Source organism: Streptomyces sp. NPDC029014, assembly GCF_055564695.1.
The window spans coordinates 1-41,402 of the sequence record NZ_JBVHVT010000082.1 but is presented as its reverse complement, the minus strand read 5'-3'; the positions used below and the strand labels follow the sequence as shown (position 1 = coordinate 41,402).

30 protein-coding genes, 1 tRNA gene, 1 rRNA gene and 3 pseudogenes are annotated in these 41,402 nt (G+C 73.0%); 22 read left to right on the top strand and 13 right to left on the bottom strand.

What is annotated here, in order from left to right:
• Nucleotides 1-129 precede the first annotated feature (129 nt).
• The 3 genes from rrf to ACZ4VL_RS32730 all read left to right on the top strand — a co-directional run bounded on the left by rrf (nt 130) and on the right by ACZ4VL_RS32730 (nt 1,095).
• Nucleotides 130-246: ribosomal RNA gene (gene rrf / locus ACZ4VL_RS32740) — 5S ribosomal RNA — on the top strand.
• A gap of 5 nt (nt 247-251) precedes the next feature.
• Nucleotides 252-327 (top strand) — tRNA-Thr (locus ACZ4VL_RS32735).
• A 156-nt stretch (nt 328-483) separates the two neighbouring features.
• A complete protein-coding gene (locus ACZ4VL_RS32730; protein WP_468207322.1) occupies nt 484-1,095 on the top strand; it encodes an HdeD family acid-resistance protein in 612 nt (203 codons plus the stop codon).
• Nucleotides 1,096-1,144: 49 nt separating this feature from the next.
• Here ACZ4VL_RS32730 and ACZ4VL_RS32725 read toward each other — a convergent pair.
• A pseudogene (locus tag ACZ4VL_RS32725) lies at nt 1,145-1,466 on the bottom strand (transposase family protein); the annotation flags it as partial.
• Nucleotides 1,467-1,713: 247 nt separating this feature from the next.
• On the opposite strand from ACZ4VL_RS32725, the pseudogene ACZ4VL_RS32720 reads away from it, so the two are divergent.
• Both ACZ4VL_RS32720 and ACZ4VL_RS32715 read left to right on the top strand, forming a co-directional pair.
• A pseudogene (locus tag ACZ4VL_RS32720) lies at nt 1,714-1,821 on the top strand (hypothetical protein); the annotation flags it as partial.
• 74 nt (nt 1,822-1,895) lie between these two features.
• A pseudogene (locus ACZ4VL_RS32715) lies at nt 1,896-2,057 on the top strand (IS5/IS1182 family transposase); the annotation flags it as partial.
• 184 nt (nt 2,058-2,241) lie between these two features.
• On the opposite strand, the gene ACZ4VL_RS32710 reads toward ACZ4VL_RS32715, so the two are convergent.
• A complete protein-coding gene (locus ACZ4VL_RS32710; protein ID WP_468207320.1) occupies nt 2,242-4,827 on the bottom strand; it encodes a SpoIIE family protein phosphatase in 2,586 nt (861 codons plus the stop codon).
• 167 nt (nt 4,828-4,994) lie between these two features.
• Between ACZ4VL_RS32710 and ACZ4VL_RS32705 the strand changes: the two genes are divergently transcribed.
• The 8 genes from ACZ4VL_RS32705 to ACZ4VL_RS32670 all read left to right on the top strand — a co-directional run bounded on the left by ACZ4VL_RS32705 (nt 4,995) and on the right by ACZ4VL_RS32670 (nt 18,994).
• Entirely contained in the window at nt 4,995-10,574 is a 5,580-nt protein-coding gene (locus tag ACZ4VL_RS32705) for a HAMP domain-containing protein (protein WP_468207317.1), read from the top strand.
• Nucleotides 10,575-10,848: 274 nt separating this feature from the next.
• Nucleotides 10,849-11,529, top strand: coding sequence for a response regulator (locus ACZ4VL_RS32700; protein ID WP_468207315.1), 681 nt, complete (start codon nt 10,849-10,851; stop codon nt 11,527-11,529).
• A 145-nt stretch (nt 11,530-11,674) separates the two neighbouring features.
• Complete coding sequence (locus ACZ4VL_RS32695) at nt 11,675-14,524, top strand: FtsK/SpoIIIE family DNA translocase (RefSeq protein WP_468207312.1); 2,850 nt, start codon at nt 11,675-11,677, stop codon at nt 14,522-14,524.
• Nucleotides 14,525-14,747: 223 nt separating this feature from the next.
• Nucleotides 14,748-15,653: a helix-turn-helix domain-containing protein gene (locus ACZ4VL_RS32690; protein ID WP_468207310.1), complete on the top strand. Its 906-nt coding sequence runs from the start codon at nt 14,748-14,750 to the stop codon at nt 15,651-15,653.
• Between the two features lie 114 nt (nt 15,654-15,767).
• Entirely contained in the window at nt 15,768-17,264 is a 1,497-nt protein-coding gene (gene rimO, locus ACZ4VL_RS32685; protein ID WP_468207307.1) for a 30S ribosomal protein S12 methylthiotransferase RimO, read from the top strand.
• Nucleotides 17,261-17,917 (top strand): CDP-diacylglycerol--glycerol-3-phosphate 3-phosphatidyltransferase, encoded by a 657-nt coding sequence (pgsA, locus tag ACZ4VL_RS32680; RefSeq protein WP_468207304.1) that lies wholly within the window; start codon nt 17,261-17,263, stop codon nt 17,915-17,917. Before rimO ends, pgsA begins: the two co-directional genes overlap by 4 nt.
• 62 nt (nt 17,918-17,979) lie before the next feature.
• A complete protein-coding gene (locus ACZ4VL_RS32675) occupies nt 17,980-18,504 on the top strand; it encodes a CinA family protein (RefSeq protein ID WP_468207334.1) in 525 nt (174 codons plus the stop codon).
• 109 nt (nt 18,505-18,613) lie between these two features.
• The gene (locus ACZ4VL_RS32670) at nt 18,614-18,994 is read left to right on the top strand and encodes a helix-turn-helix domain-containing protein (protein ID WP_361101144.1); all 381 of its coding nucleotides are present in this window, start codon (nt 18,614-18,616) and stop codon (nt 18,992-18,994) included.
• Between the two features lie 358 nt (nt 18,995-19,352).
• Here the strand turns inward: ACZ4VL_RS32670 and ACZ4VL_RS32665 are convergent, their stop codons facing one another.
• The 4 genes from ACZ4VL_RS32665 to ACZ4VL_RS32650 all read right to left on the bottom strand — a co-directional run bounded on the left by ACZ4VL_RS32665 (nt 19,353) and on the right by ACZ4VL_RS32650 (nt 26,678).
• On the bottom strand, nt 19,353-20,135 hold the full coding sequence (locus tag ACZ4VL_RS32665; protein WP_468207301.1) for an SDR family NAD(P)-dependent oxidoreductase: 783 nt from the start codon (nt 20,133-20,135) through the stop codon (nt 19,353-19,355).
• Between the two features lie 32 nt (nt 20,136-20,167).
• Nucleotides 20,168-20,983, bottom strand: coding sequence for a DNA-formamidopyrimidine glycosylase family protein (locus ACZ4VL_RS32660; RefSeq protein ID WP_468207300.1), 816 nt, complete (start codon nt 20,981-20,983; stop codon nt 20,168-20,170).
• A gap of 206 nt (nt 20,984-21,189) precedes the next feature.
• Nucleotides 21,190-21,882 (bottom strand): hypothetical protein, encoded by a 693-nt coding sequence (locus tag ACZ4VL_RS32655; RefSeq protein WP_468207297.1) that lies wholly within the window; start codon nt 21,880-21,882, stop codon nt 21,190-21,192.
• Between the two features lie 206 nt (nt 21,883-22,088).
• Nucleotides 22,089-26,678, bottom strand: a complete 4,590-nt coding sequence (locus ACZ4VL_RS32650) for an ATP-dependent helicase (protein WP_468207294.1) — start codon at nt 26,676-26,678, stop codon at nt 22,089-22,091.
• Nucleotides 26,679-26,801: 123 nt separating this feature from the next.
• Between ACZ4VL_RS32650 and ACZ4VL_RS32645 the strand changes: the two genes are divergently transcribed.
• From ACZ4VL_RS32645 to ACZ4VL_RS32625, 5 genes are all read left to right on the top strand, one after another.
• Complete coding sequence (locus ACZ4VL_RS32645) at nt 26,802-27,638, top strand: AraC family transcriptional regulator (RefSeq protein ID WP_468207292.1); 837 nt, start codon at nt 26,802-26,804, stop codon at nt 27,636-27,638.
• A gap of 122 nt (nt 27,639-27,760) precedes the next feature.
• A complete protein-coding gene (locus ACZ4VL_RS32640; protein WP_468207331.1) occupies nt 27,761-28,462 on the top strand; it encodes an AzlC family ABC transporter permease in 702 nt (233 codons plus the stop codon).
• Nucleotides 28,459-28,767: an AzlD domain-containing protein gene (locus tag ACZ4VL_RS32635; protein WP_361101165.1), complete on the top strand. Its 309-nt coding sequence runs from the start codon at nt 28,459-28,461 to the stop codon at nt 28,765-28,767. The genes ACZ4VL_RS32640 and ACZ4VL_RS32635 overlap by 4 nt, the downstream gene beginning before the upstream one ends.
• A gap of 68 nt (nt 28,768-28,835) precedes the next feature.
• Nucleotides 28,836-29,030: a DUF3046 domain-containing protein gene (locus tag ACZ4VL_RS32630; protein WP_179176983.1), complete on the top strand. Its 195-nt coding sequence runs from the start codon at nt 28,836-28,838 to the stop codon at nt 29,028-29,030.
• 210 nt (nt 29,031-29,240) lie between these two features.
• Nucleotides 29,241-30,335, top strand: a complete 1,095-nt coding sequence (locus tag ACZ4VL_RS32625; RefSeq protein WP_468207328.1) for an AI-2E family transporter — start codon at nt 29,241-29,243, stop codon at nt 30,333-30,335.
• Here the strand turns inward: ACZ4VL_RS32625 and ACZ4VL_RS32620 are convergent.
• A complete protein-coding gene (locus ACZ4VL_RS32620; protein WP_468207287.1) occupies nt 30,283-31,050 on the bottom strand; it encodes a Clp protease N-terminal domain-containing protein in 768 nt (255 codons plus the stop codon). The genes ACZ4VL_RS32625 and ACZ4VL_RS32620 overlap by 53 nt on opposite strands.
• Nucleotides 31,051-31,160: 110 nt before the next feature.
• Between ACZ4VL_RS32620 and ACZ4VL_RS32615 the strand changes: the two genes are divergently transcribed.
• From ACZ4VL_RS32615 to ACZ4VL_RS32600, 4 genes are all read left to right on the top strand, one after another.
• Nucleotides 31,161-31,595 (top strand): HPP family protein, encoded by a 435-nt coding sequence (locus tag ACZ4VL_RS32615; protein ID WP_468207285.1) that lies wholly within the window; start codon nt 31,161-31,163, stop codon nt 31,593-31,595.
• 353 nt (nt 31,596-31,948) lie between these two features.
• Nucleotides 31,949-33,070, top strand: a complete 1,122-nt coding sequence (gene recA, locus ACZ4VL_RS32610) for a recombinase RecA (protein ID WP_468207282.1) — start codon at nt 31,949-31,951, stop codon at nt 33,068-33,070.
• A 3-nt stretch (nt 33,071-33,073) separates the two neighbouring features.
• Nucleotides 33,074-33,640: a recombination regulator RecX gene (recX, locus tag ACZ4VL_RS32605; RefSeq protein WP_468207279.1), complete on the top strand. Its 567-nt coding sequence runs from the start codon at nt 33,074-33,076 to the stop codon at nt 33,638-33,640.
• 96 nt (nt 33,641-33,736) lie between these two features.
• Nucleotides 33,737-36,328, top strand: coding sequence for an FtsX-like permease family protein (locus tag ACZ4VL_RS32600; RefSeq protein ID WP_468207277.1), 2,592 nt, complete (start codon nt 33,737-33,739; stop codon nt 36,326-36,328).
• Between the two features lie 467 nt (nt 36,329-36,795).
• Here the strand turns inward: ACZ4VL_RS32600 and ACZ4VL_RS32595 are convergent, their stop codons facing one another.
• From ACZ4VL_RS32595 to ACZ4VL_RS32570, 6 genes are all read right to left on the bottom strand, one after another.
• On the bottom strand, nt 36,796-37,206 hold the full coding sequence (locus tag ACZ4VL_RS32595; RefSeq protein WP_468207325.1) for a rhodanese-like domain-containing protein: 411 nt from the start codon (nt 37,204-37,206) through the stop codon (nt 36,796-36,798).
• Nucleotides 37,197-37,730, bottom strand: a complete 534-nt coding sequence (locus ACZ4VL_RS32590) for a cupin domain-containing protein (protein WP_468207274.1) — start codon at nt 37,728-37,730, stop codon at nt 37,197-37,199. The genes ACZ4VL_RS32595 and ACZ4VL_RS32590 overlap by 10 nt, the downstream gene beginning before the upstream one ends.
• A 66-nt stretch (nt 37,731-37,796) precedes the next feature.
• Nucleotides 37,797-37,883, bottom strand: a complete 87-nt coding sequence (locus ACZ4VL_RS32585; RefSeq protein WP_361101195.1) for a putative leader peptide — start codon at nt 37,881-37,883, stop codon at nt 37,797-37,799.
• A gap of 48 nt (nt 37,884-37,931) precedes the next feature.
• A complete protein-coding gene (locus ACZ4VL_RS32580; protein WP_468207271.1) occupies nt 37,932-39,518 on the bottom strand; it encodes an FAD-dependent monooxygenase in 1,587 nt (528 codons plus the stop codon).
• Nucleotides 39,519-39,711: 193 nt separating this feature from the next.
• Nucleotides 39,712-40,605: an amino acid ABC transporter permease gene (locus ACZ4VL_RS32575; RefSeq protein ID WP_452942904.1), complete on the bottom strand. Its 894-nt coding sequence runs from the start codon at nt 40,603-40,605 to the stop codon at nt 39,712-39,714.
• Complete coding sequence (locus tag ACZ4VL_RS32570) at nt 40,602-41,276, bottom strand: amino acid ABC transporter permease (protein WP_468207267.1); 675 nt, start codon at nt 41,274-41,276, stop codon at nt 40,602-40,604. Before ACZ4VL_RS32570 ends, ACZ4VL_RS32575 begins: the two co-directional genes overlap by 4 nt.
• Nucleotides 41,277-41,402: the final 126 nt, after the last annotated feature.

Below are 41,402 nucleotides of genomic sequence, written 5' to 3'. Positions count from 1 at the left end.
GAAGCCCGGTAACGGGTGGAGCTGACTGGTACTAATAGGCCGAGGGCTTGTCCTCAGTTGCTCGCGTCCACTGTGTTAGTTCTGAAGCAACGAACTCGCCATGCCGGCTTGAGTTCAACTTCATAGTGTTTCGGTGGTCATAGCGTTAGGGAAACGCCCGGTTACATTCCGAACCCGGAAGCTAAGCCTTTCAGCGCCGATGGTACTGCAGGGGGGACCCTGTGGGAGAGTAGGACGCCGCCGAACAACCCGCCCTTTTAGCTCAGTCGGTAGAGCGTCTCCATGGTAAGGAGAAGGTCAACGGTTCGATTCCGTTAAAGGGCTCCATCAAAAAGGCCCCCGCCATTCGGCGGGGGCCTTTTTTGTTTGCCCGTACGGGCGACAGGTCGCATCTGAAGCGGCGCGGCCGGAGGGGCGGGGTACGCCGCGGCCGCCTAAGGTGGTGGGAAGGCGGAAGACGGTTCTGCCGGCCTGGGAGGCGTGATGACCGTACCCTCCGACGCGGCACCGCGGCAGTCACAGCGCGACCCCGAGGACGTTCTCCGGGAACTCGGCGGCTCGTGGCACTGGGCGCTCGGCCTCGCGCTCGCGACACTGATTCCGGGCATCCTGGTCCTCGTCTGGCCCGACGAAACACTGCACATCCTGGCCGTCATCATCGGCCTGCAGCTGCTCGTGGCCGGCGTCCTCGGTTTCGTCAGGGCCTTCTCGCACAGCAGCGAGGGAGGCAGCAGACTGGCGAGCGTCCTGATCGCCCTCCTGTCGTTCCTGGCAGGCGTCCTGGTCCTACGGCATCCGATGCAGACGATCGGCGCACTCTCCCTGATCGTCGGCGTGTTCTGGCTACTGACCGGAGTGCTCACGGCCTACACGGCCATCGCCGACCGCTCGCTCGCGCACCGGGGCCTGCTCTTCGGACTGGGCGCACTCGGCGCCGTCGCCGGAATCGTCGTGCTCTGCTTCCCGGTGGAAACCGCGGTCGCCCTCACGAGGCTGCTCGGGCTGTGGCTCGTCCTGCTCGGCGTGCTCGAAGTCGTGATGGCCTTCGCACTGCGCTCCTCCACCCGCCGCACCCTGTCCACGGGCCCGCCGTGAGGAGAACCACTCCGGCTTATAGGTTCTGTCTCCTTGGTCGGCGTCGGGTCCAGGCGATGGCGAGTCTTTCGCTTCGTGTGGCCAGGCCGCGCCACTGGTCGAGGCGGGTGATGCACCGCTCGACGGTGTTGCGCTGTTTGTAGGCCACGTGGTCGAAGCAGGGCGGGCGGCCTCCGTGGCAGCCCCGCCGCAGGTGGCCGACCTGGTCGGACGGCTGAGGGATGACCGCCCGAGGGCGTGATCGGCACGCTCGCCGGAGCGGATCGCCCCTCTTTGCGTGCGCCTGCGGCGTGCTGGTGGGCCCGCACGACCGTGGAGTCCACCGGCACCGTCCAGTCGATGTCGTCGCCGGCATCCGCCGTTGCTGGAACGAGCCGAGCTCATCGGGCAGGTGACGAAAAGGCTGCGGCCGCCGTCGGACTCGGTCACGACGTCTCGTGAAGAAGACGGCCCGCGTGATCGGTACCGTGGCGGCGACCGCCGGACTGGCGGTGACGGCCGACGTCAGTACGGCGTCTCCCGCGTCCGCGGAGACGCCCGACTGGCTGATGAGCATGAACAGCGGCAAGTGCCCGGTCGTGCAGGGCACAGCAACGGCAACGGTGCCTTCCAGTACGAGTGCGGGTTCTTCGCGGACCAGAAGTGGGTGATGGTCCGGAGCGCGCGGTCCGCGGCCGGCAGTGGGCCGACCACCGGCGCACCCTCGAGGCCATCGTGTGGAAGTACCGCACCAACTCGTCCTGGCGGGACCTGCCCGATGAGCTCGGCTCGTTCCAGACCGCCCCCGGACCGCTGCCCCTCGGGCGGTCATCCCGCAGCCATCCGACCAGGTCGGCCACCGCCTGCGGCGGGGCCGCCACGGAGGCCGCCCGCCAGGCTTCGACCACGAGGCCTACAAACAGCGCAACACCGTCGAGCGGTGCATCAACCGCCTCGACCAGTGGCGCGGCCCGGCCACACGAACACCAGGCCGCACTCCACCTCGTCGGCATCCTCACCTGGACCCGACGCCGACCAAAGAGACAGAACCTAGGAGTGTCCTGAAGATCTTGAAATCGCGCCCGACTTGCGCCGCTTTAGGACGATCGACATTTGCTGGCAATCCAGGGTGAGCCGGGCGGTCAGAGCAAGATCTTCAGCGGACTCCTAGTCGCCCGTGCGCTGCTCCGGGACGCGGAAGGCCAGGATGGCCATGTCGTCCGAGGCCGGCTCGGCCGCGAAGCGCTCCACCGCGCGCAGGATCCGGGCCGCGACCGCGCCGGCGGTCAGGCCGGTACAGCCCGTGAGGACCTCGGTCAGGCCGTCGTCGCCGAGCATGCGGCTGCCCTCGCGGCGCTCCGTCACCCCGTCGGTGACGCACAGCAGGACGTCGCCCGGGTCGAGGGTGAGCGACTGCTCGTACAGGTCCAGCTCGTCCAGCACGCCCAGCAGCGGCTGCGGGTCCGCGGCGGGGACGACCTCGCCGTCCGGGCGCAGTCGCAGCGGCAGTGGGTGGCCGGCGCAGACGACCTTCATCAGGGCGCTGCCGTCCTCCTGGGGGTGGAGCTCGCCGTACAGGAGGGTGAGGAAGCGGCTGCGGGCACCCTCGTCGAGGATGGCCGCGTTGAGGCGCTCCAGCACCGCGGGGCCGCCCAGCCCCTCGCGGGCCAGGAGGCGCAGCGCGTGCCGGGCCAGGCCGGTGACGGCGGCGGCCTCCGGTCCCGTGCCGCACACGTCGCCGATCGCGAAGCCGTACGCGCCGTCGCGGATCGGGAAGACGTCGTAGAAGTCGCCGCCCACCTCGTTGCCCTCGCCCGCGGCCCGGTAGATGACCTCGACCTCCATACCGGGGATCGCGGGGGAGCCGGGCGGCAGCAGGCTGCGCTGCAGGGAGCGGCTGATCGCGGTGCGCTCCGAGTACAGGCGCGCGTTGTCCAGGGCGAGCGCGGCCCGGCGGGAGAGGTCCTCGGCGAGTTCGAGGATCTCCTGGCGGAAGTGTTCCTCGGAGGGCCTGCCCAGAGTGAGCATGCCGATCACCCGGTTGCGGGCCAGCAGGGGGAGGACGACCGTCTCGCCGCCGACGGCGGCCGAGGCCTCGTGCCAGGTGCGGGCGCCGGCCTCGCGGACCGGCTCGGGCGGGCTCACCCGGGAGAGCAGGGCCCGGAGGCCGTCGATGCGCTCCTCGTCCTCGTGCAGGACGTACGACAGGTACGGGTCCGAGGACTGGTCGGCGATCGTGTACACGGCGCACCAGGTGGCCAGCGTCGGTACCGTCATCTGTGCCATGAGCGCCAGGGTCTGGTCCCGGTCGAGGGTGCCGGCCAGCAGGTCGGAGGCCTCCACGAGGAAGGAGAGGGAGCCGCGGCGCAGGCGCTCCAGCTCGCCGAGGCGGGCCGACTCGACGGCCAGGGCGATCCGGTCGGCGGCGAACTGCAGGCGTAGCGCCTCCGCGTTGGAGTAGCGGCCCGGGTTCTCGGCGGCCACGCCGAGGGAGCCGGTGAGCCGGCCCTCGACCTTGAGGGGGACGGTGACCACCGAGCGCATGCCGGTGGCGTCCAGCAGGGGAACGGCGCCGGGGACGGCGGTCAGGTCGTCGTGGACGGCGGGCATGCGGGCCGAGCCGTAGCGGTTGGTGCCGGCCTCGACGGGGACGCGGGCGAACCGCTGGCGGGTGGAGGGCAGCCCGGTGGTGGCGCGGACCTCCAGCTCCGTCTCGTCGTCCGTGGCCAGCAGCAGGAAGGCGGCGTCGGCGTCGAGCATGTCGCGGGCGCGCTCGACGGTGCGCTGGAGGAGGCTGTCGAGGTCGTCCGGGGCGGGGGAGCCGATGAACACTTCGAAGGGGTCCGCGGGCCGGGCCTCGGCCAGCGGGAAGCCGTCGGAGACGGGCGTGCGGACGGGCGTCTGGAGCAGGGCGCGCTCGTCGTCGTGGACGAGGAGGCAGACGGTGGACGGCTCGCCGTGCGCATCGCGGACCCGCAGGTGGGAGGCGTACACGGGGATGACCCGGCCGTCGGCGCCGCGGATTCCGTAGCTGCCCTCCCAGCGGGACAGGCGCAGGGCCTCGGCGATGCCGGTGCCCGTGCCGGGGGTCTGCGGCCAGGCGGCCAGCTCGGCGAGCGGCCGGCCGAGGGCCTTCCCGGCGGGGTGCCCGAAGACGTGCTCGGCGTCCTCGTTCCAGGCGGAGATGCAGTCCGCGGCGTCGATCTGGACCACGGCCACGCGGACGCGGCTGTCGGCGAGCGGCAGCAGGCGGTCGGGGACGACGGGCCCGGCGGAGCGGGTGCCGACCGGGCGGTCCGGCAGGTCGAGGCGGAACCACACGTGCTTGTGCGTGGCCGTGTACTCGACGCCCCAGCGGGTGGCGAGGGCGGCGCAGAGCATGAGGCCGCGGCCGTTCTCGCGGTCGGGGTCGGCGTACGGGCGGTCGCCGGGGTAGCGCAGCGGGAGTTCTCGCTCGGGATAGCGGTCGGCGACCTCGACCCGTACGCCGTCCTCGGTGCGCAGGCAGAGGACTTCGGCCCGGGTGCCGGCGTGGACCACGGCGTTCGTGACGAGTTCGCTGGTGAGCACGACGGCGTCGTCGACGATGTCGGCGAAGCCCCAGCCCTGCAGGGTGTCGCGGACGAACACCCGGGCGGTGGCGACCGAGCGCCCTTGGGGGTCGAAGCTGGCAGCCGCCCGAGCCGTGATCACAAGTCTCCTTCGACGCGGTGGGACATCGGATGCCAGGTTACTTACCTTCGCGCCCGTCATGGTGCCGTCGTCGGGGATTCCACCCGCGGAGTGCGGGCGGTGTGCGATGGTGCCGAAGTGTTATGGCCAGGTTCGGCCGGAGTGAAACACTGGGCAGGATCGGGTAGCCGGGCGGGTGACGCGCCGGGTGCCGATGGAACAGGGTCGACCCTTTCGGGAGGGACACGGTGGAGTCTGGCGCAGCGGTGCGGCGTACGGGTACGCGCGCGAAGGGCGGGCGTCCGCGCCGGGGCGGAACGACGGAAGTCGATACCGCCGCCCTGAACCGGCTGCTCACGGCCCTGGTGTCGATGCGGGACGGGAACTTCCGCAAGCGGCTGACGGTGTCGGGCGACGGGGTGATGGCGGAGATCGCCGCCGTCTACAACGAGGTCGCCGACCGCAACCTGCACCTGACGGGAGAGCTGTCCCGGGTGCGGCGGATGGTGGGCCGCGAGGGGAAGTTGAGCGAGCGGCTGGAAACGGGTGCCTGCGAAGGCTCCTGGGCGGCCGCGATCGACGCCTCGAACCAGCTGGTGGACGATCTCGCCCGGCCGGTGTCCGAGGTGGGCCGGGTGCTGTCCGCGGTTGCGGAGGGCGACCTGGACCAGCGGATGGACCTGCGGACGCTGTCGGCGGACGGGACGGGGCATCCGCTGCGCGGGGAGTTCCTGAAGGTCGGGCGCACCGTCAACAACCTGGTCGACCAGCTGTCCGCGTTCACGGACGAAGTGACGCGCGTGGCGCTGGAGGTGGGCACCGAGGGGAAGCTCGGCGGTCAGGCCCAAGTGCGTGGAATGTCGGGTTCGTGGAAGGATCTGACCGACTCCGTCAACACCATGGCGTACCGGCTCACCGCTCAGGTGCGTGATATCGCGTTGGTGACCACGGCGGTGGCGAAGGGCGATCTGTCGCGCAAGGTCACGGTGCACGTGGCCGGCGAGATGCTCCAGCTGAAGAACACCGTCAACACGATGGTGGACCAGCTGTCCTCGTTCTCCTCGGAGGTGACGAGGGTCGCCCGCGAGGTGGGCACGGAGGGCGAGCTCGGCGGCCAGGCGAAGGTGCCCGGGGTCGCGGGCGTGTGGAAGGACCTGACCGACTCCGTCAACACGATGGCGGGCAACCTGACGGCCCAGGTGCGGGGGATCGCGCAGGTCACGACGGCCGTCGCGAACGGCGACCTGTCGCAGAAGGTACGCGTCAGCGCGCGCGGCGAGGTGGCGCAGCTGGCCGAAACGATCAATCAGATGACCGAGACCCTGCGGACGTTCGCGGACGAGGTCACCCGGGTGGCCAGCGAGGTCGGCGCCAAGGGCCTGCTGGGCGGTCAGGCGCAGGTGCCGGGGGCGGCGGGGACGTGGAAGGACCTCACCGACTCGGTGAACACGGTCTTCCGCAACCTGACCACGCAGGTGCGCGACATCGCGCAGGTGACGACGGCGGTGGCCAACGGCGACCTGTCGCAGAAGGTCACGGTCGACGTGGCCGGCGAGATGCTGGAGCTGAAGAACACCGTCAACACGATGGTGGACCAGCTGCAGTCCTTCGGTTCGGAAGTGACCCGGGTGGCCCGCGAGGTGGGCGTCGAGGGCGAGCTGGGCGGTCAGGCGCAGGTGCCGGGGGCGGCGGGGACGTGGAAGGACCTCACCGACTCGGTGAACACCGCGTTCCGGAACCTGACGGGCCAGGTCCGCAACATCGCGCAGGTGACGACGGCGGTGGCCAACGGCGACCTGTCGCAGAAGGTCACCGTGGACGTCTCCGGCGAGATGCTCCAGCTGAAGAACACCGTGAACACGATGGTCGACCAGCTGTCCTCGTTCGCCGACCAGGTGACGCGGATGGCGCGGGACGTGGGCACGGAGGGCCGGCTCGGCGGTCAGGCGCGCGTGGAGGGGGTGTCCGGCACCTGGAAGGAGCTGACCGACTCGGTCAACTTCATGGCCGGCAACCTCACCTCCCAGGTGCGCCAGATCGCCCAGGTGACCACGGCGGTGGCGCGGGGCGACCTGTCGCAGAAGATCGACGTGGATGCGCGCGGCGAGATCCTGGAGCTGAAGAACACCATCAACACGATGGTCGACCAGCTGTCGGCCTTCGCGGAGCAGGTGACCCGGGTGGCCCGGGACGTGGGCACGGAGGGCCGGCTCGGCGGGCAGGCGCAGGTGCCCGGGGTGGCCGGCGTATGGCGTGACCTCACGGACTCGGTGAACGGCATGGCCGGGAACCTGACCTCGCAGGTCCGCAACATCGCGCAGGTCGCGACGGCGGTGGCGCGGGGCGACCTGTCGCAGAAGATCGACGTGGATGCGCGCGGCGAGATCCTGGAGCTGAAGAACACCCTCAACACCATGGTCGACCAGCTCTCGAACTTCGCGGAGCAGGTGACCCGGGTGGCCCGCGAGGTGGGCACCGAGGGCATCCTGGGCGGCCAGGCGGAGGTGAAGGGCGTCTCCGGCACCTGGAAGGACCTCACGCAGTCCGTCAACTTCATGGCGAACAACCTGACCTCGCAGGTGCGCAACATCGCCGAGGTGACGACCGCGGTCGCGATGGGCGACCTCTCCAAGAAGATCACCGTCGACGCCAAGGGCGAGATCCTCGAACTCGTCACGACCGTCAACACGATGGTCGACCAGCTGTCCTCGTTCGCGGAGCAGGTCACGCGGGTGGCGCGCGAGGTGGGCACCGAGGGCATCCTGGGCGGTCAGGCCCGGGTGCGCGGGGTGACGGGCATCTGGAAGGACCTGAGCGACAACGTCAACACGATGGCCGGGAACCTGACGGCGCAGGTGCGCGGGATCGCCCAGGTCTCGGCGGCCGTCGCGAACGGCGACCTGACCAAGAAGGTCACGGTGGAGGCGCGCGGCGAGGTCGCGCAGCTCGCGGACACGGTCAACACGATGGTGAAGACGCTGTCCTCGTTCGCGGACGAGGTGACCAGGGTGGCCCGCGAGGTGGGTACGGAGGGCAGGCTGGGCGGCCAGGCCCACGTGCCGGGCGTGTCCGGGACGTGGAAGGACCTCACCGACTCGGTGAACTTCATGGCGTCCAACCTGACCGGTCAGGTGCGCCAGATCGCCATGGTCACGACGGCCATCGCCAAGGGCGACATGACCAAGAAGATCGACATCGATGCGCGCGGCGAGATCCTGGAGCTGAAGACCACGATCAACACGATGGTCGACCAGCTGTCCTCGTTCGCCGACCAGGTCACGCGGGTGGCGCGCGAGGTGGGCACCGAGGGCATCCTGGGCGGCCAGGCCCGGGTGCGGGACGTCGACGGAACCTGGCGCGACCTCACCGAGTCGGTGAACGAGATGGCCGGGAACCTGACCCGGCAGGTCCGCGCGATCGCCGCGGTGGCCACGGCGGTGACCCGCGGGGACCTCAACCTCAAGATCGACGTGGACGCGGCGGGCGAGATCCAGGTCCTCCAGGACAACATCAACACGATGATCGCGAACCTGCGCGACACCACCCTGGCCAACGAGGAACAGGACTGGCTGAAGAGCAACCTCGCCCGGATCTCGGCCCTGATGCAGGGCCGCCGCGACCTGGACGACGTGGCCTCGCTGATCATGAGCGAGCTGACCCCGGTGGTCTCGGCGCAGCACGGGGCGTTCTTCCTGGCGGTGCCGTCCGGCGGGATCACCGAGGTCGGGACAGAAGGGGGCCCCGACGGCTCGTACGAGCTGCGGATGCGCGGGAACTACGGGTACGCGGGCGGCCAGATGCCGACCATGTTCCGGCCCGGTGAGGGGCTGATCGGGACCGTCGCCGAGGAGAAGCGGACGATCCTGGTCGAGAACACCCCGCCCGGCTACCTGAAGATCTCCTCCGGGCTAGGGGAGGCGCCGCCGGCGCAGGTGATCGTGCTGCCGGTGCTGTTCGAGGGGAAGGTGCTCGGCGTCATCGAGCTGGCGTCCTTCCAGCCGTTCGCCCAGATCCAGAAGGACTTCCTCAGCCAGATCGCCGAGATGATCGGTACGAGCGTCAACACCATCAGCGTCAACTCCAAGACGGAGATGCTGCTCAAGCAGTCGCAGGAGATGACCGAGCAGCTGCGCGAGCGCTCCGACGAACTGGAGAACCGGCAGAAGGCCCTCCAGGCGGCCAATGCGGAGCTGGAGGAGAAGGCGGAGCTGCTGGCCCAGCAGAACCGGGACATCGAGGTGAAGAACACCGAGATCGAGGAGGCCCGGCAGGTCCTGGAGGAGCGGGCCGAGCAACTGGCGGTCTCGATGCGTTACAAGAGCGAGTTCCTGGCGAACATGTCGCACGAGCTGCGCACCCCGCTGAACTCGCTGCTGATCCTGGCCAAGCTGCTCGCCGACAACGCGGACGAGAACCTGTCGCCGAAGCAGGTGGAGTTCGCCGAGACCATCCACGGGGCGGGCTCGGACCTGCTCCAGCTGATCAACGACATCCTGGACCTGTCGAAGGTCGAGGCGGGGAAGATGGACGTCTCCCCGACCCGGATCGCGCTGGTGCAGTTGGTGGACTACGTGGAGGCGACGTTCCGGCCGCTGACCGCGGAGAAGGGTCTGGACTTCTCGGTGCGGGTGTCCCCGGAGCTGCCGGCCACCCTGCACACCGACGAGCAGCGGCTGCTCCAGGTGCTGCGCAACCTGCTGTCGAACGCGGTGAAGTTCACCGACACGGGTGCGGTGGAGCTGGTGATCCGCCCGGCCGGGTCCGACGTGCCGGCGGCGATCCGCGAGCAGCTGCTGGAGGCGGGTTCGCTGCGGGACGCGGACGCCGACCTGATCGCGTTCTCGGTGACGGACACCGGGATCGGGATCGCGGCGAGCAAGATGCTGGTGATCTTCGAGGCGTTCAAGCAGGCGGACGGGACCACCAGCCGGAAGTACGGCGGTACGGGCCTCGGGCTGTCCATCAGCCGGGAGATCGCCCGGCTGCTGGGCGGGGAGATCCACGCGGCCAGCGAGCCCGGCCGCGGGTCCACCTTCACGCTGTACCTGCCGCTGCACCCGAGCGAGCTGCCTCCGCAGGGGTACGCCCCGCCGCAGCCGGGTGGCGGCCGGGCCGACGGCCACCACCGGCCGGCCGACGGGGTCCGTGCGGCGCTGCCGCCGGCGTCGGCGGCCGTGGCGCACCCGCCGGTGCTGCACGGCCAGGTGCAGCAGATGCAGCCGCAGCCGCAGCCGCAGTCGCTGCCGCTGCCCGTGGGGTCCGGGCATGCGGGCGGCGGGCCGGCCGGTCCGGCGCAGGGCGGCGGGGCCGCGCTGTTCCGGCGGCGCCGCAAGGCGCCGATCGACCCGGAGCCGCGGACGGCGGTGCCGGGGCAGCCCAACGCGGTCGGGCCGGAGGACGGCTGGGGCAGCCCGGAGGAGGAGCTTCCGGTGGTGCCGCGCACGTACGACTTCCACGGGGAGCGGGTGCTCATCGTGGACGACGACGTGCGCAACGTCTTCGCGCTGACCAGCGTGCTGGAACAGCACGGGCTGGCGGTGCTGTACGCGGAGAACGGCCGGGAGGGCATCGAGGTGCTGGAGCAGCACGACGACGTGGCGGTCGTGCTGATGGACATCATGATGCCGGAGATGGACGGGTACGCGACGACCGCGGCGATCCGGCGGATGCCGCAGTTCGCGGGGCTGCCGATCATCGCGCTGACGGCGAAGGCGATGAAGGGCGACCGGGAGAAGGCGATCGATTCCGGGGCGTCCGATTACGTCACCAAACCGGTCGACCCGGACTACCTGCTCTCGGTGATGGAGCAGTGGATGCGCGCCGAGTGACCGGTGGCCGACCGGTCCGGTACCAATTGCTGACTGACTGTGGCGAAACGGGTGTGGGAGGGCACAGGACGGGGAACCTTCAGCTCCCCCGCACCGTTTCCGCTTCGTGCACAGTGACATCTTGGTGACAGGGTGTGGCGATCTCGGGACTAGGGCTACGATGACCGGCACAAGGACGGGCGGCGCAAGGATGCCGTCCTCTGGGGCGGGGCCCGGCGCACAGGCCGGTGCCAGGAGCCGGGGAGGCCCCATGCCGGGGCGAGGAGGACAGGGCATGGTGCAGAAGGCCAAGATCCTCCTGGTCGACGACCGGCCGGAGAATCTGCTGGCGTTGGAGGCCATCCTCTCCGCGCTCGATCAGACACTCGTCCGGGCGTCGTCGGGGGAGGAAGCGCTCAAGGCGCTGCTGACGGACGATTTCGCGGTCATCCTGCTGGACGTGCAGATGCCCGGGATGGACGGCTTCGAGACGGCCGCGCACATCAAGCGGCGGGAGCGGACCCGGGACATCCCGATCATCTTCCTCACCGCGATCAACCACGGTCCGCACCACACCTTCCGCGGGTATGCGGCGGGCGCGGTGGACTACATCTCCAAGCCCTTCGACCCGTGGGTGCTGCGGGCCAAGGTCTCGGTGTTCGTGGAGCTGTACACGAAGAACTGCAAGCTGCGCGAGCAGGCCGCGCTGCTGCGCCTGCAGCTGGAGGGCGGCGGCGTGGGCGGCGACGCCACCAGGGAGACGGCCGGGCTGCTGGCCGAGCTCTCCGCGCGGCTGGCGGCGGTCGAGGAGCAGGCCGAGGCCCTGACCAAGCAGCTCGGCGAGGAGGCCGCCGATCCGGCGGTCGTGGCGACCGCGGCCCATCTGGAGCGCAAGCTCACCGGGCTGCGGCGGGCGCTGGACGCGCTGGAGCCGGGGGCCGGCGGGGCGGCGCCGATGCTGCCCGCGCAGAACTGACGGACCGACTCCGGGCCCCGGCAGATCCGTCTGGCGGGGCGTCAGGTCTGGTGGTGCGTCAATCAGCCGATGGGGCGGCCGACACGAACGGGTGAAGAGGTGGGCACGCGTGTCCACCGGCGCGCGCACCGGTAACCTCGGCCCCATGGCCTCACGTACGTCCGGCAAGGGTTCCCAGAGCAAAGCGGGCACCGCGAAGGGCCGTACCGGCCGTACGGCGGCTCCGGCGAAGAAGGCGGCTCCCGCGCGGGTGCCCGCCGCCAAGAAGACGGCGGCCAAGCGGCCCCCCGCCCGGAAGGCGCCGGCCAAGCCCGCGCCCTCCCCGACCGGGGGCGTGGTGCGGCTGGTGCGCGCCCTGTGGCTGGGCTGCGCCCACGCCGTCGGTGCGGTGTTCCGCGGGATCGGCCAGGGTGCCAGAAGCCTCGACCCGGCGCACCGCAAGGACGGCGTGGCGCTGCTGCTGCTCGCCCTGGCGCTGATCGTCGCCGCCGGCACCTGGTCCAACCTGAGCGGTCCCGTCGGGGACCTGGTCACCATGCTGGTCACCGGGGCCTTCGGGCGTCTCGACCTGCTCGTGCCGATCATCCTCGGCATCATGGCGGTACGTTTCATCCGCCACCCCGACCAGCCCGACGCCAACGGCCGCATCGGCATCGGCCTTTCCGCGCTCGCCGTCGGCGTGCTCGGCCTCGTGCACCTCGCCTGCGGGGCGCCGGGCCGGGACGAGGGCACCACGGCCATGCAGAACGCGGGCGGGCTGATCGGCTGGGCCGCATCCAAGCCGCTGATCTTCACCATGGGGGCGCCACTGGCGGTCCCGATGCTGGTGCTGCTCACGGTCTTCGGGCTGCTCGTGGTCACGGCGACCCCGGTCAACGCGATCCCGCAGCGGTTGCGGCGGCTCGGCATCCGGCTCGGGATCATCGAACCGAACGCGTACGACGAGGAGCTCGCGGAGGAGGCCGAGGGCGGCCCGGACCGCGCCGCCGGCCGCCGTGGCCGGCACGACCCCGAGCAGTGGCGGGCCCGCAGCGGCCGGGCCTCCGGGGCGGACCCGGTGGACGAGGCCGAGGAGGAGGCGCTCGCCCGCCGGCGCCGGCCGCGCAGGACCCCGGTCCGGCCCGCCGAGGAGCGGGAGATGGACGCCGTCGACGTGGCCGCCGCGGCCGCCGCGTCGTTCGAGGGCGTCGTGCTGGGTGGGATGCCGCCCTCCCCGCTGGTCGCCGACCTCACCCGGGGCATCTCCGGCGCGCACGAGGGCGCGCAGACCACCACCCCCGTGCCGCCCGCCCGCTCCGGAGGTCCGGCCGGCGGCCGGCCGGACGCCGACCCGCCGGCCCCCGGCCGGAACCCCGCGGCCGCCGCCTCCGCTGCGGCGGCCTCCGCCACCGAGCCGGCCGGGGCCCCGCACGACACCACCGCCGCGGCCTCCGGGACCCTGTCGGTGCCCGACCTGACCAAGGCGCCCCCGGAGCCCCAGCCGCTGCCGCCGCGCGCGGAGCAGCTGCAGCTGCGCGGGGACATCACGTACGGCCTGCCCTCACTGGACCTGCTGGAGCGCGGCGGCCCCGGCAAGACGCGCAGCGCCGCCAACGACACCGTCGTCGACGCGCTGCGCAACGTCTTCTCCGAGTTCAAGGTCGACGCGGACGTCACCGGCTTCACCCGCGGCCCGACGGTCACCCGGTACGAGGTCACCCTCGGCGCGGCGGTCAAGGTCGAGCGGATCATCGCGCTGACCAAGAACATCGCGTACGCCGTGGCCAGCCCGGACGTCCGGATCATCAGCCCGATCCCGGGCAAGTCGGCGGTCGGCATCGAGATCCCGAACACCGACCGCGAGATGGTGAACCTGGGCGACGTCCTGCGGCTGGCGGAGTCCGCCGAGGACGACCACCCGATGCTGGTGGCGCTCGGCAAGGACGTCGAGGGCGGCTACGTCATGGCCAACCTGGCGAAGATGCCGCACGTGCTGGTCGCCGGCGCCACCGGGTCCGGCAAGTCCTCCTGCATCAACTGCCTGATCACCTCGATCATGGTCCGGGCCACCCCCGAGGACGTCCGGATGGTCCTCGTGGACCCCAAGCGGGTGGAGCTGACGGCGTACGAGGGCATCCCGCACCTGATCACGCCGATCATCACCAACCCCAAGCGGGCCGCCGAGGCCCTGCAGTGGGTCGTCCGCGAGATGGACCTGCGCTACGACGACCTGGCGGCCTTCGGCTACCGGCACATCGACGACTTCAACCGGGCCATCCGGGACGGCAAGATCAAACTGCCGCCGGGCAGCGAGCGCGAGCTCAGCCCGTACCCGTACCTGCTGGTGATCGTGGACGAGCTCGCCGACCTGATGATGGTCGCCCCGCGCGACGTGGAGGACTCCATCGTCCGGATCACCCAGCTGGCCCGCGCCGCCGGCATCCACCTGGTGCTCGCCACCCAGCGGCCCTCGGTGGACGTGGTCACCGGTCTGATCAAGGCGAACGTGCCCTCGCGGCTCGCGTTCGCCACGTCCTCGCTCGCCGACAGCCGGGTCATCCTCGACCAGCCGGGCGCGGAGAAGCTCATCGGCAAGGGCGACGGCCTGTTCCTGCCCATGGGCGCCAACAAGCCCGTCCGCCTCCAGGGCGCCTTCGTCACGGAGGAGGAGGTCGCCAAGGTCGTCCAGCACTGCAAGGACCAGATGGCGCCCGTCTTCCGGGACGACGTCACGACCGGGCAGAAGCAGACGCGGGAGATCGACGAGGAGATCGGCGACGACCTGGACCTGCTGTGCCAGGCGGCGGAGCTGGTGGTCTCCACCCAGTTCGGGTCGACCTCGATGCTCCAGCGCAAGCTGCGGGTGGGCTTCGCCAAGGCCGGCCGGCTCATGGACCTCATGGAGTCGCGGGGGATCGTCGGCCCGAGCGAGGGTTCGAAGGCGCGTGACGTGCTGGTCAAGGCCGATGAGCTGGACGGAGTCCTCGCCGTCATCCGTGGGGAGGCCCAACCGTGATGATTCTGCGGGCAACCGTTTCCCCTGGGCCCACGTCTAGTTGAGCGAGTCGGCGGTGCCGCTCCCGAAGCCGCGTCACGGGGGCCGGGCCGCCGCTGCACCGCCGGATTCCGCAACACCATTCGGATGGCGTACGGACTCCACCCCTCCGGTTGCTCCTCTCTTTCACCGCGCCCCTAGACTGGACGTCCAGCAGGTGGCTACACGCTCGAAAGGCGCCCTCGTGTCCATCGGCAACTCCAACTCCCCCGAAGATGAGCGGGCTTCGACCGGCGACGGATCCGAGGACCGCATCATCGACCGTACTTCCGAGGAGCCGTCCATCGGGACGGTGCTGAAGAAGGCCCGGATCGCCGCCGGGCTCACCGTCGACGAGGTCAGTTCCACCACCCGCGTGCGCATCCCGATCGTGCACGCGATCGAAGCTGACGATTTCACGCGCTGCGGCGGCGACGTCTACGCCCGCGGCCACATCGGCACGCTCGCGCGCGCCGTCCGCCTCGATCCGGCACCGCTGGTCGAGGCGTTCGACGCGGCCCACGGCGGCCGCCCGGCCCCCACGCCGGCCGCGCCGATGTTCGAAGCCGAGCGCATCCGCCCCGAGCGGCAGCGGCCCAACTGGACCGCGGCCATGGTCGCCGCCATCGTCGCCGTGATCGGCTTCGTCGCGTTCACCGCCTTCGGCGGCGGCAACGGCAAGGGCACCCATCCGGTGGCGGAGGGCTCCGCCGCCCCGAAGGCCGCCCCCAAGCAGTCCGCCGGCAAGCCGGCCGCACAGCCCCAGCAGGACCCGGTCCGCCCGGTCGCGCCCAAGCCGGAGCCCTCGGACAGCGCCATCGCGGCCGCGCCCAAGGACCTCGTCACGGTCGCGATCACGGCCAACGACGGCGAGAGCTGGATCTCGGCCAAGGACCACAGCGGCCGGCTGCTCTTCGACGGGACCCTGGCCGCGGGCGAGTCCAAGACCTTCACCGACAAGGAATCCATCGATCTCGTCCTCGGCGACGCCGGGGTCGTCACGCTGTTCGTGAACGGCAAGGAGATCAAGGACGAATTCCGGTCGGGTCAGGTGGAACGTCTCACATACACCAAGGACGATCCCCGTCCCGGGGCGGCCCAGGCGGGCTGAGCAGCACAGAATGCAAAATTCCGGATCCCCGGGGTGTCGTACGGCACCCCGGGGATCTTGGTTTACCGGGACTTGGGGCGGGGGTCGGCGTTTGGACAAAGTAGTCTTGAGTCCATGCCCGAACGCCGTACCGTCGCCCTTGTCACTCTTGGCTGCGCCCGTAACGAGGTGGACTCGGAGGAGCTCGCAGGCCGCTTGGCGGCGGATGGCTGGGAGCTCGTCGAGGACGCCGCCGATGCGGACGTCGCCGTCGTCAACACCTGTGGCTTCGTCGAAGCCGCGAAGAAGGACTCCGTAGACGCCCTGCTGGAGGCCAACGATCTGAAGGATCACGGCCGCACCCAGGCCGTCGTCGCCGTCGGCTGCATGGCCGAGCGCTACGGCAAGGAGCTCGCCGAGGCGCTCCCCGAGGCCGACGGCGTGCTCGGCTTCGACGACTACGCCGACATCTCCGACCGCCTCCAGACCATCCTCAGTGGAGGCGTCCACGCCTCCCACACCCCCCGCGACCGCCGCAAGCTGCTCCCGATCAGCCCGGCCGACCGACAGCAGGCCGCCGACGTGGCCCTGCCCGGCCACGCCCAGGCGCCGGCCGCCGAACCCGCCGAGGCCCCCGCCGACCTCCCCGAGGGCCTGGCCCCGGCCTCCGGGCCGCGCGCGCCGCTGCGCCGCCGCCTGGACAGGAGCCCGGTCGCCTCGGTCAAGCTGGCCTCCGGCTGCGACCGCCGCTGCTCCTTCTGCGCCATCCCGTCGTTCCGCGGCTCCTTCATCTCCCGCCGCCCCTCCGACGTGCTGGGCGAGACGCGCTGGCTCGCGGAGCAGGGCGTCAAGGAGGTCATGCTGGTCTCCGAGAACAACACCTCGTACGGCAAGGACCTCGGCGACATCCGCCTGCTGGAGACGCTGCTCCCCGAGCTGGCGGCCGTGGACGGCATCGAGCGCATCCGCGTCAGCTACCTCCAGCCCGCCGAGATGCGGCCGGGCCTGATCGACGTCCTGACCTCGACCCCCAAGGTCGCCCCGTACTTCGACCTGTCCTTCCAGCACTCGGCCCCCGACGTGCTGCGCGCCATGCGCCGCTTCGGCGACACCGACCGGTTCCTGGAGCTGCTGGACACCATCCGCACCAAGGCCCCGCAGGCCGGCGTCCGGTCCAACTTCATCGTCGGCTTCCCCGGTGAGACCGAGGCCGACTTCGCGGAGCTGGAGCGCTTCCTCACCCACGCGCGGCTCGACGCCATCGGCGTCTTCGGCTACTCCGACGAGGAGGGCACCGAGGCCGTCACGTACGCGGACAAGCTCGACGAGGACACCATCGCCGAGCGGCTCGCCCACATGCAGATGCTCGCCGAGGAGCTCACCTCGCAGCGCGCGGAGGAGCGGATCGGGGAGACCCTCGAGGTGCTCGTCGAGTCCGTCGAGGAGGTCGACGAGGACGGTGACGGCGCCTACGGCCGCGCCGCGCACCAGGCCCCCGAGACCGACGGCCAGGTCGTCTTCACGGACAGCACCGGCCTGGTGCCCGGCCGCATGGTGACGGCGAAGGTGGTCGGCACGCTGGGTGTCGACCTGGTGGCCGAGCCCCTGGGCCTTGAGGAGGCGGCGGGATGACAGGAGTCCCGGCATCTGCGGCGGGCGGGACCGGCCGCCGGCCCGCTCCCGGCACGAAGCTGGGCGCTGCGGCGGTCGATCAGGCCAGCCTGTGGAACATCGCCAACATCCTGACGATGATCAGGCTCGTCCTGGTGCCGGGATTCGTCCTCCTGCTCCTCGCCGACGGCGGGTACGACCCGGTGTGGCGCGCGCTGGCCTGGGCCGCGTTCGCCGTCGCCATGATCACGGACATCTTCGACGGGCACCTGGCCCGGACCTACAACCTGGTCACGGACTTCGGGAAGATCGCCGACCCCATCGCCGACAAGGCGATCATGGGGTCGGCGTTGGTCTGTCTGTCCTGGCTGGGGGACCTGCCGTGGCTGGTGACCGGGGTGATCCTCGGACGTGAGCTGGGGATCACGCTGATGCGGTTCTGGGTGATCCGCTACGGGGTGATCCCGGCCAGCCGGGGCGGGAAGCTGAAGACCCTGTTCCAGGGCACCGCGGTCGGCATGTACGTGCTGGCCCTGACCGGGCCGCTGGCGACCCTGCGGTTCTGGGTGATGGCGGCCGCCGTGCTGCTGACCGTGGTCACCGGTTTGGATTACGTACGCCAGGCCGTGGTGCTGCGGCGCCGGGGTCTGGCCGAGGAGCGGGCCGCGAGGTGACGGAAGCGGTGGGGGGATCCGCAGGGGACCGGAGCGCGGTGCGCGCCGGAGCGGATGCCGCCGTGCAGGGCGGCGGGGCCGGGGCGGCCGCGGCGGAGGCGCTGAGACTGCTCGCGGAGAGTGACCAGACGGTTGCGGTGGCGGAGTCGCTGACCGGGGGGATGGTGGCCGTGGAGCTGACGGCCGTACCCGGCGCATCCCGGTCGTTCCGCGGATCGGTCACGGCGTACGCCACCGACCTGAAGCACCGCGTGCTGGGCGTGGACGCCGAGCTGCTGGCGGCCGAAGGCGCGGTGAACGCGCAGGTCGCGAGCCAGATGGCGGCGGGGGTACGGCGCGCGCTGGGCGCTTCGTGGGGAATCGCGACCACCGGGGTGGCCGGCCCCGACCCGCAGGACGGGCAGCCGGTGGGCACGGTTTTCGTCGCCGTGGCCGGTCCGGCGGACGAGAAAACCGCGGCACTGAGGTTGAACGGCTCTCGGGAGGAAATCCGTAGGGAGAGTACACGGACAGTGCTCGAACTCCTCTTGAGCGAACTCCGCGAGAATGTGCGGGGGCAGGATACGGAACAGAACGGGGGGATTTGATGTTTGCAGCCCTGAGTGAACACGACATCGCTCCCCGCACGGCCGCGGCGCGAGGCGGTACGGTGGGGCGTGAAGGATGCGGCTACACGGTCAGAGGAGGGAGCCACCGATGATTCTGCTCCGTCGCCTGCTGGGTGACGTGCTGCGTCGGCAGCGCCAGCGCCAGGGCCGTACTCTGCGCGAAGTCTCCTCGTCCGCCCGAGTTTCTCTCGGCTATCTTTCCGAGGTGGAGCGGGGGCAGAAGGAGGCGTCTTCCGAGCTGCTCTCCGCGATCTGCGACGCGTTGGACGTACGGATGTCCGAGCTGATGCGCGAGGTCAGCGACGAACTGTCGCTGGCGGAGCTGGCACAGTCGGCCGCGGCGAGTGAACCGGTGACGGTACCGGTCCGCCCGATGCTCGGTTCGGTGTCCGTGACCTCGGTCGCGGGCGGTCCGGAGCGGGTGACCATCAAGGCACCTGCGGAAGCGGTGAACGTCGTAGCCGCCTGAGCACGAGTGCGCGAGCCGTGACGGCATGAGCGTGGCCGGAGCCCCGGTCGGTGCGTGAGCACCGGCCGGGGCTCCCGGCCGTTCTGGGTGCGGGGGCGGCGGGCTTGCGGGAGGATGGTCGCAGTCCGTAGCGCGGCCACACCCCGGGAGGCAGCCGTGCGGCGATTACTTGTGCCCCTCGTGCTGGCGGCGGCCGTGCTGTGGTGCTGGGCGGTGCTGCGACTGGCCCTGGCGCCCGACGAGTCCGGCCCCCTGGAGGGGGCGGCGGCCGTGGGCGGCTGGGGGCTCGGGCTGCTGCCCGTGCACTGCACGCCGGAGCCGTCCCGGACCTCCCGGGAGGCCCGGGCCTCCCGGCTCACTACCAGGGCATCGACACCCCGCCGTTCGGACGCAGGATCTGACCCGTCATGAACGAGGAGGCGTCCGAGGCCAGGTAGAGCACGGCCCGGGCGATGTCCTCGGGTTCGCCGACCCGGCCGAGCGGGGACATCCGGACCATCACCGCCTCGGTCCGCTCCTGGACCTCCGGGCCGTGACGGGCGGTCATGGAGGTGCGGACCCAGCCCGGGGCGACGGCGTTGACCCGGATGCCGTGCGGGCCGGCCTCGGTGGCGAGGGTCCTGGTGAGTTGGACGACCGCGGCCTTGGCGGCGCTGTAGCAGAGCAGACCGGGTTGGGCGGCGTCGACGGCGCCGGAGGCCATGGTGACGATCGAGCCGGGGCGGCCGGCGGAGATCATGGCGCGGGCGGCCTCCTGGCAGGTGCGCCACACCCCCTTGAAGTTGACGTCCAGGACGCGGTCAAGGTCCTCGTCCGCCGTGTCCAGGACGCTGCTGGTGTGCATGATCCCGGCGATCGCGGCGGCGATGTCGAGCGGGCCCGCGGCGGCCACGGCCGCCCTGAGGGCGCCCCGGTCGGTGACGTCCAGGGGGTGTGCCACGGCCCGTCCGCCGGCCTCCGCGATCAGCTCGACCGTCCGGGCCAGGCCCGCCGCGTCGCGGTCGGCGCAGTGCACGGCCGCGCCCGCGGACGCCAGCAGCAGGGCGGTGGCCCGGCCGATGCCGCCCGCGGCGCCGGTGACGAGGGCGGTGCGTCCGGTGAGGTCGTACGGGGCCGGGGGCGCGCTGGTGGGTGAGGGCATGCCGGGACCGTACGACCGGATCTGACGGGGCGTCAACTATCGGGTTGCGATTGCGGGGCGGGTCCGGACTGGCAGCGCGGGCACCAGTAGGCCGGCCGCCCGTCCTGGAGGTCCTCGCGGACCGGGGTGCCGCAGCGCAGGCACGGGCGGTGGGCGCGGCCGTAGACGAAGAGCTCCTGTCCGGGGCGGCGGATGCCGGTGGTGTTGCGGCCCCCGTGCTCGCCGGTGTTGGCGGCGAGCAGCCGCCGGGCGGCCTCGGCGAGCCGGACGGCGGTGGTCCCGGGGTCGGGGAGGGAGCCGACCGGGGTCCACGGGGTGACCTGGGCGAGGAAGCAGAGCTCGGCCTTGTAGACGTTGCCGATGCCGGCCAGGTTGCGCTGGTCGAGCAGGGCCTCGCCGAGGGGGCGCTCGGGGGTCGCGAGCAGGTTGGCGGCGGCCCGGGCGGCGTCCCAGTCGGGGCCGAGGAGATCGGGGCCCAGGTGGCCGACGGCCCGGTTCTCGTCGGCGGTGCGGAGCAGTTCGACGACCGGGAGGCGGTAGCCGACGGCGGTGTGGTCCGCGGTGCCGAGGACGGCGCGGATCTCGTGGGCGGGGCCGCCGTGCCAGGGCCGGCCGGCGGCGAAGACGCGCCAGGCGCCGTCCATGCGCAGGTGGGTGTGGAGCGTGAGGCCGCCCTCGAACCGGGCGAGGAGGTGCTTGCCGCGCGGCACGACCTCCAGGGTGGTGCGCCCGGTGAGGTCGGTGGTGGCCAGGCGGGGGACGCGCAGGTCCCAGCGGGTGAGCTCGCGGCCGGCCAGGGCGGTGTGCAACCGGGCGGCCGCCCGCCAGACGCTGTCTCCTTCGGGCATGGCCCCATTGTGGCCCCGCGGGGCGGGGTGGCACCGGGCGTGCGAAGTGGCACCGGACGGGCCGGGGAACGGGCCGAGCCCCTGCGACGGGGTGCCGTCGCAGGGGCTCGGTGTGTCGGTGTGGCTGCCGCCGGGGCCGGTGCGGGCCGGTGGTGGGCCGGTGGTGGGCCGCCCACCCCCTCTCGACCTCTCGACCCGTGGGCCGCTTACTTCCAGACGAGGCCCTTGCCCTTGCTCAGGGAGTTGTACGGGTCGCCCCAGTACTCGGCCCCGGAGACCTTGGTGTCGGCCGAGGGCGCCAGCGCGACCGCACAGCCGGTCTGGGTCTGGCCGTTGGTGAAGCCCTTCGGCAGGGACTCGGCCGGGCACTTGTCGAACTTGCCTATGACGGCCAGCTTGCCCGCCTCGGAGCCGTCGCCGAGCAGGCCCTTGATGTGGCCGACGGAGGCGAAGGAGAGGTCGGTGGTGCCGACGTTCTTCACCGAGTAGCGGATGTAGTAGGGAACCTTGCCCTTGACCTGGTCGCCGAGCTTGAAGACGTCCAGGTCGGCCGCGTTGCCCTGCTCGATCGCGGTGACGGTGAGGGCGATCGTGCCGCCCTTGGTGCTGCCGTAGTCGAACGGGACGGTCGCCGTCTCGCCGAGCTTGAACTGCTGGCCGGACTTGGCCTGGCCGGCCGCACCCGCGGCGGGCGCGCTGGAGCCGTAGCCGGACGGGGAGCTCGGGGCCGCGCTGCTGGGCTGCTCGGCCGGGGCGGCCGGGGCGGCCGGCGCGGACGAGGCAGGGGCGGACGGCGCGGCGGGGATCTCCTCGTTGCCGTTCTTGCAGCCCGTCAGGCTCAGCGTGCCCGCAACCGCCAGACCGATGACGCCCGTCGTGGTCCGTCGCATGGTGCTCATTCTTCTCTTCCCCCATGTAGGTGCTTTTTCGGTGCGGCATCGTCAGGAGTGATGCCTGCGTGGATCTTGATAGTCCAGAAACGATCAGCCATGCCAGCCAGAACGGGCTCCGTGACATGCCCAATACATAAGCGCGACGTAAGCGCAATGGTCGGTACGGCTCCGCAGCTTTATGCCAGCCTCACTCGTGGCGCTTCGGCGCACCGTCAGTGGCGCAGTCGCAGGCCCCGCGGAGTGGCGTGGAAGCCCGCCGCCTCAAGAGCTGTGCCCAGCGCGGACGTCAGCGCCGGGGCCGCATTGATCCGCTCCACCGTCAGCGCCGGCAGCGTGCCCGCACGGGAGGCCTCCGTCAGCGCGGCGGTCGCCGCCGCCAGCCGCGGATCCTCCGCAGGGGGCCACGCCAGCAGCGTCTTGCCCCCGCGCTCCAGGTACAGCGTCAGCTCGCCGTCGACCAGCACCACCAGGGAGCCCGCCTTCCGGCCCGGCTTGTGCGAGGCCCCCGCCGGGGGCTCCGGCCACGGCAGCGCCGCCCCGTACGCGTTCGCCGGGTCGGCGGCCGCCAGCACCACCGCCGCCAGCGGCGGGGGGTTCCGCTCCGCCGACCGCAGCCGGTCCACCGCACCGTCCATGGCGAACTGGGCCGCGCCCAGCCCCTCCACCACGTAGCCGCGGCGGGCCTGGCCGCTGTCCTCGAACGCCGACAGGACCCGGTACACGGCGCTGAAACCGCCCGCCACGCCCTCGGCGGCCACTGCGCCCCGGGTGACCACCCCGTGCCGGTCCAGCAGCGTGCGGGCCAGCGCGTGCGCCCGGTGCGTCGGGTCCGCGGCCCGGCCGGGCAGCAGCGACCAGCGCCCCGACACCGTCGGCGGCCCCGGCCGGGACACCTGCGCGCCGAGCGTGCCGTACCGCCCGCGCGGCACCGTGCGCCGGGCGCGGTGCGCGGTGGCCCCCGCGGTACGGCCGGAACCCAACAGGGAACGCAGTGGGGCCAGGGAGTCGTTCGTCAGCCGGCCGGACCAGGCCAGGTCCCAGACCGCCTCGGACAGTTCGAGGTCGGTGGCCTCCGGATGCCCTGCGCGGACCGACTGGGCCAGCTGCCGGAAGAACAGGCCGTACCCGCCCGACAGCGCGTCCAGGACCGCCTGGTGCAGGGGCGTCAGCTCCAGCGGGTGCGGCTCGGGCAGCAGCAGCGGCGCCGCGTCCGCCAGGTACAGCGAGACCCAGCCGTCCTTGCCCGGCAGCGCCCCGGCCCCCGCCCACACCACCTCACCGGTCGTGGTCAGCTCGTCCAGCAGGGTCGGCGCGTACCCCGCCACCCGTGACGGCAGGACCAGCCGCTCCAGCGCCGAGGCCGGCACCGGCGCGCCCTGCAACTGTTCGACCGCCCGGGCCAGGCCGTCGATGCCGCGCAGCCCCCCGCCCAGGTGTTGCCACTGCGGCAGGAACGTGGCCAACGATGCGGGGGGTACCGGCTCCAACTCCTGGCGCAGTGCGGCCAGCGAACGCCGGCGCAGCCTGCGCAGCACGGCCGCGTCGCACCACTCCTGGCCGATGCCCGCCGGGTGGAACTCGCCCTGCACGACCCGGCCGGCCGCCGCCAGCCGCTGCAGCGCGCCGTCGGTGACCGCCGCTCCCAGCCCGAAGCGGGCCGCGGCCGCCGCCGTGGTGAACGGGCCGTGCGTGCGCGCGTACCGGGCCAGGAGGTCGCCGAGCGGGTCCTTGACCGGCTCGGTGAACGCCTCCGGCACCCCGACGGGCAGCGCCGTGCCCAGCGCGTCGCGCAGCCGCCCCGCGTCCTCGACCGCCGCCCAGTGCTCCGCCCCGCCGATCCGCACCCGGATGGCCCGCCGGGCGTCCGCGAGCTCCTGCGGCCAGGCCGGGTCGGCGCCCCGCTCGACCAGCTCGGCCCCGGTCAGCGGGCCCAGCAGCCGCAGCAGGTCGGCGACCGACTCCGCGTCCTTGGCCCGCCGGTCCTCGGTGCGCCACTGCAGCTCCCGCTCCAGTTCCCCCAGTACCTCGGGGTCCAGCAGCTCGCGCAGCTCCGCGTGGCCGAGCAGCTCCGCCAGCAGCCGGGAGTCCAGCGACAGCGCGGCCGCCCTGCGCTCTGCGAGCGGCGAGTCCCCCTCGTACAGGAACTGGGCGACGTACCCGAACAGCAACGACCGGGCGAACGGAGACGGCTCGGGGGTGGTCACCTCCACCAGGCGGACCCGGCGGGACTCGATGTCCCCCATCAGCTCCGTCAGGCCCGGCACGTCGAAGACGTCCTGCAGGCATTCCCGTACGGCCTCCAGCACGATCGGGAACGACCCGAACTCCGAGGCCACCTGGAGCAGCTGGGAGGCGCGCTGGCGCTGCTGCCACAACGGCGTGCGCCGGCCAGGGTTGCGGCGCGGCAGCAGCAGGGCGCGCGCCGCGCACTCCCGGAACCGGGAGGCGAACAGGGCGGAACCGCCCACCTGGTCCGTGACGATCCCGCCGACCTCGCCGTGATCGAAGACCACGTCCGCCGCGCCCAGCGGGGCCTGTCCCTCGTCGAACTCGAAGGAGCGGGCGGCGGCCGGATCGTGGTCCAGCAGGTCCATCGAGAGCAGGTCCGCGTCCGGTAGCCGCAGCACGATGCCGTCGTCGGCATGCATGACCTGCGCGTCCATGCCGTACCGCTCGGTGAGCCGGGCGCCGAGGGCCAGCGCCCACGGGGCGTGCACCTGCGCCCCGAACGGGGAGTGCACCACGACCCGCCAGTCGCCCAGCTCGTCGCGGAACCGCTCGACCACGACCGTCCGGTCGTCCGGCACGTGCCCGCACGCCTCCCGCTGCTCCGCCAGGTACGCCAGCACGTTCTCCGCGGCCCAGCCGTCCAGGCCCGCCGCCAGCAGCCGCAGCCGCGCGTCCTGCACGGACAGCGCGCCCAGCTCCCGCAGGAACGCGCCCACCGCACGGCCCAGTTCGAGGGGGCGGCCCAGCTGGTCGCCCTTCCAGAACGGCAGCCGGCCCGGCACCCCGGGCGCGGGGGACACCAGCACCCGGTCGCGGGTGATGTCCTCGATCCGCCACGAGGTGGTGCCCAGGGTGAACACGTCGCCCACCCGGGACTCGTACACCATCTCCTCGTCGAGCTCGCCGACCCGGCCGCCGCCCTTCTTCGGGTCGGCCCCGGCCAGGAACACGCCGAACAGCCCCCGGTCGGGGATGGTGCCGCCCGAGGTGACCGCCAGGCGCTGCGCCCCCGGCCGGCCCGTCACGGTGCCCGCGACCCGGTCCCACACCACCCGCGGCCGGAGCTCGGCGAACGCGTCCGACGGGTATCGGCCCGCCAGCATGTCCAGGACCCCGGTGAACGCCGACTCCGGCAGCGCCGCGAACGGCGCGGCCCGCCGCACCAGGGCCAGCAGCTCGTCCAGCTGCCAGGTGTCCATCGCGGTCATCGCCACCAGCTGCTGCGCCAGGACGTCCAGCGGGTTCGACGGGATGCGCAGCGACTCGATGGCCCCGGTGCGCATCCGCTCGGTGACCACCGCCGCCTGCACCAGGTCGCCACGGTACTTGGGGAAGACGACCCCCCTGGAGACCGCGCCCACCTGGTGCCCGGCCCGGCCCACCCGCTGCAGCCCCGAGGCCACCGAAGGCGGGGACTCCACCTGCACCACCAGGTCGACGGCGCCCATGTCGATGCCCAGCTCCAGGCTGGACGTGGCGACCACGGCGGGCAGCCGGCCCGCCTTCAGGTCCTCCTCCACCAGCGCCCGCTGCTCCTTGGACACCGAGCCGTGGTGCGCGCGGGCCAGCAGCGGCGGGGCCCCCTGCGCGGCGCCCGACTGGGCCATGATCTGGGCCGGCGGCGGCCCCTCGGGCAGCTGCTCGCCCGTCGCGCGCTCGTACGCGATCTCGTTGAGCCGGTTGCACAACCGCTCCGCGAGACGGCGGGAGTTGGCGAACACGATCGTCGAGCGGTGCGCCCGGACCAGGTCGGCGATCCGCTCCTCCACGTGCGGCCAGATCGACGGCTTGTCGCCGCCCTCCCGGTCCTCCGTGGCGGGGGAGCCGCCCAACTCGCCCATGTCCTCTACCGGTACGACCACCGACAGGTCGAACTCCTTGGCCGAGGGCGGCTGCACGATCTCCACCCGGCCGCGCGGCGCCAGGTAGCGGGCCACCTCCTCCACCGGCCGGACCGTCGCCGACAGCCCGATCCGCCGCGCCGGGCGCGGCAGCAGCTCGTCCAGCCGTTCCAGGGACAGCGCCAGGTGCGCCCCGCGCTTGGTCCCCGCCACCGCGTGCACCTCGTCCAGGATCACCGTCTCGACGCCGGCGAGCGCATCCCGCGTCGCCGACGTCAGCATCAGGAACAGCGACTCGGGCGTGGTGATCAGGATGTCCGGCGGCCGGTTCGCCAGCCCGCGCCGTTCGGCGGCCGGGGTGTCGCCCGAGCGGATCCCGACCCGGACGTCCGGTTCGGGCAGGCCCAGGCGGACCGACTCCTGCCGGATCCCGGTCAGCGGGCTGCGCAGGTTCCGCTCCACGTCGACCGCGAGGGCCTTCAGCGGGGACACGTACAACACCCGGCAGCGCTTCTTCGGCTCGGCCGGCACGGGCTCGGCCGCCAGCCGGTCGAGGGCGGCGAGGAACGCGGCCAGCGTCTTGCCGGAGCCGGTGGGCGCCACGACCAGCACGTCCGAGCCCTCCCCGATGGCCCGCCAGGCTCCCTCCTGGGCGGCGGTGGGCCCGGGGAAGGCCCCCGAGAACCAGGAGCGGGTCGCGGGGGAGAACGCGTCGAGCGCAGAGCCGGCCATGCCCCCATCCTGCACCCCGGCACCGACAACGGGCCCCGACCAGGGCCGATGCCCCGGCGAGGCCCTGGCGAGGGGCGGGGAGGCGGCGCGCGGGCCCGGCCGGGCGGGGCGCAGAATGGGGGAATGGCGGACGGCGGCGGGGACAGGGAGTGGGCACGGCACTGGCAGTACGCGGAGCTGCCCGGCCTGGACCTGCTGCGCGCCCACTACATCCGCCACGCCTTCCCCCGCCACGCCCACGACGGGTACGTGATCGCCGCCGTCACCGGCGGCATCGAGGAGGTCGGCCTGCCCGGGGGCACCGTCCACGCGGGACCCGGCAGCATCGTCCTGATCAACCCCGAGGTGCCGCACACCGCCCGCGCCGGGGCCCCCGAGGGCTGGGCGTACGCCACGCTCTACCCGTCCCGGGAGCTGATCGCCGACGTGGCCGCCGAGATCGCCGGGCTGCGCGGCACCCCCGGCTTCACCGTCGACTCGGTCGCCGACCCGCAGACCTCGCACACCATCACCGAGATCCACCGGGCCGCGGAGGAGGGCAACGCCCTCGCCGCCGACACCCTGCTGCGCACCGCCGTGGCGCGGATCCTGACCCGGCACGCCGGGCCGCTGCCCGCCCGGGCGGCGCGGAGCGCAGGCGCATCGGACGCGGCGCGGGCCCGCGCGGTGCTCCAGGAGCGGATGGCGGGGCCGCCGTCGCTGGAGCAGCTGGCCGCGGAGCTCGGGACCAGCCCGTTCGCCCTGCTGAGGGCCTTCCGGGAGCGGTACGGGATGCCGCCGCACACCTGGCTGACCGACGCGAGGGTCAGGCGGGCGCGCCGGCTGCTGGACGCGGGCACGGCCCCGGCCGAGGCGGCCGCCGCCGTCGGTTTCACCGACCAGCCGCACCTCAACCGGCACTTCACCCGCATCGTGGGGGTGACGCCGGGGGCCTACCGGCGGGAGCGGCGGGCCGGGTAGCGCACGGGCCGGCCGGTCGCGCCCGGCGTGCACGGCGCTCAGGGCCGCCGCCTGCAAGAACGTACAAGACCGGGCCGGGCCGTCCTGCGTACGGTCACGGCGTGGGAGAACGTCAGACAGTCATACGAGAGACACGGGAGACCCCCGAGGAGGTCGCCGGGCGGCCGCGCGCCGCCGTCGTGCGGGACGCCCTCGGGGTGGGGGTGGCCGTCGGCCTGTCCGGCTTCGCGTTCGGGGTGACCGCGGCCGGGTCCGGGCTCAGCGCCCTGCAGGCCGGTGCACTGAGCCTGCTGGTGTTCACCGGCGCCTCGCAGTTCGCGCTGGTCGGGGCACTGGCCGCGGGCGGGAACCCGTTCACGGCCGCCGCCGGGGCCTTCTTCCTCGGCACCCGGAACGCCTTCTACGGGCTGCGCCTGTCGCAGCTGCTCGCGCTGCCCCGGGCCGCGAAGCCGTTCGCCGCCCACTGGGTGATCGACGAGACCACCGCCGTGTCCCTGGCCCAGCCGGACCGCAGGTCGGCGCGGCTCGGGTTCACCGTGACCGGGCTGGCCCTCTTCGTCCTGTGGAACCTCACCACCGTGCTGGGCGCGCTCGGCGCCGAGGCCATCGGGGACACCGCCGCCTGGGGGTTGGACGCCGCCGGGCCCGCCGTCTTCCTCGCGCTGCTCGCGCCGATGCTGAAGAGCACCACCGAGCGGGCCGTCGCCGCGCTCGCGCTCGTCCTCGGGCTGGGCCTGCTGCCCTTCCTGCCCGCCGGACTGCCGGTGCTCGTCGCCGCGCTCGCCGCTCCCGCGGTCCTCTGGTCGAAGGGACGACGCCCGTGAACGTGTGGATCGCCATCGCGCTGACCGCCGTCGGCTGCTACGCCGTCAAACTGGCCGGGCTCCTCGTGCCCGCCGGAGCGTTGGAGCGGCCGCTCGTGCGTCGGCTCGCCGAGCTGCTGCCGGTCGCCCTGCTCGCCGCGCTCACCGCCCAGCAGACCTTCGCCACCGGGCAGGAGGTGGTCCTCGACGCGCGGGCCGCCGGGCTCGTCGCCGCGGGGCTGGCGCTGGTGCTGCGGGCGCCCTTCCTCGTGGTGGTCGGCGCCGCCGTCGCGGTCACCGCGGCGGTGCGGGCCCTGGGCGGATAGCGCCGCCGCAGGAGCCGCCCGCAGGAGCCGCCCGCGGGGGTGCACCGCGCGGGCGGGATACTGGGTGCATGCGTCTGACGATTTTCTGGGAGCGGATGGCCGAGCACTTCGGCGCGGGCTACGCGGACTCCTTCGCACGGGACCACGTCATGTCGGAGCTCGGCGGGCGCACCGTCCACCAGGCACTGGAGGCCGGCTGGGAGGCCAAGGACGTGTGGCGCGCCGTGTGCGCGGCGATGGACGTCCCGGCCTCGCTGCGCTGAGTGCGGGCCCACCCGTTTCCCCGTACGGGCGCCGGGTGGGACAGACTGGGCCGCGTGGCAGCCACCGATGAGACGACCCAGCACACCGAGCCGGCCGACCGGGCCGCGCAGGCCGCGCAGGCCGAACGGGCCGAACGGGCCGGGACGCCCGACGCGGCCGAACCCGCCGACCGGGTGGGGCCCGCGGGCGCGAGGGGACCTGCCGACCGGATGCCGCGCTGGCTGCCCCGCGCCGTCCTCCTCGTCCTGGGCCTGGTCGCCTGCTACCAGCTCGGCAGCTGGGCCTTCCACCAGCTGATCGGGCTGCTCGTCAACATCCTGATCGCGTTCTTCCTGGCCCTCGCGATCGAACCGGCCGTGTCACGGATGGCGGCCCGCGGCATGCGCCGCGGGCTCGCCACCTTCCTGGTGTTCCTCGGGGTGTTCGTCGCCGCGGTCGGCTTCGTCGTCCTGCTCGGCTCGATGCTCGCCGGGCAGATCGTCGACATGGTGGAGGGCTTCCCGCGCTATCTCGACTCCGTGATCAACACGATCAACGCGACCTTCCACACCGAGCTGTCCCGGCTGGAGATCCAGGACAGCCTGCTGCGCTCGGACTGGCTGCAGAAGTACGTGCAGGACAGCGCGAGCGGCGTGCTCGACGTGTCCGCCACGGTGCTCGGCGGACTCTTCCGCCTGCTGACCGTCGGCCTCTTCTCGTTCTACTTCGCCGCGGACGGGCCGCGGCTGCGGCGCGCACTGTGCTCGGTGCTGCCCCCGGCGAAGCAGTCGGAGGTGCTGCGCGCCTGGGAGATCGCCGTCGCCAAGACCGGCGGCTACCTCTACTCGCGCGGGCTGATGGCCCTGGCCTCCGGGATCGCCCACTACGTGGTCTTCGCGGTGCTGGGCGTGCCGTACGCGCCGGCGCTCGCGGTGTGGGTGGGGCTGGTCTCCCAGTTCATCCCCACCATCGGCACCTACCTGGCCGGCGCGCTGCCCACGCTGATCGCCTTCACCGTCAACCCCTGGTACGCGCTGTACGTCCTCGGGTTCGTCGTGGTCTACCAGCAGTTCGAGAACTACGTGCTGCAGCCCAAACTGACCTCGCGGAGCGTGGACATCCACCCGGCGGTGGCCTTCGGGTCGGTCATCGCGGGGACCGCCCTGCTGGGCGCGGTCGGGGCGCTCATCGCGATCCCGGCCGTCGCCACCCTGCAGGCCTTCCTCGGCGCGTACGTCAAGCGGTACGAGCTGACGGAGGAGGCCGACGCCGCTACTCCTGCTTCCCGCCGGCCGGGCCGAGTACGGCTGCCAGGGCGTCGCTGACGGCCGCTTCCACGGCGGGCTTCTCCAGGCCGAGACCGCTCAGCACGCCCTCGCCGTGCTCCAGCTCCAGGAGCGCGAGCAGGATGTGCTCGGTCCCGACGTAGTCGTGACCGAGGCGCAGGGCCTCGCGGAACGTCAGCTCCAGGGCCTTCTTGGCGGAGGCGTCGAAGGGCACCAGGTCGGGCACGGTGCCGTCGGTCGCGGCGGGCAGGGTGGCGGTGGCCGCGGCGCGCACGGCGTCCGGGGCGACGCCCTGGGAGCGCAGGGCGAGGACCGCGAGACCCTGTTCCTCGGCCAGCAGGCCGAGGACGAGGTGCTCGGTGCGGATCTCGGTGTTCCCCGCGGCGCGGGCCTCGCGCTGCGCCGACACGACGACGCTGCGGGCGCGCGGGGTGAAGCGGCCGAAGCCCTGGTTGGACTGGAAGTCGCTGCCCTCGCCCTCCTTGTCGGCCTTGGGCACGAAGCGCTTCTGGGCGGCCTGGCGGGTGACGCCCATGCTGCGGCCGATGTCGGTCCAGGAGGCGCCGGAGCGGCGGGCCTGGTCGACGAAGTGGCCGATGAGGTGGTCCGCGACGTCGCCGAGGTGCTCGGCGACGACCACGGCGCCGCTGAGCTGGTCGAGGGCGTCGGGGTGGGACTTCTTGATGGCCTCGATGAGGTCGTCGAGGCGTACCGGGTTGGTCATGCGAACGGGTTCCTCTGAAGGGTTCGTCATGAGTGCAACCGTAGGTTGACAGTCGAGAGGGTGTCAACCGCAGGTTGTCACTCGCGTGTGCCTGGCCGATATACAGGTGCGTCGTGGCCGGTTCGGTTGACCTGATGCCCATGACTGTCGCCGTGAGCCGGGCGGGCGCGGGCGGCCGCACCGCCCGTCCGGTGGGCGGCCGGGACCGGCCGACCGGATCGCGCCTCCTGCGGTCCCGATCGGTGGCGGCGCTGCGCAGCGGCGGTGTCGCGGCCGCCGCCCTGCTGCCCCTGGTCGGGATCGGCGCCCTGCTGCACGAGCCGGTGCCGATCCCGCCCGTCGCGGCGAGCGCCGCCATCGTCCACGGGGTCCCCGCCCTGCCGCTCGCGCAACCGCGCAGCGTCGTCGGCGGACACCTGCTGTGCGCCGGTGTGGGGTACGCGGTGCCGGCGGCGCCCGGTGGGGCGCCCTGGGCGGCCGCCTCCCGCACCCGCCCCGGCGGGGTCCGCCATCCCGTGTGCTGGTGGCGCGACCCGGTCCGGGGTCCGGGCCGTCGTGACGGGGTCGGGGCGTGAGGCCCGCGCGCCCGAGAACGCTCCTCGCCGCCGCGCACGTCATCCGGCTTCGGGTGCGGCCTCGCCTTCTGCGGGGTCCGGCTCCGCCCGCCGGGTGTGTGACCGGGCACAGCGGGCGGCCTGCTCGGGCCGGCCGCGGAGCTCCGCTCGGCCGGTCGGTATGCCCACCCGCGGGACGAAATGCCCGGTCGCAGCGCTGTCCGCCGCGGCGGCGGGGTCCGGCTTGACAGGGAAATCGAACATCCATTCTGATGGGTTATCCACAGCCGAACCGGCGCGGCAGCGCATTGTCAGTGGCAGGCGTTAGCGTCAATGGCGTGAAGCGATCGACTCAAGCAACCCGGGTGGAACCCATGGCAGGCACCGACCGCGAGAAGGCTCTCGACGCCGCGCTCGCACAGATTGAACGGCAATTCGGCAAGGGTGCGGTCATGCGCCTCGGCGACCGGCCGAACGAGCCCATCGAGGTCATCCCCACCGGGTCGACCGCACTGGACATCGCCCTCGGCGTCGGCGGCCTGCCGCGCGGCCGCGTCGTCGAGATCTACGGTCCGGAGTCCTCCGGTAAGACGACCCTGACCCTGCACGCCGTGGCCAACGCGCAGAAGGCCGGCGGCACCGTCGCCTTCGTGGACGCCGAGCACGCGCTCGACCCGGAGTACGCGCGGGCCCTCGGCGTCGACACCGACAACCTGATCCTGTCCCAGCCGGACACCGGCGAGCAGGCCCTGGAGATCGTGGACATGCTGGTCCGCTCCGGCGCCCTCGACCTCATCGTCATCGACTCCGTCGCCGCCCTCGTGCCGCGCGCGGAGATCGAGGGCGAGATGGGCGACTCGCACGTCGGTCTCCAGGCCCGTCTGATGAGCCAGGCCCTCCGCAAGATCACCAGCGCGCTCAACCAGTCCAAGACCACCGCGATCTTCATCAACCAGCTCCGCGAGAAGATCGGCGTCATGTTCGGCTCCCCGGAGACCACCACCGGTGGTCGGGCGCTGAAGTTCTACGCCTCGGTGCGCATCGACATCCGCCGCATCGAGACCCTGAAGGACGGCACGGAGGCGGTCGGTAACCGCACCCGCTGCAAGGTCGTCAAGAACAAGGTCGCGCCGCCCTTCAAGCAGGCCGAGTTCGACATCCTCTACGGCCAGGGCATCAGCCGCGAGGGCGGCCTGATCGACATGGGTGTGGAGCACGGCTTCATCCGCAAGGCCGGTGCCTGGTACACGTACGAGGGCGACCAGCTCGGCCAGGGCAAGGAGAACGCCCGCAACTTCCTGAAGGACAACCCGGACCTCGCCAACGAGATCGAGCGGAAGATCAAGGAGAAGCTCGGCGTCGGTGTCCGCAAGGGCGCCCAGCCCGCCGGCGAGACCCCCGCGGGGGAGACGGCCGCCGCTGACGGCGACGCCAAGAACGTTCCCGCCCCGGCGGCGAAGGCGAGGGCGGCCAAGACCGCCGCCGCCAAGAGCTGACCGATGCGGGAACACGAAGGGGACGGCGGCTCCGGCACGACGAGGGCCGAGCGGGAGCTGCCGCCCCAGAGTCCCGAGGAACAGGCGCGGGCGATCTGCCTGCGCCTGCTCACCGGGATGCCGCGGACCCGGCGCCAGCTCGCGGACGCCCTGGCCAAACGGGGCATCCCCGAGGAGGTGTCGCAGGAGGTCCTCTCCCGGTTCGAGGAGGTGGGCCTGATCGACGACGCCGCCTTCGCCGGCGCCTGGGTCGAGTCCCGCCACCGCGGCCGGGGCCTCGCCCGCCGGGCCCTCGCCCAGGAGCTGCGGACCAAGGGGGTGCAGGCCTCCCACGTCCAGGAAGCCCTGGAGCAGCTGGACTCCGAACAGGAGGAGCAGACCGCCCGCGACCTCGTCGAGCGGAAGCTGCGCGCCACGCGGGGCCTGGACCGTGACAAGCGCATCCGACGGCTCGCCGGAATGCTCGCACGCAAGGGATATCCGGAGGGCATGGCCCTGCGCGTGGTGCGGCGCGCCCTGGAGGCCGAGGGCGAGGACCTCGACGACGCGCTGGAGTACCCGGGCGGCTGACCCACCCCGCGCGGGCGCGGGGTGGGGACAGCCCCCGGGCCCGCACGCCGGACCGCTCCAATGCCAACGCCCGGCCCCGGCGGCAGAGTTGGGCGCATGATGCTGCGCTACGCCCTTCAGACCGTCAGGGACCGCAAAGCCGGCTTCCTCGGCGCCTTCACCGCACTGCTGTGTGCAGCGGCCCTCATCACGGCCTGCGGCACGCTCCTGGAAACCGGACTCCGCGGAAGGATCGCCACCGAGCGCTACGCGGCCACCCCGGTCCTCGTCTCCGCCGACCAGAACGTGCACCGGACCACGGTCAAGGAGAAGAAGGGCAAGACCAAGACGAAGCACAAGGCCAAGCCCGTGGCCGAGCGGGCCTGGCTGCCGGCCGCCATGCTCGGGGCGGTGCGCTCCGTGCCCGGCGTCGAGCGGGCCGTCCCCGAACTCACCTTCCAGGCCGTCCCCCTCGTCGGGCAGCCGGCCTCCCATGGTGGCGGTGGCGGTGGCGCGGCCCGGCCGCCCGCCCCGTACGGGCACGCCTGGAGCTCCGCCGCGCTCACCCCCTTCACGCTCGCCGAAGGCCGCGCCCCCCAGGGCCGCGGCGAGGTCGTCGTCGACCGCGAACTGGCCGCCCGCGCCGGACTACGGCCCGGCAGCCGGCTCACCGTCCAGGCCACCGGCGTACCCGAGGAGTACACGGTCAGCGGCATCGCCCGACCGGACCGGGGCCGGCTCACCCGGCAGAGCGCCCTGTTCTTCTCCGACGCCGAGGCCCAGCGGCTCGCAGCCCGCGACGGGCAGGTCACCGCGATCGGCGTCCTGCCCGCACCCGGAGTCGACCCCGGCGAACTCGCCCAGCGGATCCGCCGGGCACTGGCCGGCACCGGTAGCGGCACCGGCGGCGCCGGGGCCCAGGTCAGCGTGGGGGACGAGCGCGGCCCCGTCGAATTCCTCGACGCGGCCGGTGCCCGGGTCAAACTGGTCTCCATGGGCGGGGCCATGGGCGGCACCGCCCTGCTCGTGGCCGTCCTCGTCGTCGTCGGCACCTTCGCCCTGTCCGTCCAGCAGCGCCAGCGCGAACTCGCCCTGTTGCGCGCCATCGCGGCCACCCCCCACCAGCTGCGCCGCATGATCGGCCGGGAAGCGCTGCTCGTCGGACTGGCCGCCGGGGTCGTCGGCGCGTTCGCCGGACTGCCCCTCGCCGCCTGGCTGCACGGCCGCTTCGTCGACGGCGGGATCGTCCCCGCCACCCTGGAGCGCACCGCCGGGATCTTCCCGATGTTCGCCGCCGTCGGGGCGAGCCTGCTCGGCGCGTGGGCCGCCGCCCGGATCACCGCCCGGCGCATCGCCCGCATCCGCCCCGCCGAGGCGCTCGCCGAAGCGGCCGTCGAGCGGGCCCGGCCCGCGTGGATCCGGATCGTGATCGGGCTGCTGGTGCTGGCCGCCGGTGTCGTACTGGTCGTCGTTCTGGGCTCGCTGCGCACCGAGCCGGCGTCCACCCCGGTGACCTTCCTCGCCGTGATCGTCCTCGCCGGGGCCGTCGCGCTGCTCGGCCCGCTGCTCGTCCGGGGTGCGGCCGCACTGCTCGCCGGCCCGCTGCGGCTGGCCGGCGCCGGCGGCCACCTCGCCACGGCCAACCTGCGGGGCAACGCGACCCGGATGGCCTCCGCCGTCACCCCGCTCACCCTGCTCATCGGCATGACGTGCACCGTCCTGTTCATCGCGCCGACGCTCGGCCACGCCGTCCGGGAACAGGCCCGCGACGGGGTCCGCGCCGGGTGGGTGCTGGCCGGGCAGGGCCCCGGCATCCCCGCCGAGGCCGCCGATGCGGTCCGCCGGACCCCCGGGGTCACGGCCGCCACCGAGATCGTCCGGACCTCGGTGCGGGTCGGGCTGACCAAGTACGCAGCGCAGGGCGTCACCCCCGCCGGGCTCGCCCGGACCTGGGACCCCGCCGTGACCGCCGGCAGCCTCGACGGCTTCGGCGAGCGCGGCGCCGCGGTCAGCGAACTCGCCGCCGAGCAGCTCGGGCTGAAGCCCGGCAGCGAGCTGGAGGTGGCCCTCGGCGACGGCACCCCGGCCAGGCTGACCGTGGCGGCCGTGTACGCGCGGGGCCTCGGCTTCGGAGACCTGACCCTGCCGCACGGGCTGGTCGCGGCACACGTCGACAACCCGCTGGCAGGTGCGGTGCTGGTGGCCGCCGAGCCGGGTACCGGGAGGGAACGGCTGGCCGCGGCCGTGGCCCGGTTCCCGGGCGTGGCGGTGCTGTCGGCGCGCGACGCCGACCGGGCGCGCGCGGAACGACAGCGGGAGGGGGCCGAGCTCAACCTGCTGGCGATGGGGCTGGTGCTCGCGTTCACCGCGATCGCGGTCGTCAACACCCTCGCCATGTCGACGGCGGAGCGGTTCCGGGAGTTCGCCATGCTGCGGCTGGCCGGGGCGAAGCGGCGGCAGGTGCTGCGGATGCTGCGGGTGGAGGCGCTGGCCGTGCTGCTGATGGGGGCCGTGCTGGGGTCGGGGATCTCGTCGGCCGTGCTGACCGCTTTCAGCGTGGGGATGACGGGGGTGGCGGAGCCGGTGATGCTGCCGGTGGTGTACGTGGGGGTCGTGGGGGTCGCGGGGTTGCTGGCGGTGGCGGCCACCGCCGTGCCGGGGCGGGGGGTCCTGCGGATCCGCCCGGTCGACGTCGCCACGTCGAGGTAACCGGGCCCGGGCCCGAGCCCGGGCCCTCGGCCCGGCCCCGGCTCGGCCTCGCCCGGCTGAGGGGCCCGGGCCGTCGCCCCACCCCCTTCCGCCCGCTGAGGCCGCGCCGCCGAGTCGCTGCCGCTGCCGTGGGTCGGCGGTGGGTGCCGCTGCGCGGAGCCTGCCCCTCCCCACCCTTCCACCGTTCCCTGGGGCTCCGCCCCAGACCCCGCGCCTCAAACGCCGGCGGGGCTGGAATGGGCGGGGCTGGGGGGTGGGTGGGTTCTGGCTCGGAGCGCGCGCTTCGAATGCCGGCGGGGCTGGAATGGGCGGGGCCGGAGGGTGGGAGGGGGCGGTTGGGGGGTGGGTGGGTTCCGGCGCAGAGAGCGCGCCTCAGACACCGCGGGGCGGGAAGGTGGCGGGCTGGAGGGTGGTGGCGGGGTGCCGGGTGGGGCGGTAGCCCCAGCCGGCAGGTCGGGGGCTCGGGGCTATGGCGTGGGGGGCGGTGGTGTGGTGGGGAGGCCCGCGGTTCTCCAGGACTGGAAGCCGCCCGTCAGGTCCGTGGCCTGGTGGAGGCCCAGCGCGTGGAGGGAGGCCACCGCGAGGGAGGAGGCGTAGCCCTCGTTGCAGAACACGATCACCCGTAGGTCGTGCGAGGTGGCCTCGGGGAGGCGGTGGGATCCCTGTGGGTCGAGCCGCCACTCCAGTTCGTTGCGTTCGACCACGAGCGCGCCGGGGACCAGCCCGTCGCGTTCGCGCAGCGCCTGGTAGCGGATGTCCACCAGCAGGGCGCCGGCCAGGTGCGCCGCGTACGCCTCCTCGGGGGTGATGCGGGTGTACGTGGAGCGGACCCGGTCCAGGAGGGTGTCGATGCCGATCGGGGGGCGGGTCACTGCCAGTCCTCCGGGCGTTCCACGTGCTCCAGGGTCAGGACGCTCCCCGTGCGGCCGTAGCGGCGGATCAGCGGCAGCGGCGGGTGGTAGGCGTGGACCGAGATCGCGTGCTCGTCGGGGGAGACGTTGAGGACCTCGTGCACGTGGTGTTCACCGAAGGCCCGGCCGGTGCCCGGCCCCAGGCTTCGGCTGCGGTCCACGTCCGGCGCGAGTTCCAGGCTGCGCCAGCCCTCGGACGGGATGCGGGCGGCCAGGGAGCGCTCGGTGAGGCGGCCGCGCGCGGTGGCGAAGGCACCGCGCGACTCGGCGTGGTCGTGCCAGCCGGTGCCGGTGCCCGGCGGCCAGCCGATGACCCAGGCCTCGCTGCCGGCCGGCCCGTCCAGCCGGATCCAGGTGCGGCCCGCGGGGTCGAGGGGCAGGGAGTCGATGACGGCCGTGTCGGCGGCCGTACGGAGGGCGAAGGCGAGGAGTTCGGCGGCTGTTACGGCAGGGGTGTGGGCGTGCGCGGGCACGGCTGCGGAGGCAGACATGGTGGTGTGGACCGTCCTGGGGTTCGCGACATGGGCGCGCCGACGGGCGCGGTGGAAGGAGGCGAATCAGCAGGAAGGGCGACACACGCAGCCGGCGTAGCGGACCAGGTCCATGTGGACCCTCCGCCACAGGCGTACGTCGCTGCCGGTCATGACGGGGAGTCAAGCACGGGAGCGCACCGTGGTCAATCGATCACGTGCTCAATCGGTCACGGGGGCGGTGGCAGGGGTGGGCGCGGGGGCGGGGGTCGAGGGGGCCGTACGGGTCGGGGCACCCATGCGGACGGCGTCCGCGGCCTCGTACAGCTCCGCCGGCCGCACCCCCGCGAAGGTGGCCGCCAGGTGTCCGTCGGGCCGGACCAGCAGGACGGTGTGCGCCGCGGCCCCCGGGTAGTCGTCCGCGACGAGGAGTTCCGCGCGCACCGGCAGCGCGGCCACGGCCGCCGCCAGCCGCGGCATCAGGCCGGCGCCGAGCCAGTGCCGCCGGTCCCAGACCCCGGTCCCGGGGGCGACCAGCACCACCAGCAGCCGGCCGCGGCCGAGCAGGTCGCGCAGCGGCACGGTCGACCCGTCGGGCGCGGACACCGCGACGTTGGCGACGGCTCCGCCCGGCTCGGTCGCGGTCGGCACCTCCCGTACGGCGACGGGCGGGGCGTACGAGGGCTGCGCGCCCAGCGGTCCCCGGCCGAGATGGCTGTCGGTGAGCAGGGCTTCGGCGCGGGCCGAGCCGGGCAGCAGGGTCCGCAGCCCGCCGCCGCCGCGCAGGGCCGACATGGCCTGGTCGGCGGCGCGCAGCCGGGCCGCGACCGCAGTGCGCCGCTCGTCCGCGTAGCTGTCGAGCAGGGCCTCGGAGGCTCCCTGGTGCCAGGCGATGCCCAGCTTCCAGGCCAGGTTCTCGGCGTCCCGGAGCCCTTCCTCGACGCCCTGGGTGCCGAGCGCGCCCAGCAGGTGGGCGGCGTCCCCGGCGAGGAAGGCGCGCCGGTCGCGCCAGGTGCGGGCGAGCCGGTGGTGCAGGGTGTGGACGCCGGTGTCGAGGAGGTCGTACGGGGGTGTGGTGCTCCCGCACCAGCCGACGACGGTGTCCCGGACGAGGTTGACCAGCGCGTCGGGAGTGACGAGTTCACCGCGGGCCGGCAGCAGCCAGTCCAGCCGCCACACCCCGTCGGCCAGAGGCCGGGCGGTGATCTCCTGAGGCGGGTCGCGGTGCAGGAGGGCCTCGCCGGGCCAGGGGAGTTCGATGCGCAGCGCGGCCACGGCGTGCCGCTCGACGGCGGTGCGCCCGGGGAAGCGGATGCCGAGGAGCTTGCGCACGGTGGAGCGGGCCCCGTCGCAGCCGACCAGGAAACTCCCGCGCCACCAGGTGGTTTCCGCACCCCGGGTGTGGGCCGTGACCCCGCGGTCGTCCTGCTCCAGGGCGTCCAGCTTGCTCTCGGCGACGAACTGGACCAGCGGGTGGGCCGCGGCGGCTGCTCGCATCCCGCGGGTGAGGGCATGCTGCGGCACGTGCAGGGGCGCCGGCTCTTCGTCGAAGGTGATCCGGCCGGTGTCGCGGCTGCGCCGCATGGTGCGCCAGGCCGCGTAGTACGCGCCCTCGTCGCGCAGGGTGGCACAGCCCAGCCGCTCGGCCATGGCGGCGGTGTCGGAGTGCAGGACGACGGTGCGGGCCGGGCGGGGGAGATCCTTGCCGGGCCCCTCGTCGAGCACGATCGAGGGCACGCCCTGGCCGGCCAGGGCGAGGGACAGCGACAGTCCGACGGGCCCCGCGCCGACGACGATCACCGGGTCCACGAGGCGGCTCCCGATGTCCGGTATGTGATCACAGAACGTATGCAACCCACTGGAGGTGCCTGCGTCAAGTGACCCCAGACCCGGGTATGCGTGTGGTGGGGGGGGGGGGGGGGGGGGGGGGGGGGGGGGGGGGGGGGGGGGGGGGAGGGCCCCCCCCCCACCACATGTGCCACGCCAGTGTACTGACCGGGTGTCAGGGAGCCTTGCCCACGCCGGCCGCGCCGCCCGCGTCGACCTCGGCGACGTCGCCCTCGACGACGGCGCCCGTGCCCTTCTTCGACGTCCGCAGCCGCTTCTCCAAGAAGGAGGCCAGGGCGGTCAGGGTGAAGTTCACCGCGATGTAGATCAGGGCGATCACGACCATGGTCGCGATGGTGTTGCTGTAGTTGGCGGAGATCTGCCGGTTCATCGACATCAGGTCGGCGAAGCCCAGGGCGGCGCCGCCGAGCGCGGTGTCCTTGAGGATCACCACGAGCTGGCTGACCAGCGCGGGCAGCATCGCCGTGACGGCCTGCGGGACCAGGACGTACGTCATGATCTGGCCCTTGCGCATGCCGATCGCCTTGGCCGCGTCGGTCTGGCCGCGCGGCAGCGTCAGGATGCCGGCCCGGACGATCTCGGCGATGACCGAGGCGTTGTACAGGACCAGGGCGGTGACCACGGCGTACAGCGGCCGCAGATCGGAGCTGACCGTGCCGAGCATGACGTACAGCGCGGAGCTGAAGAACATCAGCATCAGGACCGGGATGGCGCGGAAGAACTCCACGACCGCGCCGACCGGGACGCGCACCCACGCGTGGTCGGAGAGCCGGGCGATGCCGAGGAGCGCGCCGAGCGGCAGCGCGATCACCATGGCGATCAGGCCGGCCTTGAGGGTCTCGCCGAGACCGGGCAGCAGGAACGTCGTCCAGATCTGGCTGTCCGTGACGAACGGGGTCCACTTGTCGGCGTCGAGCTGGTTCTGCTCGGCCATGAGGGACAGCACCCACCACAAGGCGAGCGCGAGGAGCACCACGAAGGCGCCGGTGTAGATCCAGTTGCGGACCTTGGCCTTGGGACCGGGCGTGTCGTACAGAACGGAGCTCATCGCTTCACCGCCACTCGCTTGGAGACCCAGCCCAGCAGGAGGCCGGTGGGCAGGGTCAGCAGGACAAAGCCGAGGGCGAAGACGGCGAAGACGGCGAAGATCGCGTCCGCCTCGTTCTCCAGCATTTCCTTCATCAGCAGGGCCGCCTCGGCCACGCCGATGGTCGCCGCCACCGTGGTGTTCTTGGTGAGGGCGATCAGTACGTTGGTGAGCGGTGCGACGACCGCCCGGAAGGCCTGGGGGAGCACGATCAGCGTGAGCACCTGGAAGAAGCTCAGCCCCAGCGCACGGGCCGCCTCGGCCTGCCCCACGGGCACGGTGTTGATGCCCGAGCGCAGCGCTTCACAGACGAACGTGCCGGTGTAGGCGATCAAGCCCAGGACCGCGAGGCGGAAGCCGATCTCCTTGAAGTTCTCGCCGCCGAGCGTGATCTTCAACGTCTGGTTGAGGCCCAGCGAGCAGCCGATGATCAGTAGGGTCAGCGGCGTGTTGCGCACGACGTTGACGTACGCGGTGCCGAAGGACCGCATGATCGGGACCGGACTGACCCGCATCCCGGCCAGGATCGTGCCCCAGATCAGGGATCCGACCGCGGAGTAGAGGGTGAGCTGCACCGTCACCCAGAAGGCTCCGAGCACGTCGTACTGCCCGGAAGTAAGAAAGTCGAACACGTTGCCCTGCGCTCTCCCCAGGATGGCCGGTGAGGTGGGGGGGGGGGGGGGGGGGGGGGGGGGGGGGGGGGGGGGGGGGGGGGGGGGGGGGGGGGGGGGGGGGGGGGGGGGGGGGGGGGGGGGGGG

What these genes read in the sequence shown, in the direction of transcription:
- ACZ4VL_RS32730 (WP_468207322.1), top strand. Translation starts at nt 484, where the DNA reads ATGACCGTACCCTCCGACGCGGCACCGCGGCAGTCACAGCGCGACCCC.
- ACZ4VL_RS32710 (WP_468207320.1), bottom strand. Translation starts at nt 4,827, where the DNA reads ATGACGGGCGCGAAGGTAAGTAACCTGGCATCCGATGTCCCACCGCGT.
- ACZ4VL_RS32700 (WP_468207315.1), top strand. Translation starts at nt 10,849, where the DNA reads ATGGTGCAGAAGGCCAAGATCCTCCTGGTCGACGACCGGCCGGAGAAT.
- ACZ4VL_RS32695 (WP_468207312.1), top strand. Translation starts at nt 11,675, where the DNA reads ATGGCCTCACGTACGTCCGGCAAGGGTTCCCAGAGCAAAGCGGGCACC.
- rimO (WP_468207307.1), top strand. Translation starts at nt 15,768, where the DNA reads ATGCCCGAACGCCGTACCGTCGCCCTTGTCACTCTTGGCTGCGCCCGT.
- pgsA (WP_468207304.1), top strand. Translation starts at nt 17,261, where the DNA reads ATGACAGGAGTCCCGGCATCTGCGGCGGGCGGGACCGGCCGCCGGCCC.
- ACZ4VL_RS32670 (WP_361101144.1), top strand. Translation starts at nt 18,614, where the DNA reads ATGATTCTGCTCCGTCGCCTGCTGGGTGACGTGCTGCGTCGGCAGCGC.
- ACZ4VL_RS32665 (WP_468207301.1), bottom strand. Translation starts at nt 20,135, where the DNA reads ATGCCCTCACCCACCAGCGCGCCCCCGGCCCCGTACGACCTCACCGGA.
- ACZ4VL_RS32660 (WP_468207300.1), bottom strand. Translation starts at nt 20,983, where the DNA reads ATGCCCGAAGGAGACAGCGTCTGGCGGGCGGCCGCCCGGTTGCACACC.
- ACZ4VL_RS32655 (WP_468207297.1), bottom strand. Translation starts at nt 21,882, where the DNA reads ATGAGCACCATGCGACGGACCACGACGGGCGTCATCGGTCTGGCGGTT.
- ACZ4VL_RS32650 (WP_468207294.1), bottom strand. Translation starts at nt 26,678, where the DNA reads ATGGCCGGCTCTGCGCTCGACGCGTTCTCCCCCGCGACCCGCTCCTGG.
- ACZ4VL_RS32645 (WP_468207292.1), top strand. Translation starts at nt 26,802, where the DNA reads ATGGCGGACGGCGGCGGGGACAGGGAGTGGGCACGGCACTGGCAGTAC.
- ACZ4VL_RS32630 (WP_179176983.1), top strand. Translation starts at nt 28,836, where the DNA reads ATGCGTCTGACGATTTTCTGGGAGCGGATGGCCGAGCACTTCGGCGCG.
- ACZ4VL_RS32625 (WP_468207328.1), top strand. Translation starts at nt 29,241, where the DNA reads ATGCCGCGCTGGCTGCCCCGCGCCGTCCTCCTCGTCCTGGGCCTGGTC.
- ACZ4VL_RS32620 (WP_468207287.1), bottom strand. Translation starts at nt 31,050, where the DNA reads ATGACGAACCCTTCAGAGGAACCCGTTCGCATGACCAACCCGGTACGC.
- ACZ4VL_RS32615 (WP_468207285.1), top strand. Translation starts at nt 31,161, where the DNA reads ATGACTGTCGCCGTGAGCCGGGCGGGCGCGGGCGGCCGCACCGCCCGT.
- recA (WP_468207282.1), top strand. Translation starts at nt 31,949, where the DNA reads ATGGCAGGCACCGACCGCGAGAAGGCTCTCGACGCCGCGCTCGCACAG.
- recX (WP_468207279.1), top strand. Translation starts at nt 33,074, where the DNA reads ATGCGGGAACACGAAGGGGACGGCGGCTCCGGCACGACGAGGGCCGAG.
- ACZ4VL_RS32600 (WP_468207277.1), top strand. Translation starts at nt 33,737, where the DNA reads ATGATGCTGCGCTACGCCCTTCAGACCGTCAGGGACCGCAAAGCCGGC.
- ACZ4VL_RS32590 (WP_468207274.1), bottom strand. Translation starts at nt 37,730, where the DNA reads ATGTCTGCCTCCGCAGCCGTGCCCGCGCACGCCCACACCCCTGCCGTA.
- ACZ4VL_RS32585 (WP_361101195.1), bottom strand. Translation starts at nt 37,883, where the DNA reads ATGACCGGCAGCGACGTACGCCTGTGGCGGAGGGTCCACATGGACCTG.
- ACZ4VL_RS32575 (WP_452942904.1), bottom strand. Translation starts at nt 40,605, where the DNA reads ATGAGCTCCGTTCTGTACGACACGCCCGGTCCCAAGGCCAAGGTCCGC.